Genomic DNA, 44,565 nt, shown 5'->3' on the forward strand with positions numbered 1-44,565 from the left:
GGCGCATCTGCTGGTAGTTGCCCAGCCCATGTTTGACGTCCTTGACGTCCGAAACCTTGTCGTTGGCCATGCGGGAATCCGATCGTCGAAGAGCTTTGCCGGCGATCGCAGCTTTGAGCTAAGAAATAAGGCGTCCCGCCGATCGCCGGGACGCCCTGTAGCACAATTCGGGCGGATTTGGAGCGCGATGTCCGGGCCTGACGTCATCGTGATCCAAGTGGGTTCCGCAAACCTTAGCGCGGCGCCAGCACCATCATCATCTGGCGGCCTTCGAGCTTCGGCTCGGCTTCCACCTTGGCGATGGTCGCCACCTCCTCGCGCACCTTGTTCAGAAGCTGCATGCCGAGTTCCATATGCGCCATCTCGCGGCCGCGGAAGCGCAGCGTCAGCTTGACCTTGTCGCCTTCCTCGAAGAAGCGGCGCACCGCCTTCATCTTGGTTTCGTAGTCATGGCTGTCGATGTTCGGGCGCATCTTGATCTCCTTGATCTCGATGACCTTCTGGTTCTTGCGCGCCTCGGCCGCCTTCTTCTGGTTGGCGTATTTCAACTTGCCGAGATCGAGGATTTTTACGACGGGGGGGACCGCGTTGGGCGATATTTCGACGAGATCGAGCCCGGCCTCTTCGGCGAGCAGCAATGCGTCGTTGATGGAAATATCGCCGCGATTCTGGCCGTCGGCGTCGATAAGCTGGACCCGGGGAACCCGGATGTCACGATTGGAGCGCGGCCCATCCTTGGTCGGCGCCGCTGCTTTGAAAGGTCTGCGAATGGTCGTGGTCTCCTTGGCCGTTTCGTTCGGGATTTGTCGGTCTTGATACGTGGACGCGCCAATGTGGTGAGCGCGCGGGCGGAGTCAATAGCACAGCATTGACAGAAAATCACCCTGATCGCTGGCCTGCACCAAACAAAGAAACAGCGCGAGTACTTTTCGCCACGCCTCCGGCTGTGCCACAAGGACCGCGTGCCAAAAGACGGGCCTGAGGAAAAAACCATGATCGCCACGCCCCCATCCTCTCTGGCTCCAACTTTTCTGGATGTCGACGGATCTGATATCGCGGTGCGCCATTCAGCCGGCTCGACGCCAGGCATCGTCTGGCTCGGCGGCTACAAGTCGGACATGCTGGGCACGAAGGCCGAGACGCTGTCGGACTGGGCGGCACGGGAAGGCCGGGCCTTCCTGCGGCACGACTATTCCGGTCATGGCGAATCCGGTGGCGCCTTCGCCGACGGCACGATCTCGAAATGGCTTGCGCAAAGCCTGGCCGTCTTCCGGCATTTCGCCAAAGGCGATCAGATCCTGGTCGGCTCGTCGATGGGCGCCTGGATCGCGCTGCGCATGGTGCAGGAATTGCGCAAGGCGGGCGACGCAAACGTCGTCGGCCTGGTGCTGCTGGCCCCGGCGCCGGATTTTACCAGCGACCTGATCGAGCCGGTGCTGACCAAGCCACAGAAGCGCGATCTCGCCGAAAAGGGCTTCTTCGCGGAACCCTCGGATTATTCCCCCGAGCCTTACGTCTACACCCGCGCCCTGATCGAGGATGGGCGCGATAACCGGGTGATGACCGGGCCGATCGACACGCATTGCCCGGTTCACATCCTGCAGGGACTGGCCGACGCCGACGTGCCGTCGAGCCATGCCTTGAGGCTGGTCAGTCTGCTGCCGGCCGACGATGTCACGCTGTCGCTGATCCCTGACGGCGACCACCGCCTGTCGCGGCCGCAGGATCTCGACATGCTGGTGCGGGCGGTCGGCGATATGGCCAGGCGAGGCCAGTGACGATGCGCCTGTCCATCCCGATCTCCGCCTTCGTCGCGGCCATCGTCGGTTTCGGCGGCACGCTGGCCATCGTCATTGCCGCCGCCAAGGCGGTCGGCGCGACGCAGGTCGAGACGGCAAGCGGTGTGACGGCGATCTGCCTGGCCATGACCGTCGAGTGCCTGTGGCTGTCATGGCGCACGAAAATGCCTGTCATCACCGCCTGGTCGACGCCAGGCCTTGCACTGGTCGCCGCCTCGAGCGGCTTCTCGATGGGCGAGGCCGTCGGCGCCTATATCGTCACGGGCGTGCTGCTGGTCGCTACCGGCCTGTTTGGGCCGCTGACCCGGCTGATATCGAGAATACCGGCTTCGGTCGCCTCCGGCATGCTGGCCGGCATCGTCGTCACCTTCGCCATCAATGCCATGAAGGCCATTCCGGCGGACCCTTGGCTCATCCTGCCGCTGATCGCGGCATTCTTCGTCATCCGGCTGTTCAATCCGGCGCTGTCGGTGCTGGCGGTGCTGGTTGGCGGTGGCCTTGCCGCCTTCCTTACGGGCCGTGTCGGCGGCCTGCCCGCGCCCGAACTGTCGACACTGACGTTTATCGCTCCCCATTTCACCGCCAAGGCGATCATCGGCCTGGCGCTGCCGCTCTACCTCGTCACCATGGCTTCGCAGAACCTGTCGGGGCTGGCGGTACTGCGGGCGGCCGGCTACCACCCTGAACCTGGCCCGCTGATCGGCGTCACCGGCCTGTTTTCGCTCCTGTCGGCACCATTCGGTGCCGGAACCACCAATCTGGCCGCGATCTCGGCGGCCATCTGCACCGGCCCTGACGTCCATCCCGATCCCGCCGAGCGCTGGAAGACCGGGCCGTTCTACGCGCTTGCCTATCTCGTCTTCGCAATTTTCGGCGCTTCGCTGGTGGCGATCTTCGCCGTCCTGCCGCAGACCCTGATCGTGCTGGTGGCGGGACTTGCGCTGATGGGGTCGCTCGCCAACGCGCTGGCGATCGCGCTGAAGGACGAGAGCGAGCGCATGGCCGCAACCGTCACCTTCGTCGTGACCGCCTCCGGGCTGACGCTGTTCGGTGTCGGCGCCGCATTCTGGGGCCTGATCGCCGGGTTGGTCGTGCTTTTCCTCGATATGCTCAAAAAGCGATAATCATTTCAGGCCCTTGTTCGGTTTTGGCGGACATTGTCTTGAATCGCCGTTTTCGCCTTCCCATTTCGATTCCACGCAGCCGGTTCTGGCTGTCTCCAACCGAAGGAATGGGAGAAAATGAACACATCTGCATTGATCCGCCCGGCCTGGACGCCGGCGACCATCGCGTTGATGGTGATCGGTTTCATGGTGTTCTGGCCGCTCGGCTTCGCCATGCTCGCCTACATCATCTGGGGCGACCGGCTCGAGGGCTTCAAGCGTGACGTCAACCGCGCGACCGACGGCATCTTCGCCGGCTGCCGCCGTGGCTCCGACAAGGCCGCGCGCTGGGGCAACGGCTCCGCCCGCACCGGCAACGTCGCTTTCGACGACTGGCGCGAAAAGGAGCTTGAGCGTCTGAACGAAGAGCGCCGCAAGCTCGACGAGATGCTGACGCAGTTCGACGAGTATGCCCGCGAATTGCGCCGCGCCAAGGATCAGGACGAGTTCGACCGGTTCATGGCCAACCGCAACAAGTCGACCGCGCCGGCCAAGACCGATCCGAGCACCGGAACGACCCCCACCAAGCGTGGCAAAGGCTCGAACCTGCTCGACGACTGAAGCCCGGCGACAGGGCCAAGGTATGATGACGGCGTCGCGCGAGCGGCGCCGTTTCTTTTTTGTTCTATTCGTTCTCCTCGAATCGCGTATCGTCCCGCCATGACCATCGGGTTCTTCCGCAATCTGACGAAGCCCAAACCCACGCCTGTGGTGGAGCGGGAATATTGCGTCGCCGGCCGCACGCTGCCGCTCAAGATCGTCGAGAGCGCCAGGGCAAAGCGTCTGACGCTGCGCATCGATTCCGGCGGACAGGGCCTGCGCATAACCGTGCCGCCGGGCCTGCGCCGCGGTGAAGTGGACAGGTTCCTCGACCGCCACCAGGGCTGGCTGGAACAGCGGCTGGCCAAGGTGCCGACACGGCCGCAGGTGCGTCCGGGCATAAAGATTCCGGTACGCGGCGTGGCCCACCGTATCGTACATGAGCCGTCAAAGCGCGGCACTGTCACCATATCGCGCGACGACCGCGGCCCGCTGCTGATCGTGCATGGCGACCGCATCCATCTGCCGCGCCGCATCGCCGATTTTTTGAAACGCGAGGCCAAGAAGGAAATCGAAAAGCTGGTCGTCAAGCATACGGAGGCGCTTGGCAAGCGCGCCAAGGCGATCCGCTACAAGGACACCTCCAGCCGCTGGGGCTCCTGCACTTCGGAAGGCAATCTGTCCTTTTCCTGGCGCATCATGATGGCGCCGCAGCCTGTCATAAACTACCTCGTCGCGCATGAGGTGGCGCATCTCAAGGAGATGAACCACGGGCCGAAATTCTGGAAACTATGCGAAAAGCTCTGCCCCGACACCGAGCGCTGCAAGGATTGGCTGAAGCGCAATGGCGGCGCCCTGCAGGCGATTGTGTTCGAGTAGGGCGCCTCAATCATCATTCGCCGCATTGAGCTCATCCGGCCGCAACCCTTCGTCAGCATGATGCGGCCAGGGTAGAAAGTTCCGATCGAAAGCCTCGCCGCCGAAATAATCCAGCGCCCGATGCGCCTCGGCGCCGTTGAAGGCGGCCCTGTCCATGAGGTGCGCTATGACCTCGCGCGCCTGCGCGATCTTCTGCTTCAGTTCGGCAACGGTCTGGTCGGCCATGGCTGTGCTCCCGCCTTGCATGCTGTCCATCCATAGGTAGCGCCTTTGGCCTTGCCGGCAAACAGCATGCTTTTTCTCGACTCTTGGCGCTTTTCGTGCCAATTCCGCGCCATGGCGCTCGACATCAAGATCTGCGGCTTGAAGACCGACCAGGCAATGGCCGCGGCCCTGGCCGGCGGCGCCAGCCATGTCGGGTTCATTTTCTTTCCAAAAAGCCCGCGTTATGTTGAGCCGGCCGAAGCCGGCCGTCTGCGCGAAGCGGCTCGTGGCAAGGCCTCGGCGATTGCCGTCACCGTCGATGCCAGAGACGCCTTCCTCGACGAAATCGTCGAAAAGCTGCAGCCCGACATGCTGCAACTGCACGGCTCCGAAACCCCCGAGCGAGTGGCTGAACTGAAAGCCCGCCATGGGCTGCCGGTGATGAAGGCGTTGCCGCTCAGCGAGGCCGCCGATCTCGAACGGATAAAGCCGTTTGTCGGCATCGCCGACCGGTTCCTGTTCGACGCCAAGCCTCCAAAGGGCTCGGAGCTGCCGGGCGGCAATGGCGTCGCCTTCGACTGGCGCATTCTCGCTGGCCTTGACGCCGGGATCGATTACATGCTTTCCGGTGGGCTCAACGCCGCCAACATCGGCGATGCCCTTAGGCTGGCCAATCCGCCCGCGATCGACATTTCGTCAGGCGTGGAAAGCGCCCCGGGCGTCAAGGATCCGGCGCTGATCGAACAGTTTTTCCGGGCCGTCAGGGCCGCGCGGGACGACCGCGCTGCCTGAACAAAATTTCGAACCCTGAGCATGTCCCGGAAAAGTGGGAACCGGTTTTCCGACAGGACATGCTCAAAAGTACAGATCTAGGAGATCGGCGATGAACAAGCCGGCGACACCCAATTCCTTCCGCACCGGACCCGACGAACAGGGCATGTTCGGCATTTTCGGCGGTCGTTTCGTTGCCGAAACGCTGATGCCGCTGATCCTCGACCTGGAGAAAAACTGGAACGAGGTCAAGAACGATCCGGATTTCAGGGCTGAACTGACCGGTCTTTCGACCCATTATGCCGGACGGCCGTCGAAGCTCTACTTCGCCGAGGGCCTGACCAGGCATCTTCGTGAGGTTTCCTCGGCGAAAGGCCTCGGGGGGGGCGCGAAAGTCTATTTCAAGCGCGAGGATTTGAACCATACCGGTTCGCACAAGATCAACAACTGCCTGGGCCAGATCCTGTTGGCCAAGCGCATGGGCAAGAAGCGCATCATCGCGGAGACCGGTGCCGGCCAGCATGGCGTGGCGTCCGCCACGGTCGCGGCCCGCTTCGGCTTTCCCTGCGTCGTCTATATGGGCGCGACCGACGTTGCTCGGCAGAGCCCCAACGTCTTCCGCATGAAGCTGCTCGGCGCCGAAGTGCGGCCCGTCACCGCCGGTCACGGCACGCTGAAGGACGCCATGAACGAAGCCCTTCGTGATTGGGTGACCAATGTCGAGGACACCTATTATTTGATCGGCACCGCCGCCGGTCCGCACCCCTATCCCGAACTGGTGCGCGATTTCCAGTCGGTGATCGGAACCGAGGCGCGCGCGCAGATCCTCGAACAGGAGGGGCGGCTGCCCGACACCATCATCGCCGCCGTCGGCGGCGGGTCCAATGCCATCGGCATGTTCCATCCCTTCCTCGATGACAAGGAAGTTCGTATCATCGGCATCGAAGCCGGCGGGCGCGGCCTCGACGGCATCGAGCATTGCGCCTCGATGAATGCCGGCTCCCCCGGTGTGCTGCACGGCAACCGCACCTATCTCTTGCAGAATGCCGACGGCCAGATCATGGACGGCCATTCGATCTCGGCCGGCCTCGATTATCCCGGCGTCGGCCCGGAGCATTCCTGGCTGCGCGACTCCGGCCGTGTCGACTATGTGCCGATCCTTGACGACGAGGCGCTCGAGGCCTTCAAGCTGACGACGCGCGTCGAAGGCATCATCCCGGCGCTGGAATCCGCGCACGCCATCGCCCATGCGGTCAAGATCGTGCCCGCCATGGACAAGGACCAGATCGTCATCGTCAACCTGTCCGGCCGTGGCGACAAGGACGTCCACACGGTGGCCTCGATGCTGGGCATGGAGATCTAGGCCCTTTGGACCGTTCGACCTGGGAGTTGATTATGAGCAAAATTCGTCCAAAGGGCCTGACATGACAACCCGCATCGACCGCCGCATGGAGAAGCTGAAGGCCGAAGGCCGCCCGGCGCTCGTCACCTATTTCATGGGGGGCGACCCCGACTATGCAACCTCGCTGTCGATCATGAAGGCGCTGCCCGGCGCCGGCTCCGACATCATCGAGCTCGGCATGCCGTTTTCCGACCCGATGGCCGACGGCCCGGCGATCCAGGCGGCGGGCCTCAGGGCGCTCAAAGGCGGCCAAACGCTGGTCAAGACGCTGAAGATGGCGTCGGACTTCCGCGCCGGCGACGATGAAACGCCGATCGTGCTGATGGGCTACTACAACCCGATCTACATCTATGGCGTCGACCGCTTCCTGAAGGACGCGATCGCCAGCGGCATCGACGGGCTGATCGTCGTCGACCTGCCGCCGGAGATGGATGAGGAACTCTGCATCCCGGCGCTGAAGGCCGGCATCAATTTCATCCGGCTGGCGACGCCGACCACCGACGACAAGCGCCTGCCCAAGGTGCTGCAGAACACATCCGGCTTCGTCTACTACGTGTCCATGACCGGCATCACCGGCTCGGCGCTTGCCGACACCGGCAAGGTCGCCACAGCGGTCCAGCGCATCAAGGGTCACACCAACCTGCCGGTCTGCGTCGGGTTCGGCGTCAAGACCGCCGAACAGGCGCGCGTGATCGGGGCCAACGCCGACGGCGTGGTCGTCGGCACGGCGATCGTCAACGCGGTCGCGAACGTGCTGGGGCCGAAGGGTGAAAAGACCGCCGATCCGGCGGAGGCAGTCGCCACGCTGGTCAGCGGCCTTGCGCAAGGCGTGCGCTCGGCCCGCCTTGCTGCCGCCGAATAGTTTCCCTACGTCTTTACCCAACTCTTCGTCAGGACAGGAGCCGAAGCGATGAACTGGATCACCAATTACGTTCGCCCGAAAATCAATTCGATGCTCGGCCGGCGCACCGACATGCCCGAGAATCTCTGGATCAAGGATCCCGAGACCGGCGAGATGGTGTTCCACAAGGACCTGGAATCCAACCAGTTCGTCATCCCGTCTTCCGGCCATCACATGAAGATCTCGGCCAAGGAGCGGCTGAAATTCTTCTTCGATGACGGCAAGTACGAGACCCTGGACAATCCCAAGGTCATGCAGGATCCGCTGAAGTTCCGCGACGAGAAACGCTATGTCGACCGGCTGAAGGACGCCAAGGCCAAGACCGGCCTGGAAGACGCCATCATCAATGCGCTGGGGACCGTCGAGGGCTTGCCGGTGGTGGTGACGGTGCAGGATTTCGCTTTCATGGGCGGTTCGCTCGGCATGGCTGCGGGTGATGCCATCGTGCATGGCTTCGAGGTCGCCTTGCAGCGCAAGCGGCCGTTGATCCTGTTCGCCGCCTCCGGTGGCGCGCGCATGCAGGAAGGTATTTTGTCCCTCATGCAATTGCCGCGCACCACGGTTGGTGTTGATAGGCTGAAGGAAGCCGGCCTGCCCTACATCGTCGTGCTGACCAACCCGACCACCGGCGGCGTCACCGCCTCCTATGCCATGCTGGGCGACGTGCACATCGCCGAGCCCGGCGCGCTGATCGGTTTTGCCGGGCCGCGTGTTATCGAACAGACCATCCGCGAGAAATTGCCGGACGGCTTCCAGCGCTCCGAATATCTGATGGAGCATGGCATGGTCGACATGGTGGTGTCGCGGCTGGAGCTGCGCGAGACCATCGCCCGCCTGTTGAAGATGCTGCTCAAGATGCCGGAAGAGCAAAAGCCTCTGGAACCGGAAATCCTGCCGCCGGCCGTGGTTGCCGCCGACGTCCGGCCGCAAGCTTGACGCTACACCGACCTAACGCGAGACTGGCCTGACGCGACATTGGCCGCCGCGAACAGCGATTGCGCGGCATCCGTTGCACGCTGTAGCCTTTTGATAGCCGTGGTCTTTGCGGGAGCGATTCTGGCTCCAGGCCATGCACGGGATTCGCCATGACGACGCTTGCCGCGGACCGCGAAATCGAAGCCCTGATGGCGCTTCACCCGAAGGGTTTCGACCTTTCGCTCGACCGCATCACGCGGCTGTTGGAACGGTTGGGCAGTCCGCAGGACCTGCTGCCGCCGGTCATCCACATCGCTGGCACCAACGGCAAGGGTTCCTGCGCCGCCTTCTCGCGGGCGCTGCTGGAAGCCTCCGGCCGGCTCGTCCATGTCCACACCTCGCCACATCTGGTCAGCTGGCACGAGCGCTACAGGCTGGCCGCCGAAGGCGGGGGCAGGCTGGTCGACGACGACATCTTCGCGGAGGCCATTGCCCGCGTTGCCAAGGCCAATGCAGGCCAGAAGATCACCGTCTTCGAAATTCTCACCGCCGTCACCTTCATCCTGTTTTCGGAACATCCGGCCGATGTCGCGATCATCGAGGTCGGTCTTGGCGGCCGTTTCGACGCCACCAATGTCGTCGCGCGGCCGGCCGTGTCGGTGATCATGCCGGTGTCGATGGACCATGAGGCCTATCTCGGCGATCGCGTCGAACTGATCGCCGCCGAAAAGGCCGGGATCATGAAGCGTGGCTGCCCGGTGGTCATCGGCGCGCAGGAAAGCGAGACGGCGCTGCAGGTGCTGATCGACGCCGCCGAGCGGTTGGAATGCCCGACCCTGGTCTACGGGCAGGATTTTCTCGCCTTCGAGGAAAACGGCCGCATGGTCTACCAGGACGATGATGGGTTGATGGATCTGCCGCCGCCGCGGCTGCTCGGTCGCCACCAGTTCGCCAATGCGGCTGCTGCGATCGCCGCGGTCAAGGCGGCCGGCTTCGAGATCAGCCACCGCGCCGCCGAGAAGGCAATGACCAACGTCGCCTGGCCGGGCCGCATGCAGAAGCTGGCGCAGGGCCGGCTGGCGGAACTGGCGCCGAAGGGCGCCGACATCTGGCTCGACGGCGGCCATAATCCCGGCGCTGGCGTCGTCGTCGCCGAAGCGCTGGCCGAGCAGGAAGAAAAGAACCCGCGTCCGCTCTTCCTCATTTCCGGCATGATCAACACCAAGGACCAGGCCGGCTATTTCCGCGCCTTCAAGGGCCTCGTCCGGCATGTCTACACCGTGCCCGTGAGCATGAGCGATGCCGGTGTGCCGAATGACGAACTGGCGATCCGTGCCACGGAAGCCGGGCTGACGGCCGAGCCGGTAAGCTCCGTCGCCAGCGCCCTGATGCTGCTGCGCGACACCTGGGACGGCCCAACGCCGCGCATCCTGATCGGCGGGTCGCTCTACCTGGCCGGCGCGGTTCTCGCCGAGAACGGCACGCCCCCAACCTGAGGCCGTCCATCGCCTCGTCATTTCCCGGCGTAGCGAGGAGCGAAGCGAAGCAGCGCAGACCCCAGGAACCGCGACTTCAAAGCGCCGCAGCGGTGCGGAATTTCCTTCCGCTGTATTCGTCGATGGCCGTCACAGCATGGATGCCTGGGCCTTCGCGACGGAGCTTCGCTCCTGCTTCGCCCTGATATGGAGTTAAGGAGGCTTCGGTCAGCGTCAGAGGTGCCGCTTACTTCAGCTCGATCTCGATAAAAGCGTACTCGCCCTCATTGGCGCTGACGACATCGTGTTCCACTCCCTCCTTGCGGAAATACGGCGCGCCTTTCTTCATCTCGGCGAAGGTTTCGCCGTCCTTGGTCACCAGCTTCAGCTTGCCGTCCATCAGCGGCACCACGACATAGTCGTGGCCGTGGCGATGCCAGCCGGTGTTGTCGCCCGGCTGGAAGCGGTACTCGGTGACGATGACGCGTTCGTTGTCGATGAAGACGGTGGCCTTGGCGGATCCGGTCATTTCTCTCTCCCTGCTTCTGCTGCCAACAGAGGACATGGAGTGGCCCGATGTGAGGGCCAGAGCGGCGCACCGATGACGCCAACAAAAAGCCCGGCGCGATGGCCGGGCTCAATGCTTCGAATTCAGATGGCATCAGGCGAGATTGCCATTGACCCAGTGCGACAGTGCGGTCTTGGGCGCGGCGCCAACCTTGATGTCGGCCACTTCGCCGCCCTTGAAGATCATCAGCGTCGGGATCGAGCGCACGCCAAACTGGGCGGCAAGCTCGGGATTCTCGTCGATATTCAGCTTGGCGATCTTGACCTTGGCGCCGAGCTCGGTGGCGATGTCCTCAAGCGCCGGTGCGATCATCTTGCAAGGGCCACACCATTCCGCCCAGAAATCAACCACAACCGGCACCTGGGCATTAAGCACGTCAGCCTGGAAATTGTTCTTGTCGACCTTGACGGTGGTCATGCTAAAATCCTTTCGAAATTTTTCGTCCCACCAAATGTGGTGGTTGTCGCGCCCTTCTTCAAGCAGTTCTTGTGTCACGCTCCCGTGAGTCGGGCAAGGGCGTCGTCCATGGCCCGGGACGGCAGTTCGATCAGCCTTGGCGCTTCGGTGAACAGCAGGGCTGCCTTGACCTCCCGTCCGGGATAAAGCGGCTGCAGCAGGGCGCGATAGAGCGCGAGCTGAAGCAGATAGGCCGGCGGGACTTCCGCCAGGGAGGCGGGTGCGGGCCGGTTGGTCTTGTAGTCGACGATCGAGACCGCATTCGGGGTCACCGCCAGCCGATCGATCTTGCCCGAAATGGAGCGGATCTTGCCCTTGACCTCCAGGCTGCCCATGATCGCGACCTCGGCGCGCGAGGAGGGCGCGAACAGCTGACCGAGGCCGGGGTCGGCAAGGATGGCGATGACCGATGCCAGGGCCTTTTCACGCTCGGCCTCAGGCCACGCCGCACCCGTTCGGGAGAGATAACGCTTCGCAGCGTCCACCCGTGCGTCCTCGGCGATGCCGGGCAGCATCTGCAGCAGTTTGTGCAGGGCGAGCCCGCGCAGCACGGCCAAACCCGGCTCGGCAGCGGCGTCCAGCACCGGCGACGCCTTGTCGACCACCGCTTCCTTGCCTTCCTCGATCAGCGCCGAGGCGCCCGACGGCGACAGGGGACGCGGCAGGTCCTCGAAAGGCGGCAAGGGCCTGAACAGGGTCGTCGGCAAGGGTCCGAAAGCATCGGCCTGCCGTGCCTGTTCGCCCGGACTTGGCGCAACCGGCGGCAGTTTGGTGATGTGGAAACGGTAGACAGGCTCCCCGCCGGCAGGATGCGGACGCTGTTCGCTTTCGGGCGCGCCGCTCAGCGCGCGGCTGACGATCGAATGCCATGTGCCGGCGTTCGGCGCCCGCTTGCCGTGATAGCCGCAGACGATAAGCCGGTCCTCGGCGCGCGTCATGCCGACATAGAGCAGCCGGCGGTACTCGTCGTCGGCGAGTTCGCGGGCGCGAGCGGCGGCCGTCTTCGAGAAGCCGTTGGCGACGTCGCTGGCCGAACGCCAGAGATAGCCCCTGCCATCCCAATGTCGGCCAGAGCCGTCGAAAGGCATCAGGCGCGGCAAATGCTGGTCGCTGAACGGGGCGGAACCGCCGTCGACCAGGAACACCACGGGCGCCTCCAGGCCCTTGGCCGCATGCACGGTCATGACCCGGACTTCATCGCGGGTCTGGTCCATCTCGCGCTTGATCTCGGGGCCGGCGTTTTCCAGTGTCGACAGGAAGGCTTCCAGCCCGGGCAGGCCAGTCCGCTCTTCGGCAAGGCAGAAGCTCAGGAACTCATCGAGGATATCGCCGGCTTCCGGCCCGAGCCGCGCGATCATCTTGCGGCGTACGCCATCGCGCGCCAGCAGGGCGGCATAGAATTCGAACACCGGCTTGAAGGCGGCCTCGTCAGCCCAGCCGTCGAGTTGCGCGACGACCGCCGCGAGCGTTTCGCTTTCGCCGGCATGCTGGCGCAGCGATGCCGCCAGCGACACGCCGGGCGGCCGTTGCGCGGCGAGCGTGAACAGTGTCTCTTCCGGCAGGTCGAAGACCGGGCTGCGCAGCAGAGCGGCGAGTGACAAGTCGTCCTGCGGCTGGATCAAAAGGTGGCCGAGCGCGATCAGGTCCTTGACGGCAATATGGCCCGACAGGCTCAGCCGGTCGGCGCCGGCAACCGGGATGTCGCGGCGCTTGAGCGCGCGGGTCAGCGCGTGGACGAAGCTGTCGCGCTTGCGCACCAGCACCAGCACGTCGCCCGGCCGCAGCCGCTTGCCACGCCCCTCGATGATTTCGCCCTTGCCGATCCAGCCGGCAATGGTGACCGCGACGTTCTCGGCGACCCGCACCGCCGGCGCATGGGCATGGTCGATCGCTTGCGCCCAGTCGTCGGGCTCGTCGACGGCCTCGGCACCGATCGACGGCCAGACCTCGACATAGCCTGGCGCATCGGTGCGGATCGCCTTGTGGTTCAGTGGATCGGGATCGTGGCTGATGCCGCGCCGCACGATGGGATCGGCAAAGACCCGGTCGACGGCGGCCAGCACATCGTCCGTGGAGCGGAACGACCAGGTCAGCTTGAGGTCGGCGAAGGACGCTTCGGCATCGCGCACACGCCCGGCGAATAACAACCGGCTGTCGGCGAAGGAGTCGGGTGCCGCACCCTGGAAGGAGTAGATCGACTGCTTCTCGTCGCCGACGGCAAAGACCGTGCGGTGGACCCGCTCGCGGGCGCCGAAGCCGGCAAAGAATTCTTCCGCCAGCCGCTTCACCACCTCCCATTGATCCGGGCTGGTGTCCTGCGCCTCGTCGAGCAGGATGTGATCTATGCCCTGGTCGAGCTTGTATTGCACCCATGGGCCGGCATCGGGCCGCGCCAAAAGATTCACCGTGCGGGTGATCAGGTCGTTGAAATCGAGAAAGCCGCGGCCGCGCTTCAGCACTTCGTAGCGTGCGATCAGCCAGTCGGCGATGGTCAGGGCCGCGCGGGTGCCCTCCAGCATCCGGAATAGCGCCAGCCGGTCGACAGTCTCCATGATGGCGCTGGCGGCCGACAGATAGCGCTCGGCCAGCTCAGGCAGCCGGTCGGTGAGCGCCTTTTTGAACGCCTTTGCCGGATCATAAGGATCGCCGTCGGTCTTGAGGAAGGCTCTTGCAAGCAACTGCAGCCGGCGGAGAGGGTCGCTCTCGGCGAAGGCCTGGCGCGCATAGGGCAGGATGTTGTTCAACACCGACCTGGCGTCGGTGGCTTCGGCTGCCTGGGCAAAGCCGGCAAAATAGTCCGGCAGGAAACCAGGCAGCGGCCATACAGATGCCGCTATGCCTTCGGCGGTCTGGCCGGGCTGGAAATGGAATTCATCGAACAGCGGCTGGAAGCCGTCACGCCCGACAGCATCGAGGAAATGGCGCAACCCGTCACGCTTGCGCACGATCTCGCCAAGCAAGGCGTCGAGACCGGCTTCACCGCCGCGTTCCAGGACAGTGGCGAAGGCCTCCGCCAAAGTCCTGTCGCCGGCGGCGGAGATCATCTCGCGGCGCGCAGCGGCAAAAAGCGAGGCCTCCATCTGGCTGTCGAGCATTTCGAAATGGGCGGGGATGTTGGCTTCCAGGGGGAACTGATGCAGGACGGATTCGCAGAAGGCGTGGATGGTCTGGATTTTCAACCCGCCAGGCGTCTCCAGCGCCTCGGCGAACAGGCGGCGGGCGCGGCGCATGGTGTCGCGATCGGCCCGGCGCCCTTCCAGCGCCTCTATTCTGGCGGCCAGCTCCAGATCACCCAGCGATGTCCATTCCGACAGCGTGGAGAAAACCCGGTTCGACATGTTGGCGGCCGCGGCGCGCGTATAGGTCAGGCACAATATCTTCGAGGGATCGGTGCCGTTGAGCAGCAGCCGGATGACGCGCTGGGCCAGCACGTGCGTCTTGCCCGATCCCGCATTGGCCGACACCCAGGCCGAATTGCCGGGATCGGCGGCCCGCGCCTGGCTCGAAGCCGTATCGCTCGGGATCGGATAGGCTTTCTTCATGCCTCCCCTCCCTCATCCCCGGCGTCGCCGCCGGCGGACCATTCGAGCACGCGGGCGAGGTGGTCGTAATCGCCATCGGTTTCGCCTTCGCGAAACGGCAGCGCGCGCGACAGATAGCCGGTCGCCGGGTCGGCATAATGGATCAGCAGTTTTTCCAGCCGCGCCCAGGCCTCTTCGGCAAGATCGGCGGCGGTGCGTGGTTGGCGGTTGTGTTCGAGTATGGACTCCTCGAACACCTCGCCATTCGGCTTCAACCTGATGAAGGCCAGTTGCGACGGTTCGCGCGTGCCCAAATCCTTGAATGCGCCACGCCTGAGCAGCGCCCCTTCCAACGCCAGTTGCGGCGCCAGTAGCGTATGGGCCTGTGCCTTGGAAGGCGAGGAACCCGTCTTGTAGTCCAGAATGTCCGCCATGCCGCCGGCCAGCAGGTCGACACGGTCGGCATAGCCGGACAGCGTTACGCCGGACTGTCCGACCACAGTCTTGCCGGCGCGCTCCTCGGCATGCCGCTGGATGACCGCGTCGGCGCGCGTTCGCTCCCATTCGATGATGTTGGCGGCGAGCTTTTCGAACCGCGGCCACCACACCGCCTCGACATCGGCCGGAAGCGCCGCCTCGGCAAAACAGGCGCGGCCGGCGGCGATGAGCCCGGCCAATGCGTCCAGCGCGCGCGGGTCGGCCACCTCGGACGAAAAGAGATGCAGGATGGCGTGAAACAGCGTGCCGCGCTCCGCCGCACCCGGATCGCGGACGAGCGGATCGAGCGGCGTCAGGCCAAGGATCCTCCGGGCATAGACAGCGTAGGGGTCGCGGCGCAGCGTCTCGACCTCGGTGACGGAGAAATGCGTCGGGCGAACCGAAAGCGGCGGCTTCGGCTGCGGTCGTGGCGCGAAATCCCGCTTCGGTCCCGTGTCGAGCGCGCGCGCCCAGGCAAGCAGCTCATCGCCGCGCCGGCGCAGTGCCGCCGCCTGATCGTTGCCGATGAAGGTGAGCAGCCGCTGCAACCAGCGCGACGGCACGGCAGGTGCGTCGCCGGCACGCGCCGAGCGGGCCAGCACCACATGTCTCGCGCCCATGGCCATCTGGAAATCATGCGCGGCAAGCCCGATGCGCCGCTCCGGCGGTTCCAGGTCGATGCCGGTCTTCATCAGCCGCGACATGAAGCGGTCGCTCTCCGGCTTGCGCGGCCAGACCCCTTCGTTGAGCCCGCCGATGACCAGCGTGTCGACATCCTGCAGCCGCGCCTCCAGCGCACCCCAGATGGCGATGTTCCTGTCGGTGCCTTGCGCTGGCTTGACGGTCTCGGGCGCGATCAGCGCCTCCATCACATCGGGCCATTCGATTGCCGCGAACGACAGCGGCGCCGAAGCCGCGACCAGCCCGCGCAGCAGTTCGGCGAGCTTTTCGCCGGCATCGCCGGCGTAGAGTTCGCCAAGACCACCGTCGGCGGAACGGCCGAGATTTTCCAGGGCAGCGACGCTGGCTTCGACCAGCGCGGCAAGGCCGGCCTCCGCCTGGCCGCGAAAGATCGAAAGCGGCGCCAGCGCGTCAGCCAGGCGTGCGAGAAGGGTCCGCGCAACCTCAATGGAGCGCACGGTCAGGCGGGCAAACCAGAACGGCGGCCGGCTGCCGTCGCCTAGCCCGGTGAGGCGGGCCTCGAAAAGATCCGGCAGCGAAGCGATGTCAGGGCGGCCGGTGCCGCCGCGCAGCGCCACCAGTTCGACCAATTCCGCCGCGTGGCGCACGTTGACCCGTTCCAGACCCAGGCCAAGCAGGGGATGCTTGAGCAGCGACAGCAGGCCGACCGGATCGCCCGGCCGGAACACCGCTTCGAGCGCCAGCCTGAGCAGGCTGGCCGCCGGCGTGTTGGACAGCGGCGTGCCGCCGGAATCGTCGGCAACGACACCGAAGCGCTTGAGCTCGACCGAGACGCGGCGTGCCAGCGCGCGGTCGCCGGTCACGAGAGCGGCCCTTTGGCCGGGTTCTTCCACTGCCTGCTTGAGCGCGACGGCGATCGCGACGGCTTCGTCGCGCTCGCTTGCCGCCTCCAGCAGCGTCACGTCGGCGAAGGCGCCGGCGATATCGGACGCTGAAAACCCGTTTCGTGTTTCCGCCCACAATTCCGTGGTCTCGGCCGGCCGCAGCGCCTCGCCGACAAGGGCGGCGCGGCGCGCGAGCTTCGGCTCGGCCGCACCGATCTCCTCGACATCGCCGCGCAGCACGCCGATCTTGCCGATCAGCTTTGCCAGGCCGTATTGCGGATGGCCCAGCACGGCTGGACGCGCGCCGGGAGCGACGAGCGCCTGGAAGGAGGCTTCGTCGAGCATCTGGTCCAGCCCGGGCAGCACGATGGCACCGCCGGACAGGCCGGCGATGGTCGCAAGCAGTTCCGCCGTGGCGGGTATGGAGCCGGTGGACCCCGCGGCTATGACCGGCCCGGCGGGTGGATTGCGCCGCAGCCGCGCGGCCTCGGCACGGATCAGGGCGCTGCGATGCGCGGCTGGGTTGGAGCGGTCGCTCTCTGCGAGGAATTTCGGCCAGGCATCGGTGACGATGCCGAGGAATTCGAGCGTGACCTGCCACCATCCGGCAAGGTTGCCACTGACGAGCCCGGCAAGTTTGGCCCAATCGGTGCCTTCCGTCTCGATCTCGTCCATCAGCCCGGCCAGATCGCGCGCCAGCCAGATCGCGTCGGCGGTGGAGGCCGGGACGACGATCTCCTCGGCGAAGAGGGCCGCGACATGGGCGGGCAACCGGCGTTTCCACGCCCGCACCAGCGGCGTCAGCAGCAACAGTCTCTCGGTGGCGGGGATCGCGGGCGCGAGATCGATTGCCGCCGTTGGATCGGTCTCGAATGCGGCCTCATCCTCGTCGAATTCGCCGAGCGGCCGGATCACCGGCAGGATCGCCGAACCGCCGCCGCCACGCGCCTTCAGGCTGTCGACGAAGACGCCGCGCAAGGCACGAGCGGCCCGGCGCGTCGGCACATAGATGGTAACATCGGCCAAAGCGAGGGGGTCACCGTCGAACCGAAAGCCGGGGATAAGGCGGCCGTCAAGCAGCGCCTCGGCCAGCGTCGGCAGCAACGGCGCTCCGGAGGGAATGGAGAAAACGCGGCTTGAGCCGCTCATTGCGATCCGATGAGTGCGCCGGCCACTGCGTCTTCGGCGAGCGGAATGGCATCGGGCGTGCCGACGGTTATCCAGTGGCCATGCATCGGCATGCCGAACAGGCGGCCGGCGGCAATCGCCTTGTCGAAATAGGCATTGAGCGAATGCGGTTCGGCGGGTGCGTTTTTGAACAGGCGCGGATGGATGATCGCGGCGCCGGCATAGATCAGGCCAGCGGGATCGCCTTTCGAACGCCGCAGGGCACCATCCGGCTCCACCAGGAAATCGGTGCTGCCACAGTGCCCTGTCGCCTGATGGAGATCCGCCAGCATCAGCAGAATATCCATTTTCGCGGCGTCCCATGCAAGGGCAAGCCGCCCGAGATTGAGCGGGCCGTGGTCGATCCAGAACGTATCGGCGTTGAGGATGTAGAACGGCTCCTGGCCGAGCTCCGGCAGCGCCTTGACGATGCCGCCGGCGGAATCGAGCAGCCGGCCGCTCTCATCGGAAATGACGACGCGCGGCGCGCGGCGCGCGGCCACATGAGCGACGATCTGTTCGGGAAGGTAATGGACATTGACCACCGCCTTGCCGACGCCGGCCGCCGCCAGGCTGTCGAGGCCCCAGTCGAGCAGCGTCTTGCCGGCGATGCGGACCAGCGGCTTGGGGATAGCGTCGGTGATCGGCCTCATGCGCTTGCCGAGCCCGGCGGCAAGGACGATGGCGGTGTCCGGTTTCATTGTCACAGCGCTCGTTCCTCCAGCAGCCCGTGCGCGCTGTAGAAATCCCACAGGTCGGCGAGCGCGGGATGTGACAGCGCCCGCCTGAGATAGTCGCGGATGCGCGGCAGGTGCCTGAGATAATAGGGCTTGCCGTCACGTTTTTCGAGGCGCACGAAAATGCCCAGAATCTTGGAATTGCGCTGCGCGGCCATGATTGCATAGGCTTCGAGGAAGCTTTCTTCGTCGAAGTCGCCCGCTGCATGACGCGCGGCGACATAGGCGTCGAGCGTCCGCTTCTCGATCTCGGGCGCCATGGTGACGCGGGCGTCCATGGCGAGCGAGGCGACGTCATAGGCGCAAGGCCCGATCAGCGCGTCCTGGACGTCGACGATGCCGAGCCGGTCGAGGCCGGACCGCTCGCCGCGCCAGATGATGTTAGGCGAGTGGAAGTCGCGCAGCATCAGCGTGTATTCGCTGCCTTGCAGCCGGTCGAGAAGCGCATTCCATATCTTGTGGTAGCCGGAACGCAGCGCCTCGCTTGCCGGCTCGCCCGATATCGCCGGCACGTACCAGTCGATCAGCAGGTCGGCCTCGATCAGCATGGCGTCGCGATCGAAGGGCGGCACGTCATGAACGACGCCGGGAGCCGCCTCCATGCGGTGAGGCCAGGCCTTGCCATGCATCATGGCAAGCAGTTCGGCCGCCGCCTCGTAGCGTTCGGCGACCGGCTCGCCATTGCCGTCGAGGAAACCTCCCGAGCCCAGATGCTCGAGCAGCAGGAAACCCTGGTCGAGATCCTGCGCGTCGATCCTGGGCACCGCGACCCCGGCGGCCAGCAGCGCACGGTCGATGGCGACGAAGGCGGACACCGACTGCGCCGTATGGGCGATCACGGCATAGGGTTTGCCGTCGCGCACGGGCGGGCCGAGCACCAGCCGCGGCGAGTTCATCAGCACGCGCGGCGCCTCGCCGGCAAGCGTTACGATCTCGTAGGAGCGGGCCGAGGCATCGCCGATGAAGTGCCGGCGCCGCGCTTGCCCCCAGCCGGTGCTCTCCAGAAAGCCGCGCATGGCCAGCGAGCGCGCCATACGGTCGAAGGTAGCGCCTTGCCCCGACAATCGGGCCAGCCGGCCCTCGCCATGCTGGACGAGTTCGATCAGCACCGTCGCCTTGGGCAGGTAGCCGCCAGCCCGTTCAGGCCATTCGATCAGGGCGGCACCTTGCGCCAGCGCCTCCTCGAAGCCGAGTTCGTCGAGCTCGGTCGCCGAGGACAGGCGGTAGAGATCGAAATGGTGAACCGGCACGCGGGTATCGTAGCTCTGTACCAGCGTGAACGTCGGGCTCGGCACTTCGAGACCGGCATCGTCGGCCAGCGCCCGGATCAGTGCCCTTGCCAGCGTCGACTTGCCGGCGCCGAGATCGCCCTTGAGCGCCAGCACGTCGCCCACGCGCAGCGCCAACGCCAGATCCTCGCCCAGCCGGGCTGTCTGGGTCTCGTCGGCGAGCAAACGCTCCAGCACCGGTTCCGTCATCGAGCGCGCTACTCGGCCGCTGCGCGGATACCCGGCATGTCGGGAAAGGTGCAGATGACGGTCGTGCCCTTGTCCTTGCCGGTTTCGATGCGAACGGCGCCGCCATGCAGTTCGACAAAGCTCTTGACGATCGACAGGCCGAGGCCGGCGCCGCGCCGGCGGCCGCCATTGGCGCGCGGTTCGAAGCGGCGGAACACCGAATCGAGCACATCGGGCGGCATGCCAGGCCCGTCGTCGTGAACCGAGAACTCGACGCCGTCCGCCAACTGACGGCAGGCCAGCCGGATGGTGCTGGCCTCCGGCGCGTAGTTGGCGGCGTTGCTGAGCAGATTGTAGAGGATCTGGCGGATGCGCGTTTCGTCGCCATGGAACGTCTTCGGCGCGGCGGCGGCATCGACCGCGAGCCGGATCGAATGCTCCTCCAGCCGGTCGGCGACAAGCTCGGCGGCAGCCGCGATGGTGCGGTCCACATGCACCTCGGAAATGTCGAGCTGCATGATGCCGGCATCGACGGTCGCCAGGTCGAGTATGTCGTTGACGATGGTCAGCAGCACCGAGGAGGACGAGCCGACATGTTCGACATATTCGCGCTGCTTCTGCGTCAGCGGGCCAGTCGCCGGCAGCGACAGCAGCTCGGTGAAACCGATGATGTTGGTCAGCGGCGAACGCAGTTCGTAGGACACATGCTGGACGAAGTCGTTCTTGAGCTGGTCCGATTTCTCCAGCGCCTCGTTCCTGTCCTTGAGCGCGCGTTCGACATGGACGCTGTCCGTGACGTCGACGAAGGTCATCATCACTTGCCCGTTGGGCAGCGGAATCACCGCGTAGCGCAGCACGGTGCCGTTGTTGAGCTCGGTCTGGCCGTGACGCTCGCGGCGCTCGTCGTCGAAGCCGGTGATGGCGGCGACAAAGCCGGGCCAGGGGCTCTCGACCGCCTGCCGATCTGAGAGCTCGCGTATGGTCGATACGTGCACATTGGGCTTGGCGACTTCCGTGCCCAACCCCCACAGCGTGGCAAAGGCCGGGTTCGACAGCCGCAGCCGGCCATCGGGACCGAACACCGCCACGCCTTCGGCCAGATTGTCGAGCGTTTCGCCCTGGACCCGGACCGCGGTGCGGTAGCGGCTTTCGAGATCCATCTTCTCGGTCAGGTTCTCGAACACCCAGGTGACGCCGCCCTTGGGTTGCGGGTTGGCGACGACGCGGATGGTCTTGCCGTCCGGCAGGTGCCACCAGTGTTCCTGCGATTCGACCGCTCGATAGGCGCCGAGCAGGCCTTCCTTCCAGCGGCGCCATTCCGGCTGTTCGGCGATCTTGCCTTCGCTGCGCAGCCGGTCGAGCAAAAGGGCGTTGTCGGGCGCGCTGTGCAGGAAGCCGCTGTCGAGCCCCCACAGTTTCTGGAAAGCCTGGTTGAAGAAGCGCAGCTTCTCGTTCGTGTCGAAGATGGCGACTGCCGTGTTGAGCTGATCGAGCGTATCGGCATGGCTGCGCACGGTCCGCTCATATTCGCCGCGGATGGCCTCGATGGCGCTGGTGTCGCAGGCAAGGCCGGCCGAACCGTCGGCGCCGGCAAAGTCGGTCACGGCAAACACGCGGCGGTCGCCTTCGATCACCGTCGAAAGCGATTGCTCGAACACCGGATGCGATTTGTGCTGGGCGGCGATGGCCTCGCGGGCCTGGCCGCCGAGGAATTCCTGGGCGTCACGCACGGCGGCTTCAGCGTTCTCGGCTTCGACCGCGTCGGCATAGGCCCGGTTGACCCATTTCAGCCGGCCATGCTCGTCACGCAGCCATGCCGGCATCTTCAGCGCCTCGAGCAGGCCGATCATCGTGTCATGGTCGGCGGCCAGCCGCTGGTTGTCGATCTTGAGCCGGGCCTGGCTGCGCTGTGTCTCGGACAGCGAGACAAACCGCACCAGCACATGGGCCGCGCTCTTTCGGCCATGCACTTCCAACGGAGCGCCGGCCTGCGATTCCACCACCAGGTCGAACGGTCTGCCTTTTTCCCGCAAACCCGTCACGGCATGTTCGAGTGCCGCCGCCGAGCGCGGCATCAGCCAGCGCCCAAAGGCGAGGAATGCGGCCCGTTCCTCCGGCGCTCCGCTTTCGGTCGGCAATGTGCCGATGAGCTCGGGTTTCTTGTTTTCCGAGGCCCAGACGACCACACGCTGGTCGCGCAGATTGAGCAGCGCTTCCGAACGTCGCAACGCTGCGCTGATATCGGCGACGCGGCTTCTCAGCTCGACATTTTCCGCCGAGGTGCGCGCGCGTTCGCGAATGAGAACGATGGCCGAAAGGAATGCCGCTCCCATCACTCCGGCAAAGACGGCTAGCTGCATGACCTCGATCGTGCTGACCGAAAGGCCGGCCGCCACTTCGGCGCCCTGGGCGCATGCAACCCCGCCAAGCAGCGGACCGGCAAGTGTGGAGCCGGCAAGCAGCAGCCCCGCGCGGCCACGCCACGAAGCGCGCCGCGAGCCAGTGGTCCCCGAATCCTGATGGCCGCCGGAAACGGCCTGTCCCGCGTGAAGCGGGTTTTCCCCCGGCATGTCTTGGTCCTCTTCGCCGCCTGAATGCAAGACCGCCCTGACGCGTGCGCCGGTCCTCGCCCCTGGACCCGCGAATCACAACAATAGCGCCTGCTGGAATCGGCGTGAAGAATCATTCGGCCCAAAAATAATGCCGGGCGAAAAGTCAATCGCCCGGCATCAATATCTTGTAGCAAATTCGGCTTTGGTTAATAGCGGTAGTGTTCCGGCTTGAACGGCCCCTGCGGCGTGACGCCAATATAGGCGGCCTGCTCGCCCGACAGTTCGGTCAGGCGGGCGCCGAGCTTGTCGAGATGCAGGCGTGCGACCTTCTCGTCGAGATGCTTGGGCAGCACATAGACCTGGTTCTGATACTGCTCGCCCTTGGTGAACAACTCGATCTGCGCCAGCACCTGGTTGGTGAAGGAGGCCGACATGACGAAGCTCGGGTGGCCGGTGGCGTTGCCGAGATTGAGCAGGCGGCCTTCCGACAAGAGGATCATGCGCTTGCCGTCCGGGAAGGTGATCATGTCGACCTGCGGCTTGACGTTGGTCCATTTCAGATTGCGCAGCGACGCAACCTGGATCTCGTTGTCGAAATGGCCGATGTTGCCGACGATCACCATGTCCTTCATCGAGCGCATGTGGTCGAGGGTAACCACATCCTTGTTGCCGGTGGTGGTGATGACGATGTCGGCGGTCGGTGCCGCATCTTCCAGCGTGACCACTTCAAAGCCGTCCATCGCCGCCTGCAGTGCGCAGATCGGATCGACCTCGGTGACCTTGACGCGGGCGCCCGCGCCCTTGAGCGAGGCCGACGAGCCCTTGCCGACGTCGCCATAACCGCAGACGACCGCGACCTTGCCGGCCATCATCGTGTCGGTGCCGCGGCGGATACCGTCGACCAGCGATTCCTTGCAGCCATATTTGTTGTCGAATTTCGACTTGGTGACCGAATCGTTGACGTTGATGGCCGGGAAGGGCAGCAGGCCCTTCTTCTGCAACTGGTAGAGCCGGTTGACGCCGGTCGTCGTCTCTTCGGTGACGCCGCGGATCGCTTCCTTCTGCTTGGTGAAGAAGCCCGGCGAAGCCTTCAGGCGCTTCTTGACCTGGGCGTAGAAATATTCCTCTTCCTCGCTCTGCGGATTGGACAGCACGTCCTCGCCGGCTTCGGCACGGGCGCCGATCAGGATGTACATGGTGGCGTCGCCGCCGTCATCGAGGATCATGTTGGAGAGGCCGCCATCGGCCCACTGGAAGATCCTGTCGGTGTAGTCCCAGTACTGTTCGAGGCTCTCGCCCTTGACGGCGAAGACCGGAATGCCGGTCTCGGCGATGGCCGCGGCGGCGTGGTCCTGGGTCGAGAAGATGTTGCAGGAAGCCCAGCGGATGTCGGCGCCGAGCACCTTCAGCGTCTCGATCAGCACCGCCGTCTGGATCGTCATGTGCAGCGAGCCGGTAATGCGCGCGCCCTTGAGCGGCTTCTTGGCCCCGAATTCCTCGCGGCAGGCCATCAGGCCCGGCATTTCGGTTTCGGCGATATCGAGTTCCTTGCGGCCCCAGCCGGCAAGAGAGATGTCGGCGACCACATAGTCCTTGCTACCCGTCATGGCAGTGCTCCGATGCGAATTGTCTTGCTGTGAATTGATCGTTTGGCTTGCGAATTGGTTGCGGATGCGCCCGCGCCGGTCGGCGCGTCGAAGGGCGCGAATTGCCGGCCTGACTAGCAGATCGGGCTTCGCACGACAATGGGATATAAAGAAATCTTTATTCGTGCATGTCCCGGAGGGCTGACTTCCGGTCAGCACTCCTCGCCGAAACGGGAGGCGACGAGCTGCTCCAGCGCGTCCATGACCTCTAGCGCCTCCGGGCCGCTGGCGGTGACGCGGATCGAGTATCCAGGGCTGGCCGCCAGCATCATCAGGCCCATGATCGAGGTGCCGCCGACCTTGACGCCGTCCTTCTCGACATGGACCGAAGCGTTGAAACCGCTGGCAAGCTGGACGAATTTCGCCGAGGCGCGCGCATGCAGGCCGCGCTGGTTGACGATCGGAAACTCCCTGACGATCTGGTCCTTGTCAGGCGACAGCGTACTCATTTGCTGCTCAAAAGCTGGCTGGCGACGTTGATGTATTTGCGGCCCGCGGCTTGCGCTTCATCGAGCGCGGCCGCCATGTTGTCGCCCTTGCGGATCGACGACAGCTTGATCAGCATCGGCAGGTTCATGCCGGCGATCACCTCGGTGCGGCCGGACTCCATTACCGAGATGGCAAGGTTGGACGGCGTGCCGCCGAACATGTCGGTCAACACGATCACACCCGCCCCCGTATCGACACGGGAGACGGCGTCGACGATGTCGCGGCGACGCTGCTCCATATCGTCGTCGGCACCGATCGCCACGGTTTCGAAATTGTCTTGTGGCCCGACGACATGTTCGACGGCATGTCTGAACTCGGTGGCCAGTTGACCGTGCGTTACAAGCACGAGTCCGATCATTCTTTGGTGGCTCCCGTCATCGCCGCTTCACAGGCGCATTTTATGCTCGCCAGCCAATCCAGGCGGCGGGAGCGCTATCTTGTCGACGCGCGGCCCGTTGACAAGCCCAAAATTGCGCCGGCCCACGCCATTTTGACGCATTGCAGCAAAAAACCCAGCGCGGATCATAGAAAAGGCGGGATCGACAGCCGCGCCATCACGGCGAGCAAGGCGGCCGCGACATTGCGCTCGGCCAGATCGATGCGCGCCACCGCACAGCCGGCGATGTCGTCGCTTGCATCCTCCTGGAAGCGTGCGATTTCGCCGGCCGGCAACAGGCGCACATGCAGATCGACGACGCAGGCCGGTTCGAACGGCAGGGACCGTGGCCCATGTCCCGGCACCTCGGCAAGGCCTTCGATGGTGGCGGGCGCACGGCACACCAGCCGCCCGGCATGGGCTTCGACGAAGATCTGATCGTCGCCGACGAGCCGTGAGAACAATCCGCGTTGCAGGCAATGGCTGATCAGCGTCAGCGCCAGCGTTGTCTTGCCCGACCCGGATGAGCCGCTGATGAGAATGCCGCTCTCGCCGATCAGCAGCGCCGTGGCGTGTATGTTGTCAGGCCGCACGTCGCGATCCCTGGCGATTGGCGGTCATCCCTCGGCCGGGAGCGTCACGACGAAGCGTGCGCCCTTGATCTCGCCGGGCTTGGTGCCTGGTATGTTTTCGGCGGTCAGCGTACCGCCATGGGCCTCGACGATCTGCCTGGAGATGGACAGGCCAAGGCCGGAATTCTGGCCGAACGCCTCGCCGGCGGGCCGGTCGGTGTAAAAACGTTCGAAGATGCGGTCGATGGCGTCGGCGCGGATGCCGGGACCGTTGTCGTCGACGGTCAGGATGTTGAACTTGCCGGCGCGCGCCAGCGACAGGCTGATGTGGCCATGGTCCTCGGGGACGAAGGAACGGGCGTTCTCGATCAGATTGGTGATGACCTGGCCGATGCGCAGATCGTGACCGACGACGACATAGCCCTTGGCGCCCTGCGGCAGCTTGGCGACCTTGAGCTCGATCTCGACCGCCTTCTTGTTGCGCGTGGTTTCACGCGAAACAGCGACGAGGTCGGTGACGAATTTCTTCAGGTCGACGGTGCCGGCATCTTCGCGCGCCAATTCCGCATCGAGGCGCGAGGCGTCGGAAATGTCGGTGATGAGGCGGTCCAGCCGTTTCACGTCATGCTGTATGATCTCCATCAGGCGCGCACGGGAGGTGTCATTCTTCGCCAGCGGCAATGTTTCGACAGCACTGCGCAACGACGTCAGCGGGTTCTTCAACTCATGCGAGACATCGGCCGCGAAGCTTTCGATCGCCTCGATGCGCGCATAGAGTGCGTTGGTCATGTCGCGCACGGCAATCGACAGATTGCCGATCTCGTCCTGGCGGTCGGAAAAGTCTGGGATTTCCTCGCGGCTCTTGACGCCGCGACGCACCCGTACGGCCGCCGCCGACAGCCGGCGCAGCGGGTTGGCGATGGTGGACGCCAAAAGCATCGACAGGATGGCTGTGACGAGCGCCGCGATGCCGAAGACGCGCAGGATCGCCTTGCGTTCGGCGGCGACGATCTTGTCGATATCACCGCCTTCGGTCGACAGCATCAGCACGCCGAGCACGGCGCGAAAACGCTGGATCGGCACCGCCACCGAGACGATCTGCTCGCCCTGTTCCGAGACGCGCACGATGGTCGACGGACTGCCCGTCAATGCCTTGACCACTTCCGGGAAGGCGGCGCCGTTGCCGCCGGGCTGTTCGTGATAGACCGGCAGGTCGGTGTTGCGGAAGAAGTCGAAGATGAATTTCTGGACGCGCTCGACAAGGTCGGGCTCCTCCTCCTCGACCGGCGGCAGGTCGTAGCGCAGGATCTGACCGCGCGAATAGAGATGGCGCGAATCGAGCAGCAAATTGGCGTCGCGGTCATAGATGCGGGCTCGGGTGCGGGTCGGCGAGATCAGCCGCCGCAGGACCGGCGCCACGCGCTCGGGATTGATCGGAAAATCCAGATTGTCGAGTTGGTCCGAGCCAGGCCCCAGGCTTTCGCCGGCCTGCAGCTCAAGCAGTTTTTCCGGGTCGATGCTGATCGAATCCGTCTCGACCGTCGCCGACGCCGCAATCGCGCCGGCGATGATTTCGCCCTGCGTCATCAGGCTTTCGACGCGCGCGTCGATCAGCCCGTCGCGGAAGGTGTTGAGATAGAGGATGCCGGTGACGAGCACCGCCAGCCCGGCGAGATTGAGGAAAAGAATACGCCGCGTCAGGCTGGAAAAGATATGGTGGCCGAGGAAGCGGCGCATCGGCACCGTGATTTTCGACACGAAGGAAGGCATGATGCGCGACGGCCGCCTGGCGGCGCCCGCCGGTCTTGTTCGCTGTCCTTCCACTGCCATCGAACAGCAGCTCCCGCTAGTCCCAGGTTTGACGCATGTCGCAGCCCCACACTAGGGACCGCTTCTGCTCGACATACATCAAATTACGCTTCGCGGAACCGATATCCGACTCCGTAAAGGGTTTCGATCATCTCGAAGTCGTCGTCGACAGCCTTGAACTTCTTGCGCAGCCGCTTGATGTGGCTGTCGATCGTGCGGTCATCGACATAGACCTGCTCATCATAGGCCGAATCCATCAGCGCATCACGGCTTTTTACCACGCCGGGACGCTGCGCCAGCGAATGCAGGATCAGGAACTCCGTGACGGTAAGCGTCACCGGCTCACCCTTCCAGGTGCAGGTATGGCGTTCCTGGTCCATGACGAGCTGGCCACGTTCGAGCGAGCGGGCCTGCTGACTCGGCGCTTTTGCCGCGGCCTCGCGGGCACTGGCACGGCGCAGCACGGCGCGCACCCGCTCGACCAGCAGGCGCTGCGAGAACGGTTTGCGGATAAAGTCGTCGGCGCCCATCTTGAGACCGAACAATTCATCGATCTCGTCGTCCTTGGAGGTCAGGAAGATCACCGGCAGGTCGGATTTCTGGCGCATCCGGCGCAGCAGCTCCATGCCGTCCATGCGCGGCATCTTGATGTCGAGGATGGCGAGATTAGGCGGCCTGGCCGCCAGGCCTTCCAGCGCGGACGCACCATCCGTGTAGGTCTCGACACGATATCCCTCGGATTCGAGGGCGATCGACACCGACGTCAGAATGTTGCGGTCGTCATCGACAAGCGCGATTGTTGCCATTTCAAGCGGCTCCCTCATGAGCTGTCCCTTCTGTCGTAGAGAAGGGGCTTTTGCAGGACAAATTAGGTACAAAATGTGGCATAGGCCTTAACCGCTGTCACGCGCGGGGTGCCGCCGGCCACAATCCGACCTCGACATGGATTGGACGAACGAACCTCGCCAATCCTTTGGGCAACCGTGAAACTTTTCGCATATATAAACGATTTAAACAACTTTCAAAATATTTAAATCGATTAATGATTTGATATCATTTGGCTTTTCTGGTTCTGACCATCCTAGCCTGCTTAGTGGGTGTGCCGGAAATACGCCGGCAAAGATGCGGCAAATCTTGAGAAGGGTCACCAATGTCGGAAGTCGGCAAACGCAATCCTGCCTGCGCGATCGATCGTGTCGGTCTGAAAACCTCTGGCACGGTGCGCTACAATTTCGGCGCGGCCGCGCTCTACGAGGAAGCGATCCGGCGCGGTGAAGCCCGGCTGACCGCGCATGGCGCGCTGCTCGCCGAGACCGGCCAGCACACCGGTCGCTCGCCCAAGGACAAGTTCATCGTCCGCGACGCCGCCACCGAGCCGCAAGTCTGGTGGGACAACAACAAGGCGATCTCGCCGGCACAGTTCGACGCCTTGCTCGCCGATTTCCAGGCCCATGCCGGGGACAAGGACCTCTATGTGCAGGACCTGGTCGGCGGTGCCGACGCGGAGCTAAAGCTGCCCACCAGGGTGATCACCGAACTTGCCTGGCACTCGTTGTTCATCCGTAACCTGCTCATCCGTCCCGAGGCGGCCGAACTCGAACACTTCGTGCCCGGGATGACGATCATCGACCTGCCGTCCTTCCGCGCCGATCCCGGCCGCCACGGCAGCCGCACCGAAACGGTGATCGCCGTCGACCTGACGCGCAAGATCGTGCTGATCGGTGGCACCTCCTATGCCGGCGAGATGAAGAAGTCGGTGTTCACCATGCTCAACTACCTCCTGCCGGAGAAAGGCGTGATGCCGATGCATTGCTCGGCCAATGAGGGACCGGCCGGCGATGCCGCCATCTTCTTCGGCCTGTCGGGAACCGGGAAGACCACGCTGTCGGCCGATCCATCGCGCACCTTGATCGGCGACGACGAGCACGGCTGGGGTCCGCACGGCATCTTCAATTTCGAAGGCGGCTGCTACGCCAAGACGATCAAGCTGTCGGCGGAAGCCGAACCGGAGATATTCGCCACCACGCAGCGCTTCGGCACCGTGCTGGAAAACGTCGTACTCGACGCCGATGGAATGCCGGATTTCAATGACGGCCGGCTCACCGAAAACACACGCTGCGCCTATCCGCTCGACTTCATCCCCAATGCCTCGAAAACCGGGCGCGCCAGTCACCCGAAGAACATCATCATGCTGACCGCCGACGCTTTCGGCGTGATGCCGCCGATCGCCCGGCTGACGCCGGCGCAGGCGATGTATCATTTCCTTTCCGGCTACACGGCCAAGGTGGCCGGAACGGAAAGGGGCGTGACCGAGCCGGAAGCGACTTTCTCGACCTGTTTCGGCGCGCCGTTCATGCCGCGCCATCCGTCGGAATACGGCAATCTTCTGCGCGAGCTCATCGCTCGCCACGGCGCCGATTGCTGGCTGGTCAACACCGGCTGGACCGGCGGTGCCCATGGCACCGGCAAGCGCATGCCGATCAAGGCGACGCGCGCCTTGCTCGCCGCTGCCCTCGACGGCTCGCTGAAGGCAGGCGCTTTCCGCACCGACGCCAATTTCGGCTTCGAGGTGCCGCTGGCGGCGCCTGGTGTCGACAGCGCCATCCTCGATCCGCGATCGACCTGGGCCGACAAATCGGCCTATGACCGGCAAGCGGCAAGGCTGGTCGGCATGTTCGCCGTCAATTTCGAGAAGTTCGAAAGCCATGTCGACGCCTCCGTCCTCGGCGCGGCGCCGCACATGCAGGAAGCGGCGGAATAGGCGCAGGCAGGACGTCGGTGCCGTCAGCCGTCGGTCGAGACAGTGACAGACTTCCACACCTCGATTTCCTGCCGGAGACGTTCGATTCTGTCCGACACGAGCTTGAGAGCATCGCTGCCAAGCAGAAGCTGCGGCGGCGGATCACTGGCGTCGACCAAGCCTAAAACGGCGGCTGCCAGTTTATCGGGATCACCGAGCTGCTTGCCGCTCTTTACCTGTCGCGCCTCACGTATCGGATCAAAAAGCGCGTCGTAGTCAGTGATTGATCTCTCTGTGCGGACCATTGATCGCCCAGCCCAATCCGTCCGGAACGAGCCGGGGCAGACCGCCGTCACGCGGACACCGAACGGGGCCATTTCCGAACGCATCACCTCCGATATGCCCTGGAGCGCAAACTTGCTGCCGCAATAGTAAGCAATGCCGGGCATGGTGATCATGCCGCCCATCGACGTGACATTAACGATGAATCCACGACGTCGCTCCCGGAACCGGGGAAGAAAAGCCTTAGCGACGGCGACAGCGCCGAAGACATTCACGTCGAACTGACGCCGCATCTCTTCGATCGGCGACTCTTCAAGCACTCCCTCGTGGCCGTAGCCGGCATTGTTGATCAGCACGTCAACCGGTCCATGTTCGTTCTCCGCCTGCCTGACGACGTCGGGTATGGCGTCGAATTCCGTTACGTCGCACAGTACCGGTCGAACTGCGGGAAGAACGTCGGCGAGCGCTGCGCGTGATGTCTCCGAGCGAACGGCGCCAATCACCTTATGGCCGATCTGGATAGCCGCGGAAGCTATGGCCAAGCCGAAGCCGGAATTCGCGCCGGTGATAAAGAAGGTCTTCTGTGACATGATCCGCAAGCTTTCCTTGATTGGTGATGAGTTGACAAATATTATGAGGAACCGAGCGTTTCGATCGCGGATTCTCTGAATTTGTTGCCAAATCCTATTCCTCCCAAACACGGACGATCCAAGCTGATCGAGTTGGCCGGAGCTCTCGCCCCTCGTTGCGGCTACAATCCGACCGCGTTCAGCCGCGTCCGCATACTCCGGACGGAAGCCGTGCTTCACGACATTCCGGTCCTCTATAAGCCAGGCGCGGTGTTCGTATTACAGGGAAGCAAGCAGGGCATCCTCGAAAGGGAGATCTACCTCTACGACGAGGAACACTATCTGGCGGTTTCGGTGCCCGTTCCATTCCGCATGAAATCGATGGCCAGTTCGGAGCGACCATTGCTTGCGGTCTATGTTGAGTTCGATATGCAGATGGCAGCCGAGCTCGCCATACAAGCTCAGATGCATGCCGAACCGGCGCGCGGCAAGCCGCGAGGTCTCGTGTCAAGCAGGATGGCCCCCGAAATAGAGGATGTCCTGCTGCGCCTCCTTGTGGCACTTCGCAGCCCCGTTGAAGCTCTCGTCCTTGGTGACGGCATTCTGCGCGAACTGCATTACCGGGTGCTGGTCGGCCCGCAGGGCGGTGCAATGCTCGCGGCGCTGCAGCAGAAAGGCACGTCCGGAAGGATTATCCAGAGCCTGGCCTGGTTGCGAGAGAACTACGGTTCTGAAATTTCGATCGGCGACCTGGCAAAAGACGTGGGCATGAGCGTTCCTTCCTACCATGTCCATTTCAAGAGCCTGACCGGCAACAGTCCAATGCAGTACGTGAAGGCGATACGGCTCCACGAAGCACGATTGATGATAGCACGCCAGAACAGGACGATCGCAGAGGTCGCGGCTTTGGTAGGCTACGCGAGCCCGTCCCATTCAGCCGCGACTTCAAACGGCATTTCGGGCGCACGGCGTCGGAAGAGACGAAATGGCTTCGTCGCCATCTTGGCGAACTCGCCTGGGCGTCGTGATCAGGATCGTATATGCCAGTTAGGGGCTGCGCTTTCGATCGGGCCTTTTCTTTTTCGGTCCGCCGCGCCATGACTGCGGCATGCCGATCGACGACGACATCATCATATCGGGCGAAGCCGTGATTCACCCGGGCGACCTGCACGAGGATTTCATCCGCTCGTCCGGTCCCGGCGGCCAGAACGTCAACAAGGTGGCGACGGCGGTGCAGCTTCGCTTCGACGCGCGGAACGCCGAGGGCCTGTCGGACCGCGTACGCGAGCGGACCATAAAACTTGCCGGCCAGCGCGCCACCAAGGATGGTGTCATCGTCATCGAGGCCGGACGCTTTCGCACACAGGAGCAAAACCGCGCCGACGCACGGACCAGGCTGGCGGCACTGGTGGCCAAGGCCGCAGAACCGCCGCCGCCGCCGCGCAAGAAGACACGGCCGTCGAAAGGCGCGGTCGAGCGTCGGCTGAAGAGCAAGGCCGGGCGCGGTACGATCAAGAAGCTGCGCGGTCGCGTGGAGAGCGATTAAGCAACACGCAAATCGTGCCCGCAAAACCACTTTCAATTTTGCGTTGCGGATGCGAGGTTTCCCTTATTGCCACAGCAAGGGAGACCTAGAGATGGGTATGTTCGATTTCGTCAAGAACGTCGGCAAGAAGCTCGGCATCGGCGGCGACGAGGAAGCCGCACCCACCGCCGACACGCTCAAGAAAGAGCTCGATTCACACAAGCTCGGTACCGATGGCGTGCAGGTCGTTGTCCAGGGCGATACGGCGGTGCTGAAGGGCGTCGTCAAGGACCAGTCGATCTTCGAAAAGGCGGTCATCGCCGTCGGCAACACGCTGGGTGTCTCCAAGGTGCAGGCCGACGAGTTGCAGGTCGCGCCGGCTTCCGGCACGGCGACCGCGGCCAAGGAGCCGACTTTCTATACGGTCCAGAAGGGCGACAATCTCTGGAAGATCGCCGAAAAGAGCTATGGCAAGGGCCAGGGCGCCAAGAACACGGTCATCTTCGAGGCGAACAAGCCGATGCTGACCCATCCCGACAAGATCTATCCGGGCCAGGTTCTGCGTATTCCAGAACTTGGCTAATCGCCGGGCATGGTTGTGTCAAAACGCTGAATCAGTGCGCCGCGCGTCCGAAAGGCGCGCGGCGTTGCCTTTACCAACGGCGCTTCAGCGAAGCCGTGATGTTGCGGCCCTGGCCCATGTAGCAATAACCGGAATTGCACACCGTCGCGCGGTCATCGGCAATGTTGCGGACGGCGAAAGCGGCCGAGACACCTTCATACCTCTTGTCGATGGCGCCGAAATCGTAGGACGCCGAGGCATCGAGATAGACGGCGGCATCGTTCTTGGCGGTGTTTGACGTGTCGGTATAGGTCGCGCTCTGCAGCCGCACGCCGGCTCCCACCGAAAGGCCGGGTGCCGCACTGCCCTCGTCGAATTTGTAGTTCGCCCAGAGGCTCGCGACATGTTCGGGGGTGACGGCGGGGACCTTGTCCAACTCCGTCGAGTCAGGGCCGGCGCCCGTGATCTCGGCATGGTTGTAGTTATAGGCCGCGATCACGTCGAGCCCGTCCATGACGGCCGCGCGGGCTTCCAGTTCAAAACCATTGCTGGTGACCTCGCCCAGTGAACGATAGGTGCCCGCATTGGGATCGACGACTACCGGCTTGTTCTTCTCGACCAGATGGTAGGCGACCGCGGACAGCAGGATATCCGTTCCCGGTGGCTGGTACTTGACCCCCACTTCGAACTGTTCGCCCTTCGTAGGCTGAAGAATGCCGCCGCCATCGGCCGAGCGGTTCGAGATCGGTTCGAATGACGTCGCGTAGCTGGCGAAGGGCGCGACGCCGCTGTCGAACAGATAGAGGGCGCCGGCCTGCATGCTGAAGGCGTTCTTGTCCACCGCTTCGGAACCGCCCCCAAAATAGTCGCGCGTCTGCTCGACCCAGGTCTGGCGGCCACCGAGCGTGAAACGCCATTTGTCCAGTTCGACCTGATCCAGCGCATAGACGCCGGTCTGGCTCAGATCCGCGTCGGACGCAGAGAACGTGGTGTCCGGGGTCGGGCCGGAGAAACCGTAGGTCGGGTTGGCAATATCGAAATCGTAAGCCGGATCGGTCGGATCGAACCCATAGCCGAAGGAAGAGGTCAGGTCCGTGTAGTCGAGGCCGAGAAGCAACGTGTGGGCGAGCGCCCCGGTGTCGAACCTGGCCTCGACCTGGTTGTCGGCCTGGAAAACGTTCATTTCGTCGCGAATTGAGGTCGCATAACGATGCGCGACCGTACCTGTCCAACCGGAAACCGCGAGATAGCGCGACCTCAGGTCGAGATGGGAGTATCGTACATTCTGGCGCACCGTGATGCCGCCGTCGAAATCGTGCTCGAACTTGTAGCCGACCTGCTGCTGCCGGATCTTCTGATGGTCATAGTCGGGGTCGCTCTCGCGCAGGGTGTGGACCTTTCCCGACGGATCGGTGATCACGCCGACATTGGAATCGGTCTCGTCCGCCTGCACCAGCCCATAGATGGTGAAGGACGTCGCGGCGTCCGGATTCCAGGTGAACGACGGCTGCAGCAAATAGCGGTCGTCGGCGATGTCGAAATTGGTGTCGCCGTTTCGCGCCAGGCCGACGATCCTGTAGAGGAAATCGTCACTGCCCTTGGTGACCGGACCGCCGAAATCGAAGGCGGCCTGCGCCCTGTCCTTCGTGCCATAAAGCAGTTCGACTTCCCTGATCCTGTCCTCGGTCGGCAGCTTGGGCACCTTGTTGACGATGCCTGCCGGCGTTCCCGCGCCGTAAAGCACCGATACCGGTCCCTTGATCACCTCGACGCGTTCGAGCGAGTAGGGGTCGGTGCGGAACGTGCCGTAGTTGATATAGGGCTGGCGCAGGCCGTCCTTGTAGTCGCCGAGCGTGGTTGCGTCGTAGCCCCTGATATAGATCTGGTCGAATCGCGGGTCGAATCCGTAAGCGCCGGTGCTGACGCCTGAGGAATAACGCACCGCCTCGATAATGTCCTGCGCGCCGCGCTCATCGAGTTCCTTGCGTGTCACCACCGAGACCGAGCGGGGCGTTTCGATGAGCGGCGTGTCCGTCTTGGTCGCACCGGAGCTGCGCTTGGCGGCCACCGTCTTGTCGTCCTCGGGGGACGTGTCGCCGCCGGCCTCGCCGCTGACCGTAATGGGCTCGAGCACGGTGGCGCCGCCCGATGCCTGGGTGCCTGCCTGCTGGGCGGAGGCTTGGTAGGCACCAGCCAGCGTCGCCAGGCATGTCGTGGCAAGCAGCCCTCGCCGCGACCAGATGCAGCCCCGTTCGATCGCGTTGAAGCCTTGAAGAAATGTCACTTCCATATCCCTCGCTCTCGTTGGCTGCCCGCGGCTTCTCTGGACGCGGAAGCTGAAAATTCTTGCGTCAACCGGTCCGGTTCTAAATCTTGACTATGTTAGTCATCTTTGTTCGTCAACCGCCATTTGGCCAAGACGAATTCGCTGCGGCCATCGCTCGTAAAAACCACGACCGCTTTCGGGTCGCCGTTTTCGTCTGGCGGTGGCATGCTGAGGCTCCGAACCATTCACATGAGCCAACCCATGCTCGTTCTGCCCAAAGGCATCCGTCACATGCCGGCCCATCTGTCCCGCGCCGTCCAGGAGACGCTGGTCGAGGAGGTGAGAAGCATTGTCCAGCAGGCGCCGCTGTTCGTGCCGGCCATGCCTCGGACCGGCAAGGAGATGAGCGTGCGCATGACCAATTGCGGCCCTCTCGGCTGGGTCACCGACAAGGAACGCGGCTATCGCTACCAGCCGACGCATCCGCTGACCGGAGAGCCGTGGCCGCCTATCCCCGACAGTCTGCTCGACCTGTGGCGGCAGGTGTCGGGCTATCCCAATCCACCGCAGGCCTGCCTGATCAATTTCTACACGCCGGAAGCGAAGATGGGCCTGCATCAGGATCGCGACGAGGCCGATTTCTCGGCACCCGTCGTCTCCGTCTCGCTGGGTGACGATTGCCTGTTCAGGGTCGGCCAGACTACCCGCGATGGCGCCACCAAATCGTTCAGGCTCAAAAGCGGCGATGTCGTCGTGCTTGGCGGCGAGGGCCGTCTTGCCTTCCATGGCGTCGACCGCATCTACCCTTCGACCTCGGCGCTGCTCAAGAATGGCGGCAGGATCAATCTGACGTTGCGGCGGGTGACGAAGCCCGACGAGGGCGCCGTATAGGCGAGGGTTCGCGCCCCGCACGGCGCCGCCGACCTTTGGGCGACCAGCGATAGTTCAGTTCAGCGCAGCGGTGAAAAAATCGCCGAGACCAGATGGAAAGGCAAAGCGCCGTAGGCGGCGACCGTCGCCTGATCGTCCCATTGGCGGAACTGCCGGGACGGCCGCGCTTCCAGCGTCAGGGCATGCTGTCGGCCATCGAACGTAACCTTGCCGCGAAAGCACAGCACCCGCTCTCCACCAGACCGGCTGATGGCCATCGCACGCAGACGCGCCACGTGGTCGTCGCCCACATTGATCTCCATTTCGATGCGGCGCCGGACCGGCGGGACGCTGATCCTGATCGTGATGTCCAGCATCATCTCCCCTGCCGTCGCAGGGCACGGTATGGCCTGCGAGAAGGCCAGGGGCGACTGTCCTTCCAGCGGCTCGCGAGGTGCCTGCCTGCCGCGCCATGCTCTGCCGCGCCATGCCCTGGCGGGCGGCTCCTGCCGCAGCCGACCGCTCTTGCGTCTCAGCCGCAACTGCTTGGCGAAGCCGCGCGACAGCCAGGTCAGCCTGCCGAAGTCGGTTCGCGGCTTGGCCTGCAGCACCGCCGACCAGCGTGCAAGGCCGGTGCGGTCGGCCATGTCCAGCACGCGCGCCAGCACCTTGTCAGGCACCGTCACGCCAACAGCGAGCGCAAGGTAGGAAAGCGCCACCGCCGCGGCAACGGCAAGGCCACGCCTGGCGACGACATCGAGGAACACGTCCCAGTCGACGCCGCCGGTGCGAATGGCCACCGCGCAATCGACCAGCCAATCGCTGTGGGTATGGGCATCGAGCCCGCCATGCGCGATGGCGAGCGCGATGCGATCCGCGGGCGACGGCACCAGCACGCCGACACCGCTGAATTCGGCCGTCGCCGCGCGCTGCCAGATCGCCTGGTCATCCTCGTCGCTTTGCTGCGAGCCGTCATAGGCAAGCTGGTGCAGATCGATATCGCCATAACTGCCCTTGAAAAAATTCATCGAGCGCAGCGACGCCAGCCTTGTCCTCAGATATTGGGGACTCACCCCGGTGGCGATCTGCCAGTCGCCGTCGCGCAGCACGCCGAATGCCGCCGGCATGTCCTGCGGCCGCACCAATATGTCGATGTCGTGCGCCACCCGGCCACGCTGCGCCGAGGCGTTCAAGGCAATGCGGCTGGCACCCTTGATCAGCATCACCAGGCAGCCGGAATCCGTCATCGCCTGCAGCGCCGGTTCGGCCTCGCGCATCGCCATGCGCGACTTGGTCCACAGCATCTTTTGCAGGCCGACAAGGCGCGGATAGGCGGATTGGCCGGCCAATTTCCGGCCGAACCGATCGCAGATCGCGGCCAGCAGCCGGTGTTCCCTGAAGGAGACAAGGTCGATGTCGTTCGCGCTTAGCCACTGCATGGCGCAACCGGCGGCCGCGTCCTCATCGGCAAGAAGGGCAGCCTTGAGCAGTTGGTCGAGCCCGCCCGTCGGCCAGGACCAGCCATAGTCCGGGAAACGTCGGCTGATGCGGCGAATGCCCGCCATCAGCCCGCGCCGGCCTTGTTCCGGGCCCGTCGCAGCATGGCGAGCCGCGCCACTTCGAGATAGCCGCGGTCGCGCGCCGCATCCCGGCCGTAGGACAGGCTGCCGGGCCTGATGCGGCGCAGCGCCAGCACCTCTTCCACCATGTCGAGGGCAAGGCCCGCCTCGCGTACCCGCGCGATCCAGTCGATCATTTCGCCGCGGCCGCCCGGCGGATCGACGATTGGTCCGACGGTCTCGGCGACCTCGCGCCGGATCAGCATCGTGGTCCGCGACCAACCGGGTACGATCGCGTCCTCGGGTGCATCGGGCCGGTCATTGCGGAAGTTTCGCAAATGGCAAAAAACGCCCGACGTTGCGGGATGCCTTTCGAGATGTGCGAGCTGTGTTTCGACCTTGCTCGGCAGCCACAGATCGTCGGCATCGAGTGTTGCAATGAGCGGCGTCGACAAGGCGGCGATGCCCCTTGTCGTGGCGCTTCCAGGTCCGGCATTTGCCTGGCGCAGCAATTGCAGCGGCAGGTCCGTTCCGCCGATCGCCGCCGCGAGATCGTCGCTGGATCCATCGTCGACGATCGCCACCAGCTCAGGCCGCACTGTCTGCGCCGCGACCGATCGCAGCGTCTCGGCGATGGTGCCGCTGGCGTTGAAGGCAGGTATAACGACGCCATAGCTCCGCATGCTACATAAAGCGCCAGTTGGCGAGTTCTTTGACATCGAAGATGCCTTCGATCCCGCGCAGTGAAGGGTCGGCCTTGCGCCGTTTCATCGATTTGTGGATGGCCCGCAAGAATTCCCGAAGGGACGTGTCGACCTGCTTCGTCATGTTGCCGGGATGACGTCGGTAGTAAAGCGACACGGTATCCGGCAGGACGAATCTGGGGCCGCTTTCAAAGGTGCGCAGCAGGTAGTCGGTGTCTTCGGCCTGGCCGAAGGCCTCGTCGAAGCCGCCGATCCGTTCGATGAGCTTACGCGAGAAAATGCCCGACGACAGATGAATTCCCCGCACGGTCATGAAATGGCTGCCGGGGCAGGGTTCCAGCAGATCGTCGTCGATGTGTTCGACCATCATCATCAGGGAATAGGTAAGCTCCAGAGCGGGGTCGGCGTCAAAGCATGCGATATCGGCCTTGAATCGTCCCGCAGGCGAGACATCGTCCGAATCGAGGAACGACACGAGCTCCGTTTCCGGCGTGAGCAGTCTGAGACCAGCGTTGCGAGCCCGGGTCACGCCCATGTTCTCTTGCCGGAAAAGACGAATGCAGGGGTTCTCGGCCATCATCGAACGCACGGCCTCCGGCGACCCGTCGGTCGAGCCGTCGTCGATCACGATGATGTCGAGATCGGCGGCATCTTGCTGCCGCACGAGCGAGCGCAGCGCCGAGACGACATAGCGCTCGCGATTGTACACAGGCATGATCACGCTGAGCTTCACCGGGCGTCTCGTGTCAGGAAATCCTCGATCGTGCGGGCGATCTCTGCCGGGTCGATGCCGAGGGACAAACGGAAGCACGGCAGGTGGCGCGTCAATTCGCTGAAGAAGCGAAAGCCGCTTTCGCGCTCGCCCGGCATCTGGGCGATGCCGGACGGCGCCAAGGCAATCATGGCATCCCTGCGCGACACCGGCATAATCGAACTTGCTCCGCCTCCGCTGATATGTGGCACCACCAGCGCGACGATGTCCAGCATGGCGGGCACCGGCCGAGGCGCGATGTCGTGAATATGGAACGTGCGCTTGCCTTGCCAGTTCAGCGGGCCTTGCATGGTTAGCCGCTGCCGCAGGCCCAGCCGGGCGAAACCTTTCGTGTCCTGCTTCAACGTCGAAAAAAGCGGGCGCGCGGTCACGCCGTCGGTGAGATCGATCAGCACATAGTCGTCGCCGACACTGTCGAGCCCGTTAAGCAGGCCGGCGGCGACGGTCCCCGATTTCCCGGCCCCGCCCGAGCCGGCAAGCAGAATACCGTTGCCGTCGATGCCAAGCGTGCCGGCATGCGTCAGCCGCATGCCGCGCGCGGCATATTCCCAGTGCAGGAAGCCACGCAGCGGTGCTCCCGGCTCCCAGGGCGGAAAGGCATCGGCCGAGGCCATCAGCTGCACGCCGACGCGGCGGTGCGGATCGTAGACCTGCCAGAAATCCAGGTCGTGGAAATGGTGCCCGCGCAAACCGGCTTCGGCGAGCTGTTTGGCAAAACCGTGCTCGGTGAAATGGGCATCGCCCCAGTGCGCCGGCTCCGGGATGCCGTCAATGCCGGGATGCGCGATGAAGATGCGACCCGTGGACGGTGCCGGCTGGTCATGCCCGGGCTCGACAAAAGCATGGCCCAATGCATCGGCAAGCACGCCGTGACCGAGATGCACGGTCAGTTCAAGCCAGGGCAGGCGAACCTTTCGCATGGTCGGATAGCACGCGGCCGCGCCTTCAGCGGCGGCGATGAGATACCTGGCGTAATCCGGCAAGGTTTCGAGCGTGACGCGCGGCATCAATCGCCTTCCATCACGCTGCGGCCGCCCCCTCAGGAAGCCTGCTTGACCGCCGGCCAGCCGAGAGGTTCCTCGACCTCGTGGATGGGATCAACGACGATCAGGTCGGCGAGGTCGTCGTGAATGCTCACATTGAGCGGCTCGTTCGTGGCGGCAAGCTCGGCAGGCAAATCGCCCGGCAAAGGCTGCGCCGCCGCGTCCAAGCGCACCAGCAAACCCAATTCGAGTAATTGCGATATGAAGCGTTCGAGTTCGGCCTGGCCTATTGTCGAGCCGCCGGCGCTCAGCCCGACCAGAGCCTGGGCGTCCGCGCCGGATGAAAGCGCCTGCCATACCTTGCTGCCGGAATCGGAAAAGCCGAAATATTTGCCATTGGCAAGATTGAGCACCACGGCCTCGCCATCGAAAGATTCGAAAACGATATCCCGGCTCGCTACCGCATAGGCGTGGGAGTCATGCGTCATTGTTGCCCCGTCCTGCATTTCCTGCCCGCCAGCAGGACCGCTTCCACCAACAACGCCTAAACTTTCAGGTCTTCCTTGGCAAGGTAACCTTTGCCAGCAACGGGGGACCATTTCCGGGTTCAGTCGAAAGCCGGGCGGATCAAGCCTCGATTTCAAGCGGCGACAATGGCTTGGAACAACAGGCCAGGATGAAGCCATCATCGATCTCATGATCGAGGATGCCGCCATTGTGGCTCATCTCGACGCTGCCGGAGACTTTCTTCACTTTGCAAGTTCCGCAAAGGCCGAATTCGCAGGCGGCCGGTATTCGCACGCCCGAGGCGCGCGCCGTCTGCAGCACGGTCTGGCCGCCGACACAGTCGGCGTCGACATCCGAAAGCGCGAAGCGGATCGGCGTCGCGGCTTCGACGCAAATCGCCGCGCCGTCTTCAGCCGGCGAGGCAAACGGCGCCGGGATTTCCTCCGCCGCCGGCGCGGCAAAGCTCTCCTGATGGTATTTTGCCATGTCGAACCCGGCGGCCTCCAGCATGCCGCGCACGGCGCGCATGAAAGGGTCGGGGCCGCAGCAGAAGATTTCGCGTTCGCGGAAATCGGGCGCCAGGAGCGGCAGCCGGATGGCGTCGATGCGGCCCATATGGCCGTACCAGCCCTCGCGGCTCGACCGCTCCTCGATCATGAAGCCGAGCGACAGCCCCGGCATATGGCCGCCGAGCAGTTCGAGTTCCTTGCGAAAGATGATCTCTTCCGGGCGCCGCGCGCAATTGACGAAGCCGACATCGGTCCATGGCGCGCAGTCGTTCAGCCAGCGCAGCATCGACATCATCGGCGTCACGCCCGACCCGGCCGAGATGAACAGGTATTTCGCCGCCGGGTGGCTGTGCAGCGAAAAGTCGCCGCCCGGTCCATAGGCCTTGACGTGCGAGCCGGGCGTCAGGTGATCGAACATCCAGCGTGTGCCGACGCTGCCCGCCTGCGCCTTCACTGTCACCGCGATCGAGAATGGCCGTGACGGCGATGATGACAGCGTGTAGGTGCGCATCAGCGGGCCGTCCGGTGTCGGCAATTCCAGCGTCACGAACTGGCCCGGCTTGTAGCGGAACCAGGTCTGGTTGTCGGAGCGGAAGGTGAAGGTCTTGACGTCGGGCGCCTCGTCGCTGACGCCGGTTACTTCCAGCACCTGCAGCCTGTCGTTCCACGGCGCCATCTGGTCGAGGTGGCGATAGAGGCCAAGATCAGTCATGGCGTTCATCCCTGCATACTTTTCATTTTGGGCATGTCGTGATCCCAAAGCCGCTGCACAGTTTTGGCCGACATGCGCTAGGCGACACTGCGCAGAGCAGGCCGGCCGTCTTCGGAAAGCCGTGGGCCCATAAAGCGCGCGTACCAGTCGACGAACTGGATGACGCCGCCCTCGTGCAGCTCCGAATAGGGACCGGGCTCGTAGGCCGGCGACAGGATGCCGAAGGCGTTTTCCTCGACGATGCGGCGGTCCTGGTCGTTGGTCTCGGTCCAGACATGGGTGAGTTCGGCGAGATCGTAGTCGACGCCTTCCACGGCATCCTTGTGGACCAGCCATTTGGTCGTAACCGCTGTTTCCGTGGCGCTGACCGGCAGCACGCGGAACGTCACCGCATGATCCACGAGGATATGGTTCCAGGTTGTCGGGTAGTGATAGTGCATCAGCGTGCCGATCCGGTCGGCCGAGACGCTGTCGGACAGGTTCTTCTTCACCGCCCGCTTGCCGGTCATCGTGTAGCTCTGGGCATCGCGCAGCAGCGGCGCGCGGGTGGCGCGGTATTGTCCGGCCGGGTCGATGCGAAACTTGCTGGGCAGGCCAACAGCTTCGCACTTCGCCCAGTGGGCCAGCATCTCCGGATCGCTGTCGGCGCCTTGCACGCCGGTCACGGTCGGCGCTTCCGGGAAGGTCTTGCACAGCTCAGGATGGTTGCCCGCGCAATGGTAGCATTCGCGGTTGTTTTCCCAGACCAGCTTCCAGTTGCCCTTCTCGATGATCGTGCTCTCGAAGGCGATCTTGGCCTCGCTCAGCCGGTGCGGCTGGAGATAGGGCTCGATCATCGCCCGCATCGGCGCGAAGTCGGCGGGCTCCTTGGCCAGGCAGATGAAGACATAGCCGGCGACGCTTTCGCAGGCGACCGGCTTGAGCCCGAACTGGCTCTTGTCGAACCCATCGGCCATCTGGCGGGCGAACAGCAGCCGGCCGTCGAGTTCGTAGGTCCACTGGTGATAGGGACACACCAGTTTGGCGGCCATGCCCTTGTCGGTGTTGCAGACGCGGCTGCCGCGATGGCGGCAGGAATTGTGGAAAGCGTTGATCTTGCCCTGCTGATCGCGCACCAGCACGACCGGATAGTCGCCGATCTGCACGGTGATGAAGCTGCCCGGCTTGGGCAACTCGCAATCATGGCCGATGAACAGCCAGTCGCGATACCAGATCAGTTCCATGTCAAGCTTGAAGTAGTCCGGGTCGGTATAGAAGGGCTGTTCCAGCGAAAGGCCCTGTCTGCGGCCGTTCAAAAGCCTCAGCATGTCGTTGCGCGCGTCCATGTCCTGTCCTCATTTTCAAGGACTGAACTGGTGGTGATGGAGGAAGGACTGGGCGCAAGCCGGCGAAAGCCGGACAACACCATCCGCCCCTTGACCGCCCACCGCGATCAGTCGAGTTCTAGCGATCTCGGGCTGGTTTCCGGGCTCTGGAGTTGTCCTGGCGGACCATCGCGACACCTTCCCAAGCTTTCGCCCAGTGGTCTCCCGTTGCGACTTGAACTCCACCACCGTTGCGGGGGCAGCGCCGGAATCTGACCGGCTTCCCAATTCTCCGCTCCGTCGTCACGCAGCGGCACCTGAGATCGCTCGATCTAATCACGACAGGGTTTGCGACATCGGCACGAAAGCGACATCGCATCCATGCGGCGCGACACGTACGCGGGATCGTCCCGGCGCGGTTGCAGCGGGGGAATCGCCTCTTCTCGCCAGGTGCGCGGGCACCGTTTTCGACCCTCAGCGGGCCGGAAAAGGGTTAATGGTTTCGAAAAGTGACTATTAGCAGAGTCTAAAATCGAACCGAACGGTTCGTTTCTGTTGACGGTGCGTGCAGGACGGTGTGAACGCCCAGCCTTCCGACACAGTTGGTGATCGGGGCGTGATCTTATGCAACTATTTGATATCAAACGGAAAAATAAGACATGTAGAAGGCGTTGGTACAATTTCAAGTGGTGGAGTCATGGTCCACGCTGAACAACTTCGTGATTGGAAACGGCAAGGGGGCTCTCCCACATCGGGGCTGTCCGAACGACGCGATTTAATCCCAAGACACGCCGCTAGACGGACGGGAAAAATACTGGAGTACAAAAATGAAAAAGATCATTCTCACTGCCGCCGCCCTTCTGGCTATTTCCGGCAGCGCCTTCGCTAGCAGCGACCATTATGGTTCGAACGCCGCGACCCCCACGGCCACTGTCGACAGCTCCTACACCGCTTCGACCAAGAAGTCGGAGCCGGCTGCCCAGACGCCTGTGACGGGCGCCGACCACAACCTCTTCGGCAACAATTAATAGCCATCCCCGGCACGCGGCGGGTGACCCTGCCGCGCTGGTGGACCTACAAATTCAGGAGTATTAAAATGAACAAGATCCTCATTGCTGCCGCCGCCGTTCTGGCCCTCTCCGGCAGCGCTTTCGCGGGCAGCGACAACTATGGCTCCAACGGCGCCAACCAGGCTGCTGCCGCTTCGACCGACAATTCGAACACCGCGTCGATCGGCAAGTCGGCTCCGGCCACCTCGGCGCCTGTCCAGCAGGGCAGCGACCGCAACCTCTTCGGCCA

Annotated in this window: 40 protein-coding genes, 1 pseudogene and 1 riboswitch (1 of these 42 cut by a window edge); of the genes and pseudogenes, 16 read left to right on the forward strand and 25 right to left on the reverse strand. The window is 64.0% G+C overall.

The features are described from left to right. Together LB571_RS22460 and infC are read right to left on the reverse strand one after the other, a co-directional pair. A protein-coding gene (locus LB571_RS22460) for a methyltransferase family protein (RefSeq protein WP_140660118.1) crosses the window boundary here: on the reverse strand, positions 1–70 show its start. The gene continues 578 nt to the left of window position 1, outside the view; the window shows 70 of its 648 coding nt (coding positions 1–70); it begins with the start codon at positions 68–70; its stop codon lies beyond the left edge, outside the window. Positions 71–233: 163 nt separating this feature from the next. Next, entirely contained in the window at positions 234–770 is a 537-nt protein-coding gene (gene infC / locus LB571_RS22465) for a translation initiation factor IF-3 (protein WP_023772325.1), read from the reverse strand. Between the two features lie 222 nt (positions 771–992). Between infC and LB571_RS22470 the strand changes: the two genes are divergently transcribed. From LB571_RS22470 to LB571_RS22485, 4 genes are all read left to right on the forward strand, one after another. Continuing rightward, positions 993–1,778, forward strand: a complete 786-nt coding sequence (locus LB571_RS22470) for an alpha/beta hydrolase (protein ID WP_140719148.1) — start codon at positions 993–995, stop codon at positions 1,776–1,778. 2 nt (positions 1,779–1,780) lie between these two features. After that, positions 1,781–2,923, forward strand: a complete 1,143-nt coding sequence (locus tag LB571_RS22475) for a benzoate/H(+) symporter BenE family transporter (RefSeq protein ID WP_140876183.1) — start codon at positions 1,781–1,783, stop codon at positions 2,921–2,923. Between the two features lie 117 nt (positions 2,924–3,040). After that, a complete protein-coding gene (locus LB571_RS22480) occupies positions 3,041–3,523 on the forward strand; it encodes a DUF2852 domain-containing protein (RefSeq protein WP_127873324.1) in 483 nt (160 codons plus the stop codon). 99 nt (positions 3,524–3,622) lie between these two features. Beyond that, positions 3,623–4,381: a M48 family metallopeptidase gene (locus LB571_RS22485; RefSeq protein ID WP_224598025.1), complete on the forward strand. Its 759-nt coding sequence runs from the start codon at positions 3,623–3,625 to the stop codon at positions 4,379–4,381. 6 nt (positions 4,382–4,387) lie between these two features. Here LB571_RS22485 and LB571_RS22490 read toward each other — a convergent pair whose 3' ends face one another. Next, a complete protein-coding gene (locus tag LB571_RS22490; protein ID WP_140711650.1) occupies positions 4,388–4,606 on the reverse strand; it encodes a hypothetical protein in 219 nt (72 codons plus the stop codon). A gap of 111 nt (positions 4,607–4,717) precedes the next feature. Between LB571_RS22490 and LB571_RS22495 the strand changes: the two genes are divergently transcribed. The 5 genes from LB571_RS22495 (at position 4,718) to LB571_RS22515 (ending at position 10,070) form a co-directional block, all read left to right on the forward strand. Next, positions 4,718–5,377 carry a phosphoribosylanthranilate isomerase gene (locus tag LB571_RS22495; RefSeq protein ID WP_140712443.1) on the forward strand — a complete coding sequence of 220 codons (660 nt, stop codon included), beginning with the start codon at positions 4,718–4,720 and terminating at the stop codon, positions 5,375–5,377. Positions 5,378–5,468: 91 nt separating this feature from the next. After that, entirely contained in the window at positions 5,469–6,719 is a 1,251-nt protein-coding gene (gene trpB / locus LB571_RS22500; protein ID WP_015314371.1) for a tryptophan synthase subunit beta, read from the forward strand. A gap of 61 nt (positions 6,720–6,780) precedes the next feature. Further along, positions 6,781–7,620 carry a tryptophan synthase subunit alpha gene (gene trpA, locus LB571_RS22505; RefSeq protein WP_224598041.1) on the forward strand — a complete coding sequence of 280 codons (840 nt, stop codon included), beginning with the start codon at positions 6,781–6,783 and terminating at the stop codon, positions 7,618–7,620. Positions 7,621–7,668: 48 nt separating this feature from the next. Beyond that, complete coding sequence (gene accD / locus LB571_RS22510; RefSeq protein WP_224598044.1) at positions 7,669–8,595, forward strand: acetyl-CoA carboxylase, carboxyltransferase subunit beta; 927 nt, start codon at positions 7,669–7,671, stop codon at positions 8,593–8,595. Positions 8,596–8,744: 149 nt separating this feature from the next. Further along, positions 8,745–10,070 (forward strand): bifunctional folylpolyglutamate synthase/dihydrofolate synthase, encoded by a 1,326-nt coding sequence (locus tag LB571_RS22515; RefSeq protein WP_224598046.1) that lies wholly within the window; start codon positions 8,745–8,747, stop codon positions 10,068–10,070. Between the two features lie 226 nt (positions 10,071–10,296). Here the strand turns inward: LB571_RS22515 and LB571_RS22520 are convergent, their stop codons facing one another. From LB571_RS22520 to LB571_RS22580, 13 genes are all read right to left on the reverse strand, one after another. Continuing rightward, the gene (locus LB571_RS22520) at positions 10,297–10,578 is read right to left on the reverse strand and encodes a cupin domain-containing protein (protein ID WP_015314367.1); all 282 of its coding nucleotides are present in this window, start codon (positions 10,576–10,578) and stop codon (positions 10,297–10,299) included. Positions 10,579–10,710: 132 nt separating this feature from the next. Further along, positions 10,711–11,034, reverse strand: a complete 324-nt coding sequence (trxA, locus tag LB571_RS22525; protein ID WP_015314366.1) for a thioredoxin — start codon at positions 11,032–11,034, stop codon at positions 10,711–10,713. Between the two features lie 74 nt (positions 11,035–11,108). Beyond that, positions 11,109–14,615 (reverse strand): double-strand break repair helicase AddA, encoded by a 3,507-nt coding sequence (addA, locus tag LB571_RS22530; protein WP_224598048.1) that lies wholly within the window; start codon positions 14,613–14,615, stop codon positions 11,109–11,111. Continuing rightward, positions 14,612–17,746 (reverse strand): double-strand break repair protein AddB, encoded by a 3,135-nt coding sequence (gene addB / locus LB571_RS22535; RefSeq protein WP_224598051.1) that lies wholly within the window; start codon positions 17,744–17,746, stop codon positions 14,612–14,614. Before addB ends, addA begins: the two co-directional genes overlap by 4 nt. Then, entirely contained in the window at positions 17,743–18,465 is a 723-nt protein-coding gene (locus LB571_RS22540; protein WP_224598054.1) for a nucleotidyltransferase family protein, read from the reverse strand. The genes addB and LB571_RS22540 overlap by 4 nt, the downstream gene beginning before the upstream one ends. A 2-nt stretch (positions 18,466–18,467) precedes the next feature. Further along, positions 18,468–19,979, reverse strand: coding sequence for a tRNA (adenosine(37)-N6)-threonylcarbamoyltransferase complex ATPase subunit type 1 TsaE (tsaE, locus tag LB571_RS22545; protein WP_224598071.1), 1,512 nt, complete (start codon positions 19,977–19,979; stop codon positions 18,468–18,470). A gap of 8 nt (positions 19,980–19,987) precedes the next feature. Then, positions 19,988–22,528 (reverse strand): sensor histidine kinase, encoded by a 2,541-nt coding sequence (locus LB571_RS22550; RefSeq protein ID WP_224598074.1) that lies wholly within the window; start codon positions 22,526–22,528, stop codon positions 19,988–19,990. A gap of 188 nt (positions 22,529–22,716) precedes the next feature. Continuing rightward, positions 22,717–24,117 carry an adenosylhomocysteinase gene (ahcY, locus tag LB571_RS22555; RefSeq protein ID WP_140719127.1) on the reverse strand — a complete coding sequence of 467 codons (1,401 nt, stop codon included), beginning with the start codon at positions 24,115–24,117 and terminating at the stop codon, positions 22,717–22,719. Between the two features lie 191 nt (positions 24,118–24,308). Further along, positions 24,309–24,605, reverse strand: a complete 297-nt coding sequence (locus LB571_RS22560; protein WP_015314359.1) for an HPr family phosphocarrier protein — start codon at positions 24,603–24,605, stop codon at positions 24,309–24,311. Continuing rightward, positions 24,602–25,003, reverse strand: coding sequence for a PTS sugar transporter subunit IIA (locus LB571_RS22565; RefSeq protein ID WP_140615127.1), 402 nt, complete (start codon positions 25,001–25,003; stop codon positions 24,602–24,604). Before LB571_RS22565 ends, LB571_RS22560 begins: the two co-directional genes overlap by 4 nt. A 164-nt stretch (positions 25,004–25,167) precedes the next feature. Further along, entirely contained in the window at positions 25,168–25,614 is a 447-nt protein-coding gene (locus LB571_RS22570; RefSeq protein ID WP_224598077.1) for an HPr kinase/phosphorylase, read from the reverse strand. A 24-nt stretch (positions 25,615–25,638) separates the two neighbouring features. Continuing rightward, positions 25,639–27,423: a sensor histidine kinase gene (locus tag LB571_RS22575; RefSeq protein ID WP_318011727.1), complete on the reverse strand. Its 1,785-nt coding sequence runs from the start codon at positions 27,421–27,423 to the stop codon at positions 25,639–25,641. Between the two features lie 83 nt (positions 27,424–27,506). Continuing rightward, a complete protein-coding gene (locus tag LB571_RS22580) occupies positions 27,507–28,208 on the reverse strand; it encodes a response regulator transcription factor (RefSeq protein ID WP_010912942.1) in 702 nt (233 codons plus the stop codon). Positions 28,209–28,552: 344 nt separating this feature from the next. On the opposite strand from LB571_RS22580, the gene LB571_RS22585 reads away from it, so the two are divergent. Further along, a complete protein-coding gene (locus tag LB571_RS22585; protein ID WP_015314356.1) occupies positions 28,553–30,163 on the forward strand; it encodes a phosphoenolpyruvate carboxykinase in 1,611 nt (536 codons plus the stop codon). Positions 30,164–30,186: 23 nt separating this feature from the next. On the opposite strand, the gene LB571_RS22590 is transcribed toward LB571_RS22585, so the two are convergent. Continuing rightward, positions 30,187–31,014 carry an oxidoreductase gene (locus LB571_RS22590; RefSeq protein WP_140824170.1) on the reverse strand — a complete coding sequence of 276 codons (828 nt, stop codon included), beginning with the start codon at positions 31,012–31,014 and terminating at the stop codon, positions 30,187–30,189. A gap of 81 nt (positions 31,015–31,095) precedes the next feature. Between LB571_RS22590 and LB571_RS22595 the strand changes: the two are divergent. The 3 genes and pseudogenes from LB571_RS22595 (at position 31,096) to lysM (ending at position 33,101) form a co-directional block, all read left to right on the forward strand. Then, positions 31,096–32,021: pseudogene (locus LB571_RS22595) on the forward strand (AraC family transcriptional regulator N-terminal domain-containing protein). Between the two features lie 80 nt (positions 32,022–32,101). Further along, positions 32,102–32,539: an alternative ribosome rescue aminoacyl-tRNA hydrolase ArfB gene (arfB, locus tag LB571_RS22600; protein ID WP_140615117.1), complete on the forward strand. Its 438-nt coding sequence runs from the start codon at positions 32,102–32,104 to the stop codon at positions 32,537–32,539. Between the two features lie 91 nt (positions 32,540–32,630). Continuing rightward, positions 32,631–33,101, forward strand: a complete 471-nt coding sequence (lysM, locus tag LB571_RS22605; RefSeq protein WP_140660102.1) for a peptidoglycan-binding protein LysM — start codon at positions 32,631–32,633, stop codon at positions 33,099–33,101. Positions 33,102–33,171: 70 nt separating this feature from the next. Here lysM and LB571_RS22610 read toward each other — a convergent pair whose 3' ends face one another. Continuing rightward, entirely contained in the window at positions 33,172–35,370 is a 2,199-nt protein-coding gene (locus LB571_RS22610) for a TonB-dependent siderophore receptor (protein WP_224598081.1), read from the reverse strand. 237 nt (positions 35,371–35,607) lie between these two features. On the opposite strand from LB571_RS22610, the gene LB571_RS22615 reads away from it, so the two are divergent. Beyond that, on the forward strand, positions 35,608–36,237 hold the full coding sequence (locus tag LB571_RS22615; protein ID WP_015314350.1) for an alpha-ketoglutarate-dependent dioxygenase AlkB family protein: 630 nt from the start codon (positions 35,608–35,610) through the stop codon (positions 36,235–36,237). A 59-nt stretch (positions 36,238–36,296) separates the two neighbouring features. On the opposite strand, the gene LB571_RS22620 is transcribed toward LB571_RS22615, so the two are convergent. The 7 genes from LB571_RS22620 to LB571_RS22650 all read right to left on the reverse strand — a co-directional run bounded on the left by LB571_RS22620 (position 36,297) and on the right by LB571_RS22650 (position 43,287). Continuing rightward, positions 36,297–37,781, reverse strand: coding sequence for a nucleotidyltransferase family protein (locus tag LB571_RS22620; RefSeq protein ID WP_224598083.1), 1,485 nt, complete (start codon positions 37,779–37,781; stop codon positions 36,297–36,299). Further along, positions 37,781–38,458 carry a glycosyltransferase family 2 protein gene (locus LB571_RS22625; protein ID WP_224598086.1) on the reverse strand — a complete coding sequence of 226 codons (678 nt, stop codon included), beginning with the start codon at positions 38,456–38,458 and terminating at the stop codon, positions 37,781–37,783. Before LB571_RS22625 ends, LB571_RS22620 begins: the two co-directional genes overlap by 1 nt. 1 nt (position 38,459) lies before the next feature. Next, positions 38,460–39,212, reverse strand: coding sequence for a glycosyltransferase family 2 protein (locus LB571_RS22630; protein WP_015314347.1), 753 nt, complete (start codon positions 39,210–39,212; stop codon positions 38,460–38,462). Beyond that, positions 39,209–40,258: a serine kinase gene (locus LB571_RS22635; RefSeq protein WP_224598088.1), complete on the reverse strand. Its 1,050-nt coding sequence runs from the start codon at positions 40,256–40,258 to the stop codon at positions 39,209–39,211. The genes LB571_RS22630 and LB571_RS22635 overlap by 4 nt, the downstream gene beginning before the upstream one ends. Before the next feature lie 32 nt (positions 40,259–40,290). Then, positions 40,291–40,920, reverse strand: coding sequence for a PqqD family protein (locus LB571_RS22640; RefSeq protein ID WP_224598106.1), 630 nt, complete (start codon positions 40,918–40,920; stop codon positions 40,291–40,293). Beyond that, the gene (locus tag LB571_RS22645; RefSeq protein ID WP_140719113.1) at positions 40,862–41,962 is read right to left on the reverse strand and encodes a hybrid-cluster NAD(P)-dependent oxidoreductase; all 1,101 of its coding nucleotides are present in this window, start codon (positions 41,960–41,962) and stop codon (positions 40,862–40,864) included. The genes LB571_RS22640 and LB571_RS22645 overlap by 59 nt, the downstream gene beginning before the upstream one ends. 77 nt (positions 41,963–42,039) lie before the next feature. Further along, entirely contained in the window at positions 42,040–43,287 is a 1,248-nt protein-coding gene (locus LB571_RS22650) for an aromatic ring-hydroxylating oxygenase subunit alpha (RefSeq protein ID WP_224598090.1), read from the reverse strand. 112 nt (positions 43,288–43,399) lie between these two features. Next, positions 43,400–43,602: riboswitch (cobalamin riboswitch) on the reverse strand. Positions 43,603–44,093: 491 nt separating this feature from the next. On the opposite strand from LB571_RS22650, the gene LB571_RS22655 reads away from it, so the two are divergent. Together LB571_RS22655 and LB571_RS22660 are read left to right on the forward strand one after the other, a co-directional pair. Further along, complete coding sequence (locus tag LB571_RS22655) at positions 44,094–44,294, forward strand: DUF680 domain-containing protein (RefSeq protein WP_015314343.1); 201 nt, start codon at positions 44,094–44,096, stop codon at positions 44,292–44,294. 68 nt (positions 44,295–44,362) lie between these two features. Further along, on the forward strand, positions 44,363–44,565 hold a 203-nt coding region (locus LB571_RS22660; protein ID WP_140711620.1), incomplete at its 3' end, for a DUF680 domain-containing protein.

This window comes from Mesorhizobium sp. BR1-1-4 (assembly GCF_020165375.1).
Lineage (GTDB): Bacteria > Pseudomonadota > Alphaproteobacteria > Rhizobiales > Rhizobiaceae > Mesorhizobium > Mesorhizobium australicum.

What these genes read in the sequence shown, in the direction of transcription:
- LB571_RS22495 (WP_140712443.1), top strand. Translation starts at nt 4,718, where the DNA reads ATGGCGCTCGACATCAAGATCTGCGGCTTGAAGACCGACCAGGCAATG.
- LB571_RS22590 (WP_140824170.1), bottom strand. Translation starts at nt 31,014, where the DNA reads ATGTCACAGAAGACCTTCTTTATCACCGGCGCGAATTCCGGCTTCGGC.
- LB571_RS22575 (WP_318011727.1), bottom strand. Translation starts at nt 27,423, where the DNA reads ATGGCAGTGGAAGGACAGCGAACAAGACCGGCGGGCGCCGCCAGGCGG.
- trxA (WP_015314366.1), bottom strand. Translation starts at nt 11,034, where the DNA reads ATGACCACCGTCAAGGTCGACAAGAACAATTTCCAGGCTGACGTGCTT.
- LB571_RS22650 (WP_224598090.1), bottom strand. Translation starts at nt 43,287, where the DNA reads ATGGACGCGCGCAACGACATGCTGAGGCTTTTGAACGGCCGCAGACAG.
- LB571_RS22470 (WP_140719148.1), top strand. Translation starts at nt 993, where the DNA reads ATGATCGCCACGCCCCCATCCTCTCTGGCTCCAACTTTTCTGGATGTC.
- LB571_RS22655 (WP_015314343.1), top strand. Translation starts at nt 44,094, where the DNA reads ATGAAAAAGATCATTCTCACTGCCGCCGCCCTTCTGGCTATTTCCGGC.
- LB571_RS22585 (WP_015314356.1), top strand. Translation starts at nt 28,553, where the DNA reads ATGTCGGAAGTCGGCAAACGCAATCCTGCCTGCGCGATCGATCGTGTC.
- lysM (WP_140660102.1), top strand. Translation starts at nt 32,631, where the DNA reads ATGGGTATGTTCGATTTCGTCAAGAACGTCGGCAAGAAGCTCGGCATC.
- LB571_RS22520 (WP_015314367.1), bottom strand. Translation starts at nt 10,578, where the DNA reads ATGACCGGATCCGCCAAGGCCACCGTCTTCATCGACAACGAACGCGTC.
- LB571_RS22475 (WP_140876183.1), top strand. Translation starts at nt 1,781, where the DNA reads ATGCGCCTGTCCATCCCGATCTCCGCCTTCGTCGCGGCCATCGTCGGT.
- LB571_RS22485 (WP_224598025.1), top strand. Translation starts at nt 3,623, where the DNA reads ATGACCATCGGGTTCTTCCGCAATCTGACGAAGCCCAAACCCACGCCT.
- LB571_RS22490 (WP_140711650.1), bottom strand. Translation starts at nt 4,606, where the DNA reads ATGGCCGACCAGACCGTTGCCGAACTGAAGCAGAAGATCGCGCAGGCG.
- LB571_RS22580 (WP_010912942.1), bottom strand. Translation starts at nt 28,208, where the DNA reads ATGGCAACAATCGCGCTTGTCGATGACGACCGCAACATTCTGACGTCG.
- trpB (WP_015314371.1), top strand. Translation starts at nt 5,469, where the DNA reads ATGAACAAGCCGGCGACACCCAATTCCTTCCGCACCGGACCCGACGAA.
- ahcY (WP_140719127.1), bottom strand. Translation starts at nt 24,117, where the DNA reads ATGACGGGTAGCAAGGACTATGTGGTCGCCGACATCTCTCTTGCCGGC.
- LB571_RS22560 (WP_015314359.1), bottom strand. Translation starts at nt 24,605, where the DNA reads ATGAGTACGCTGTCGCCTGACAAGGACCAGATCGTCAGGGAGTTTCCG.
- LB571_RS22640 (WP_224598106.1), bottom strand. Translation starts at nt 40,920, where the DNA reads ATGGCTTCATCCTGGCCTGTTGTTCCAAGCCATTGTCGCCGCTTGAAA.
- accD (WP_224598044.1), top strand. Translation starts at nt 7,669, where the DNA reads ATGAACTGGATCACCAATTACGTTCGCCCGAAAATCAATTCGATGCTC.
- LB571_RS22645 (WP_140719113.1), bottom strand. Translation starts at nt 41,962, where the DNA reads ATGACTGATCTTGGCCTCTATCGCCACCTCGACCAGATGGCGCCGTGG.
- LB571_RS22610 (WP_224598081.1), bottom strand. Translation starts at nt 35,370, where the DNA reads ATGGAAGTGACATTTCTTCAAGGCTTCAACGCGATCGAACGGGGCTGC.
- LB571_RS22480 (WP_127873324.1), top strand. Translation starts at nt 3,041, where the DNA reads ATGAACACATCTGCATTGATCCGCCCGGCCTGGACGCCGGCGACCATC.
- addB (WP_224598051.1), bottom strand. Translation starts at nt 17,746, where the DNA reads ATGAGCGGCTCAAGCCGCGTTTTCTCCATTCCCTCCGGAGCGCCGTTG.
- LB571_RS22540 (WP_224598054.1), bottom strand. Translation starts at nt 18,465, where the DNA reads ATGAAACCGGACACCGCCATCGTCCTTGCCGCCGGGCTCGGCAAGCGC.
- LB571_RS22635 (WP_224598088.1), bottom strand. Translation starts at nt 40,258, where the DNA reads ATGCCGCGCGTCACGCTCGAAACCTTGCCGGATTACGCCAGGTATCTC.
- LB571_RS22550 (WP_224598074.1), bottom strand. Translation starts at nt 22,528, where the DNA reads ATGCCGGGGGAAAACCCGCTTCACGCGGGACAGGCCGTTTCCGGCGGC.
- arfB (WP_140615117.1), top strand. Translation starts at nt 32,102, where the DNA reads ATGCCGATCGACGACGACATCATCATATCGGGCGAAGCCGTGATTCAC.
- LB571_RS22515 (WP_224598046.1), top strand. Translation starts at nt 8,745, where the DNA reads ATGACGACGCTTGCCGCGGACCGCGAAATCGAAGCCCTGATGGCGCTT.
- trpA (WP_224598041.1), top strand. Translation starts at nt 6,781, where the DNA reads ATGACAACCCGCATCGACCGCCGCATGGAGAAGCTGAAGGCCGAAGGC.
- addA (WP_224598048.1), bottom strand. Translation starts at nt 14,615, where the DNA reads ATGAAGAAAGCCTATCCGATCCCGAGCGATACGGCTTCGAGCCAGGCG.
- LB571_RS22625 (WP_224598086.1), bottom strand. Translation starts at nt 38,458, where the DNA reads ATGCGGAGCTATGGCGTCGTTATACCTGCCTTCAACGCCAGCGGCACC.
- LB571_RS22565 (WP_140615127.1), bottom strand. Translation starts at nt 25,003, where the DNA reads ATGATCGGACTCGTGCTTGTAACGCACGGTCAACTGGCCACCGAGTTC.
- LB571_RS22620 (WP_224598083.1), bottom strand. Translation starts at nt 37,781, where the DNA reads ATGGCGGGCATTCGCCGCATCAGCCGACGTTTCCCGGACTATGGCTGG.
- LB571_RS22615 (WP_015314350.1), top strand. Translation starts at nt 35,608, where the DNA reads ATGCTCGTTCTGCCCAAAGGCATCCGTCACATGCCGGCCCATCTGTCC.
- tsaE (WP_224598071.1), bottom strand. Translation starts at nt 19,979, where the DNA reads ATGACGGAACCGGTGCTGGAGCGTTTGCTCGCCGACGAGACCCAGACA.